The following is a 57,671-nucleotide window of genomic DNA, read 5'->3' as shown; positions in this document are numbered from 1 at the left end:
CCGGCGGGCCGTCCGCCGGCTCCGGTTACGGCATCGCCGGCATGCGCGAGCGGGTCGGCCTGCTGCACGGCGAGTTCAGCGCCGGCCCGCGCCCCGCGGGCGGTTTCCAGGTCGCCGCCCGACTGCCGCTCCCCGTGGAGGTCTCCCCGTGATCCGTGTCGTCCTGGTCGACGACCAGCCGCTCATCCGCACCGGTCTGCGCGTGCTCATCGCCGACACCCCGGACCTGGAGGTCGTCGGCGAGGCCGGCAACGGCGCCGAGGCGGTGGAACTGGTCGGCCGGCTGCGCCCCGACGTCGCCGTGATGGACATCCGGATGCCCGGCATGGACGGCATCGAGGCCACCCGCCGGATCACCGCCGACCCCGGCCTGCCGACCCACGTCCTCGTCCTCACCACCTTCGACGACGACGACTACGTGTACGGCGCGCTGCGGGCCGGGGCGGCCGGCTTCCTGGTCAAGGACCTCGCCCTGGAGACCATCCTCGACGGCGTCCGGGTGGTCGCCGCCGGGGACGCCCTGATCGCGCCGAGCATCACCCGCCGGCTGATCGGCGAGTTCGCCGCCCGCCCGCAGCCCGCCGCCGCCCGGTCCGGCCGGGCGACGGTCGACGGGATCACCGACCGCGAGCGCGAGGTGCTGACGCTGGTCGGCCGCGGGCTGTCCAACGGCGAGATCGCCGAGGAGCTGACCATCAGCGTGGCCACCGCCAAGGCGCACGTGGCCCGGCTGTTCACCAAGCTGGACGCCCGGGACCGGGTCCACCTGGTCATCCAGGCCTACGAGTTCGGCCTCGTCGCCCCGTCCTGAGCCGGTTCCGAGCTCAGCCGGTCCACGGCCGGATCACGGCCCGACCAGCTCCCCGATCCGCATGATCCGCCCGTGCGAGTCCAGCACCACGTCGTACACGTTGCCGTAGCACCCGTACGGCGGGTCGGGTTCGTGCTCGGCCAGGCAGTCCTCCAGGTGCCCGAGCACGTCCTCCAGCCGGACGGGTCTGGTCGGGTCGGCGTGCGGGTGGTCGACGAGCGTGGCCTCGACCCCGGCGGTCGCGAAGCCGTAGCGGGCCGGCGCTCCCGTCCCCTCGTAGCGGGCCTCGTCGCAGGAGTAGCGGGCGGGCTGGGCGGTGACGTCGCCGTCGTCGGTGGCGATGACCACGAGGACGGTGTGCCCGGGGCGTTCGGTCGGGGTCGGGGTGGCGCAGTCGGCGGAGGGGGAGGGGGAGGTGTCCATGCTGGGCTCGGGGCCGGCGAGGTCGTCGTCCAGCAGGTCGTCCTCGTCGTCGTACGCCCCGTCGGCGACGGCGGCGGCGGAGGCGGCGGCGATGGTGGGCGCGGAGTCGGCGGGAGTGCAGGCGGCGAGGGCGGCTGCGGCGGTGCAGCAGAGCAGCGCGGCGAGGAGGGTTCGGGGCACGGCCATGGCACTAGTCTCCCCGGACGGCGGCGGAACTCGTCACACAGGTACACGACTGGTGCACGGGCTGTGGTTCCCGCCGCCGCCGGATGTGCGGATCCGGCGGCGGCGGGAGTCTTGAGGGGCGGCGTAACGGTCAGACGGCGACGGGCCGTTGCGCCTCGTACGCCTCGCGCAGCCGGGCCTGGGCCGCGGGGCCCGCCCCGAGGTGGTCGAGTCCGAGCAGGGCCGCGCCCAGGACGGGCGGCGCGACGACGACCCGCGGTTCGGCGAGCGGCGCGGCCTCGGCCAGACGGACGGTCAGGTTGTCGATCAGCAGCGGCTGCCGGGAGGCGAGCACGCCGCCGCCGAGCACCAGCGGGGTCCGCGTGTCGAGCAGTTCCAGCCGCCGCAGGGCGACGACGGCGAGCCGGACGATCTCGTCGGCCTGGCGGTCGATCAGCCCCAGGGCGACCTCGTCGCCCTGCTCCGCGACGGCGAACAGCACCCGGACGATCTCGTGCAGCCGGCTGGTCGGCAGGTGCCCGAGGTGGACGGCCTCGGCGACGGCGCCGGCGCTGGGCAGGCCGAAGTGCTCGGCGATGGCGCGGGAGAGCCCGGTGGGGCCGCCGCGGCCGTCCTCGTGGCGGACGGCGTGCCACATGCTGGTGACGGCCAGGCCCCCGCCGCCGCCCCAGTCGCCGGTGAGCTCACCGAGGGCGGGGAAGCGGGCGGTGCGGCCGTCGGGCAGCAGGCCCACGCAGTTGATGCCGGCGCCGCAGACGACGGCGACGCCGCGCGGGCCGTCGGTGCCGGCCCGCAGCAGGCCGAAGGTGTCGTTGACGACGGTGTTGCTGGCGCCCCAGGGGTGGGATTCCAGCGCGGCGCGCAGGGCCTCCTCCTCGACGGGCAGGTCGGCGTTGGCCAGGCAGGCGCTGACGTGGCTGGTGAGGACGCCGCTCCAGGCGGGGTGGCCGGCCGCGGCGGCGGCCTGTTCGACGAGCGGGGCGAGGCCGGCGACGGCGGCGGCGCCGCCGATCTTCTGGGGTGCGAAGCCGCCGCCGCGGGCGGTGCCGTGGACGGTGCCGTCGGCGCCGATCAGGGCGACGTCGGTCTTGGAGTTGCCGGCGTCGATGGCGAGGACGCCTGGCAGGATCGGTTCGGGCTGGTGGGTCATCAGGTCCCCGCGGCTCGTACGTGGCCCGGCCGTGGCGTTGTCCCCGGCCGGGGGTGGTCGGTCTCCTCGCAGTGCCCGGCCCGCGACACCCTCATATCGCGGGCCGGGCGGCTTTCCCGGCGGGGCCCGGGGGCGTAGCCGGGCCCCGGGCCGTCAGGCCCAGGCGAGGTGCTCGCGGTTGTGGGCGAGCAGCCGATCGGTGAGCTGGTCGGCGAGTTCGAGCTGGCCGACCAGCGGGTGGGCGAGCAGGGCGTCGAAGACCCGGTCGCGGCCGCCGTGCAGGGCGGCGTCGAGGGCGAGGTGCTCGTACGCGGTGACGGCGGCGATGAGGCCGGCGTACAGCGACTCGACGGCCCGCTGGGGGAGCGGCCGGACGCCGTTGGCGTCGACCTCGGCCGGGACCTCGATGACGGCGTCGTCGGGCAGGAACGGCAGCACGCCGTTGTTCGGCGCGTTGACGACCTGTACGGACGTCCCGCCGCCGGTGCCGAGCAGCGCGGCGATCAGCTGGACCGCCGCCTCGGAGTAGAACGCGCCGCCGCGCTGGCCGAGGAGTTCCGGCTTGGTGTCGAGGGCCGGGTCGGCGTACATCTCCAGCAGCTGCCGCTCGATCTCGGCGACCTGGGCGGCCCGCGAGCCCTGCACCTTGAGTTCCTCGACGACGGCGTCGTGCTGGTAGAAGTAGCGCAGGTAGTAGGACGGTACGACGCCGAGCCGCTCGATGACGGGCTGCGGCAGGTGCAGGTCCTCGGCGATGGCCTTGCCGTGCGCGGCGAGCAGCTCCGGCAGCACCTCCCGGCCCGTCGTCGAGCCCGGGGCGTCGAGCAGGGTGACGCCGCGCTCCCAGGTGAGGTGGTTGAGGCCGACGTGGTCGAGCCGGATCAGTTCCGGGTCGACGCCGAGGTGGGTCGCGAACTTGCGCTGGAAGCCGATGGCGACGTTGCACAGGCCGACGGCCTTGTGGCCGGCGTTGCGCAGCGCGCGGGTGACGATGCCGACGGGGTTGGTGAAGTCGACGATCCAGGCGTCCGGGTTGGCGCGCCGGACCTTCTCGGCGATGTCGAGGACGACCGGGACGGTGCGCAGCGCCTTGGCGAGGCCGCCGGCGCCGGTGGTCTCCTGGCCGACGCAGCCGCACTCCAGCGGCCAGGTCTCGTCCCGGTTGCGGGCGGCCTGCCCGCCGACGCGCAGTTGCAGCAGCACGGCGTCGGCGTCGGCGACACCGGCCTCGACGTCGACGGTGGTGGTGACGACGGCACCGTGCCCCTGCTTGGCGAAGATCCGCCGGGCGAGCCCGCCGATCAGCTCCAGCCGGTCGGCGGCCGGGTCGATGAGCACCAGCTCGCCGATCGGCAGGGTGTCGCGGAGCCGGGCGAAGCCGTCGATCAGCTCCGGGGTGTACGTCGAACCGCCGCCGACGATTGCCAACTTGAGTGCGGACATCAGCCCTTGACCCCTGTCAGTGTCACGCCTTCGATGAAGGCCTTCTGTGCGAAGAAGAAGAGGATGATCACCGGTGCCATCACGAGGAGGGTGGCGGCCATGGTGAGGTTCCAGTTGGTGTGGTGGGCGCCCTTGAACGACTCCAGGCCGTACGAGAGCGTCCAGGCCGCGTGGTTGTTGCTGGCGTAGATCTGCGGGCCGAAGTAGTCGTTCCAGCAGTAGAAGAACTGGAACAGGGCGACGGCGGCGATGGCCGGCTTGGCCATCGGCAGCACGACCTTCAGCAGGGTGCGCAGGTCGCCGCAGCCGTCGATCCGGGCGGCCTCGATGTACTCCTTGGGGATGGTCAGCAGGAACTGGCGCAGCAGGAAGATCGAGAACGCGTCGCCGAAGGCCATCGGGATGATGAGCGGCCAGAGCGAGCCGCCGAGGCCGAGCTGCTTGGCCCAGAACAGGTACATCGGGATGACGGTGACCTGCGGCGGGAGCATCATCATGGCGATGACGGCCATCAGCGCCAGGTTGCGGCCCCGGAAGCGGAACTTGGCGAGCGCGTAGGCGACCGGCAGGCTGGAGACGATGGTCAGTACGGTGCCGAGGCCCGCGTAGAGCAGGGTGTTGCGCCACCAGGTGAGGAAGCCGGGGGTGTCCCAGACCTTGCCGTAGTTGCCCCACTGCCAGGAGGTCGGCCAGTAGTCGGTGGTGAGCGCCTGCTGGTCGGTCATCACCGAGGTGAGGAAGGCGAAGACGAACGGCAGCAGGAAGAACAGCGCGGCGGCGATGGCCAGCGAGTGCACGGCCACCCAGTGGAGCATCGCGCGGCGGCGGGCCGCCCGGGCGGCCGGGCCGGAGGCGCGGGAGGGGCCGGCCGGGGCGGGCGCCTTGGTGAGTGTGGAGCTGAGAGTCATGATCGGGTCCTCATCGGTCCGCTGGGTCCGCAGCACACGGACTAGTCGTCGCTCGCCATGAAGCCGGACTTGCGGCGGAGCAGGAGCGAGGTGACGGCCATCGAGATGGCGAACAGCACCAGGGCGACGACGCACGCCGCGCCGTAGTTGAAGCGCTGGAAGCCGAGGTTGTAGACCATCTGCGGCAGGGTCCAGGTGGAGCCCTGCGGGAAGCCGGGCTCGAACTGCTGGCCGGAGTTGCCCGCGATGCCGCCGGCGACCTTCCCGGCGACGATCGCCTGGGTGTAGTACTGCATGGTCTGGATGACGCCGGTGACCACGGCGAACATGATGATCGGCGAGATGTTCGGCAGCGTGACGTACCGGAACCGCTGGAAGGGTCCGGCGCCGTCCAGTTCGGCGGCCTCGTACTGCTCCTTGGGGACGTCGAGCAGCGAGGCCATGAAGATGACCATCAGGTCGCCGATGCCCCACATGGCGAGCATGGTGAGCGCGGGCTTGGACCAGTCGGCGCTGGCGAACCAGCCGGGCTGCGGGAGGCCGAGCTCACCGAGGAAGTGGTTGACCGGGCCGGTGCCGGGGTTGAGCAGGAAGGCGAAGGCGACGGTGGCGGCCACCGGCGGTGCCAGGTACGGCAGGTAGAACGCGGTGCGGAAGAAGCCGGCGCCGGTCTTGACCTTGGTGATGAGCAGGCCGATGCCGAGGCCGAAGGCGACCCGCAGGCTCACCATGATGAAGACCAGCCACACGGTGTTGCGCAGGCCCTGCCAGAACGCCGGGAGGTCGTTGAAGACGTAGTCCCAGTTCTTCAGGCCGCTGAAGGTGGGGGCGCCGAAGCCGTTGTACTTGGTGAAGGAGAAGTAGGCGGTGGAGATCAGCGGGTACAGGAAGAAGACACCGAAGCCGATCAGCCAGGGGGAGAGGAAGGCGAGGGTGCGGGCCGCCTCCCGGCGGCGCTTCCGGCGCAGCAGGTGCTGCGTGGAGGGCGCCGCCGGGTCGGTCGATCCGGTGCCCTTGCGGGTGCCGAACGCGAGTGACATGGGAGCTCCGTGGACCGTTTCCGCTACTTCGCCTGGGCGATGGCGGCGTCGATCTCCTTGGCGGTGGCCGCGAGGCCGGCCGCGAGATCGGGCTGCTTGCCGGACTCGTAGTCGTAGCCGAGGTTCTGCAGGGAGGCGATGTAGCCGCTGCCGTTGACGGCCGCCGGGGTGGTGCCCGAGTACTGGTTCTTGGCGACGTCGATGAAGGTCTTGAAGTTCGGGTCGTTCGTCAGCTTCGGCGAGTTGAGCGCGTCGAAGGTGCTGGGCACGTTGTGGATCGCGTTGGCGAAGCCGACCACCGCGTCGGTGTCGGTGGTCAGGTACTTGACCAGCTCCCAGGCCGCGGCCTGCTTCTTGCTGCTGCTGGCGATGCCGACGATGGTGCCGGTCTGGTAGCCGCGGCCGTAGGTGTCGGCCTGGTCGTCCGGGACGGGGAACGCGGCGGTGGCCCAGTCGAAGTCGGGCTTGTTGTCGGCGAGGGCGGCGGTGCGCCACTCGCCGTCGATGGCCATCGCGACCTTGCCGGTGAGGAAGGGGTTCTTGGCGCTGAACTCCTCGCCGAAGGTGGCGCGGTACTTCTCCAGCTTGGTGTAGCCGCCGAGCTGGTCGACCATGCCCTTCTGCCACTTGAGCATCGCGGCGACCTTCGGGTCGGCGGCGATGTTCGACTTGCCGTCGGCGCCGAAGTAGGTCGGGCCGTACTGGCCCAGGAAGTGCTCGGTGGTCGACTCGTAGCCGTGGTACAGCGGCATGAAGCCGAGCTGCTTGTAGCCGTCGCCGTCCGCGAGGGTCAGCTTCTTGGCGTCCTCGGCGAACTCGCTGAAGGTCTTCGGCGGGTTGGCGATGCCCGCGTCGGCGAAGGCCTTCTTGTTGTAGTAGAGGCCGTAGGCGTCGCCGAGCAGCGGCAGCGAGCACTGGTTGCCCTGGAACTGCGTGTAGTTGAGCATCGCGGCCGGGAAGGTCTTGACCGGGTCGATGCCGCTCTTCTGCAGCAGCGGCTTGAGGTCGGTGAACGCCTTGGTCGAACAGAACATGCCGACGTTGTTGGTGGTGAAGGAGGAGACCACGTCCGGCGCGTCGTCGCCGCCGGCCCGCAGGGCCTGGTTGACCTTGTCGTCCGCGATGTTGTCCACGGCCTTGACGTGGATGTTGGGGTGGGCCTTCTCGAAGGCGGCGATGTTGTCGTTGATCGCCTTCACCTCGTTGTCCTGGCTCCAGCCGTGCCAGAAGGTGATGGTGACGTCCTTGCCGCTGGCCGAGTCGTCGCTGCCGCTGCTCTCGCTGCTGCCGGTGCAGGCGGTGGCGAGCAGGGCCAGGACGGCGGTGCCGGTGACGGCGGCGATCGTGCGACGGCCTCTGCGGGAGGTGGTGGAGTGCACTTCGAGGTCCTCCTGGGGGTGCGCGGGCAGGCGTCATTGCCTCGGGGCCCGCGTTCGGGGGTGGGGAGAGGTGGGTGCAGGGTGCGTGCGGGGTGGCGGGCGACCGGGGAGCGTCGGCGGGTGGGCGTCGGTGAGCGTCGGTGAGCGGCTGTCGGTGGGTGGCTGTCAGTCGGGTGGCTGTCAGTGGGTGGAGAAGACCGCCTCGCGGGCGTCCGCCAGCGCGCGTTGCAGGGCGCCGAGCAGGACGGGCGAGCCGGGCAGGGCGCTGCTGCGGACCTCGGGCCGGGCGATGGAGAGCCTGGCCAGTTCGTCCTCGACGAGGGCGCGCAGGCGCTCGCCGCCCGCGGTGGGCACCGCGCCGGAGAGGACCACCAGCTGGGGGTCGACGACGGCGACGATCGCGGCCAGTCCGACGGCGAGCCGGCCGGCCAGTTCGACGAGGAAGGCGTCGCCGGCGCCCGGGGTCTCCAGGGCCTTGGCGATCGAGTCCTCGGCGGTGGGCGCGCCGAGCCCGTGCTCGCGGGCCAGGGTCCGGACGGCGGGTGTGCCGACCAGCTCCTGGAACCCGCCGAACTTGCGGCGGCGCACGTCCCGCGCGACCGGTGAGCCGGGCACCGGCATGTAGCCGACCTCCCCGGCGCCGCCGGTGAAGCCGCGGTGCAGCCGGCCGGCGATGACGATCGCGGCGCCGGTGCCCGCACCGGCCCAGAGCAGGACGAAGTCCTCGGAGCCCCGCGCCGCGCCGGAGGCCTGTTCGGCGACGGCGGCGAGGTTCACGTCGTTCTCGATCGACACGGGCGCGCCGATCGCCTCGGACAGCTCCTCGACCAGCCGCGGCGAGTGCCAGCCGGGCAGGTGGGAGGCGTAGCGCAGCTTGCCGGTGACCGGGTCGGGGGCGCCGCCGACGCCGATCGCGGCGGTGCGCAGGCTGCCCGCGGCCAGCCCGGCGGCGCGGACGGTCTCGGCGACGGCGGCGGCGACCTTGGCGACGGTCTCGGCGGCCGGCACGCCCTTGGTCGGCACGGCGTGCTCGGCCAGCGTGGAGCCGGTGATGTCGGCGACGGCGACTCTGATCTCGCTGTTGGTGACGTCCAGTCCGGCGACGTGGCCGGCGGCCGGATTCACCTCGTACAGCTGCGCGTTGGGGCCGGGGCCGCCGGCGGTGGTGCCGACCGGCAGGACCAGTCCGGCCGCCTCCAGGCGGGCCAGCAGCTGGGAGGCGGTGGGCTTGGAGAGGCCGGTCAGGGTGCCGATCTGGGTGCGGGAGAGCGGTCCGTTCTCCAGCAGCAGTTCGAGGGCGGCGCGGTCGTTGATGGCGCGCAGCAGGCTGGGGGTGCCGGCGAGGGGGGCCTTGGCGGTGGTCTTGGTCACGCGCGAAATCCTCCTCTTCCGGCTGGTGGGGGGAGCGACGAGGGTGAACCCTCGGGTTCGGGGAGCCGAACTGTTAGGAAAGTTTCCAGTCGCTTGGGAAGGACCGTACGGGCCCCGTCAGCGGGGTGTCAATGGTCCGTGGCCCGGAGGATGCCGAAGCGTTACCGGGCAGCACGAAGCCCCGTTTCCCAAGGGTCTTGGGGAACGGGGCTTCGTGCTGCCGGGCCTGGAAGTCCTACGGCTTGGCGAGGTCGTCGGCCGGCCTCGGCGCCGGTATCGGTTCGGTCGCCCGGTACCGGGGCGAGGTCGGGTCGGACAGCGCGGACGGCGGCGCCGACTCGGTCGCGGGGGAGATCACCACCCCGGTGGCCGGGGCCGTCGTCGCCGCGGCGGCCACCGGCGCGGCCTCCTCCTTGACCTTGATCCCGGCCTGGTCGAAGGCCGTCTTCAGGCGCTGGCGCAGCGCCCGGGACACGGCCGGCGCCTTGCCCGGCGCGGTCCGCGCCTCGATCCGTACCATCACCGAGTCCGCCGCGACCGACTCCACGCCCAGGATCGACACCGGTGCCCAGACCAGCTCGTCGTACGGCGACTCCTTGGACAGCGCCTCGGCCGTCTCCTGGATCAGGTCCTCGACCCGCAGCAGGTCCTCCTTGTACCCGACCTGCACGTCCACCGAGGCGGTCGACCAGCCCTGGCTCATGTTGGCGATCCGCTTCACCTCGCCGTTGCGGATGTACCAGATCTCGCCGTTGGCCCCGCGCAGCTTGGTCACCCGCAGGCCGACCTCCAGCACCGTGCCGGCGGCCACCCCGGTGTCGATCTCGTCGCCGACGCCGTACTGGTCCTCCATGATCATGAAGACCCCGGAGAGGAAGTCCGTCACCAGGTTGCGGGCGCCGAAACCGATCGCCACACCGGCCACACCGGCGCTGGCCAGCAGCGGCGCCAGGTTCACGCCCAGCGCGGACAGCACCATCAGCGCGGCCGTGCCCAGGATGGAGAACGACGCCACGCTGCGCAGCACCGAGCCGATCGCCTCCGACCGCTGCTGGCGCCGCTCCGGGTTCACCACCCCGGTGTTGGCCAGCAGCCCGCCGAGCCGGCTCTCCTCGTGGTGGTCGTGCGAGCGCGCCATCCGTGTGATCAGCTGGGTGATCAGCTTGCGCACCACGGCGCGCAGCACCAGTGCCAGCAGCACGATGAAGACGATCCGCACCCCGCCGGCCAGCCAGCCCTGCCAGTGCGTGTCGAACCAGCTGGCGGCCTGCTTGGTGGTGTCGCTGACCTCCTGCGCGCTGGTCGGGATTCTCAGGTCCAGCTGCGGCAGCTGCGGCGCGGTCGGGCTGGGCGCCGGTGTCGGAGTGGAGAGCGTCGAGGACGCGTCGGCGATACCGGTGGCGCCGGAGCGGAACACGTGCGGGCCTTCCTGCAAGGGGGCGTGGCGGGCCCGCGCCGCGGCACGCGGCCCGCGGACCGTCCGCCTCAGCCTAACCGGCGCCGAACACCCGACCGGACACGCCGAAGGGCGTACGGAGCAACGCGAACGCCCCGTCAGCGCACCGGTGCGCTCCCCCGGACGACGGGGTCGGCCGCTGCTCCGACCGGCCGAGCGCTCCCCCGGGAGGGCCACGGGCGGCACCCCGAGGGCACCCGGGTGCAACCCGACCTTCCCCAGGGCATACCGGCTATGACAGAAGCCACACCGGAAGTTCACACCAGGTCCGTTACACAGGAGTGGTGGCGCCGTACAAAGGCGTAAGGCGACACTGGGGGAGATCGCGCACCAGTTGTGCGATCCAACCGCTCGTCCCGGCGCGAGCCACGCGCCGCAGGCGTCCAAGGAGGCATCCGTGCCGCATGTCCTGGTCCTCAACGCGTCCTACGAGCCACTCGGCGTCGTATCGATGCGCCGCGCACTCATCCTGGTCCTCAACCACAAGGCGGTCAGCCTGGAGGACTCGGAAGTCACTCTGCACAGCGCCACCAGCGCCCTTCCGGCGCCGTCCGTCGTCCGCCTGACCCGCTTCGTCCGGGTCCCGTTCTGCGGGCCCGTCCCGCTCACCCGCCGGGCGCTGTTCGCCCGTGACCACGGCCGCTGCGTCTACTGCGGGGCCGCCGCCACCAGCGTCGACCACGTCATCCCGCGCAGCCGGGGCGGCCAGCACCGGTGGGACAACGTGGTGGCGGCCTGCCGCCGCTGCAACCACACCAAGGCCGACCGCCACCTCACCGAACTCGGCTGGCGGATGAAGCGCCCACCGGCCCCGCCCAGCGGCCTCGCCTGGCGGATCATCGGCACCGGCATCAAGGACCCGCGCTGGCGCCCCTACCTGGAGCCGTACGGCGGCTCCGACCAGTTGCGCGCCCCGCAGTGGGGCGAGTACGAGCACCTCGACCATACCGAGCAGGGCCTCCCCGTCCCGCTCGGCCGGGCGCACTCGGCCCACTCCGCCCCCGTCCGCCGCGGTGAGCAGCCCGAACCGCTCTCCGCCTGACCCCGCTCCACAAGGGCCAGCCCGTCATATCGTCGGTACGCCTCATGGGCCGGCGCGCCCCCCCCCCAAGAACCCCCCGGCCCCCCCCTTCTTTCCGTCGGGGACCTAGCCCACCCCCCCTCTCTCCCCCCCCCCCCCCCCCCCTCCCCCCCCCCCAAAAAGCGCCCCCCCTTTCATGTTTTTCGTCCCCTCGATGGCCCCCCCCCCCCCCAGAGGGGAAACAGGCCCCCCCGCCGCGTTGTCCGGTGGGGAGCGCGGCGACTACTTCTTCGGCGGCGCTGTCCCGCCCGTCGTGCCGCCTGTCGTACCGCCCGGAGTCCCGCCCGCCGGGGGCGTGGCCGGGGCGCTCGGAGCGGTCGGGGCCGTGGTCGGGGCCGTGGGCGCGGTGGTGGGCGCGGTGGTGGCGCCGCCGTCCGGCTGGGCCGGGGGGACGGTCGGCGGCTGCGGCGGGGCGGGCGGGGTGACGGCGTACAGCTCGACGCCCCACAGCGAGTAGCCGTACTTGTTGGCCCGGGCCACGCCCTGCACCCGGAGGAACCGGGCGCCCGGCGCGTCGAAGCGCACGGTCTCGTCGCCGCCCCTGCCGTTGTCCACCGTCGCCGCGTCGGTCCAGGTGGTGCCGTCCGCCGAGACCTGGAGCCGGTAGGCGGCGGCGTACGCGGCCTGCCAGTGCAGCACCGCCGCGCCCAGGTGGGTCGTCTGCGGCAGTTCCAGCTGCACCCAGGCGTCGTCCTTGGCGGGGGAGGACCAGCGGGTCTTCGGGTCACCGTCGGTGACCGCCGAGGCGGGGAAGTTCGGCGTCTCGTCGCCCGAGGAGGTGGCCTTCGCGTGGAGCGCCAGGTCCGGACCGCTGGTCGGCGGCACCACGTGCACCTGGAGTACCTGCTTCACGGTGGTGGCGCCGGCCACGAACTGCACCGGCACCTGGTACGTCCCGAACGGCGTCCCGGGATCGGCGCTGACCAGCAGCGGCACGCCGATGCGGCCGCCGCGCGGCACGGTCACCCCGGCCGCCGGGGTCACGGTCAGGCCCTTGGCCGCGGCCGGCACCTCTGTGCGCAGCTCGCCGGTGGTCCCCTCGGGGCGGCCGGCCTCGACGGTGGCCCGGGTCTGGGCGGGCGCGGCGGCGCCGGTCACCACGTCCAGGGTCGGGTCGGACAGGCTGAGCCGGGCCGCCGGGACGTCCGCGTACCAGGGGATCACCTGGTTGACCACCGGGGGGTCGCCGCCCGGCTTCCAGGTCAGCCGGAACGCGTCGGCGGCCTGCCCGCCGGCCGGCAGCTCGTTGTAGCCGGGCTGCACGGTGCCGATGTCCGTCCAGCCGCCGTCCGAGCGGCGCACCGAGACGGTGGCGGTGGCGTGCACGCCCGGGTCGGTGAGCACGGTGAGCCGGTCGAGCGGGCGGGCGGCGCCCAGTTCGACGGTGAGCGGCTCGTCCTGCGCGGTGGGCGGCTTGGCGGCCCGGTACGCGGTGTCCGGGTTGCCGTCCAGCACCGCGGACGCCGAGGAGCCGGGCAGCGCGGCGGGGCCGCCGGTGACGCTGGCGGGGGCGTCGTCGGGCGCGGTGACGGTGAACTCGCGCACCGCGACGGCGGTCTTCTGGGCGGCGGTGGCCCGCAGCCGCACGGCCCGCACCACCGGGCCGGCCGGCAGCTTGGCGCTGACCGACTTCTGGTTCTTGACCACGGCGAGCTGCTTCCAGCCGCCCTCGCCGGTGCTGTACTCCAGCACGCCGTCGTGGAGGTAGTCGTCGACCGCGCTCCGGCCGTCCGGCCCGTTGCCCCAGGAGCCCATCAGCACGGTGACGGCGCCGACCGGGCGCCCGCCGCCGAGGTCGACGCCGACCGCGTCGCCGGGCTGCGGGGGAGCGGAGCTCCAGTAGAACGTGTCGGCCACGCCGTCGGTCATCAGCGCGGGCAGGTGGTCGTGCGCGGTGCCCATGGTGGTGGTCGGGGTGATCCCGCCGCCGGCCACCCCGGCCCAGTTGTCGGCGGCCTGGACGGCCCGCTCCAGGAACGGCGCGAGCACGTCCGCGCCGATCGTGGCCGGGCTCTGCGCGAGCTGCTCGCGCAGCCGGTTGAGCTCCACCCGGGCCTTCCAGGCGGCCGCGCCGTCGCCGCCGTGCTGGGCCAGCAGCATGTCCAGCGAGGACTGTCCGGCCAGCCCGTAGTCGTGCAGCGGGGCGAGCCAGGGCGCGGCCTCGGCGGCGAGCTGGGCGGTGGCCTGGGTGCCGGCGAGGGTCTGCTGGGCGGTGGCCATCGCGGCGAAGGCGTCCCGCAGGGGCGCGGCGGCCTCTATCAGCTTGGCGAGGTCCGACGCGGTGCCCGAGGTGGGCTCGGCGGCGGCCCAGAACCGGTCGAGCAGCGGCGTCAGGTAGCCGGACTCCTGCTTGGACAGCGGCGAGGAGGAGCTGTTGCCGGCCAGCGCGGTGACCGCGGACAGGGCGGTGCCGGCGGGCGTGCTGCCGGCGCCGGTCGGGCCGGCGAGCGAGCGCACCGCGGCCTGCCAGGAGTCCTCCGGCCGGTAGCCGGCCGGGTTCCAGGCGAAGTCGCCGGCCGTGGCGAGGGCGATCCGGGAGGCCACCGGCTGCTGCATGGCACCGGTGAGCATCACCGCCGAGCGGGTGGCCACCTCCGGTTCGCGCCCGGTGTAGGCGCCGAGGAAGAGCCGGTCCGGGCTGGCGTCGTTGACCGGGTAGTTGTCCATGGTGACCAGCGGGTGGCCGTACAGGTCGCCGGTCTCGGCGGCCTGGGCGCCGGTGATCTTCTCCGGGATCACCCCGCCCCCGCTCCAGGCCACCTGCACGCCGTCCGGCAGCGCCGCGGCCAGCGCCTTGCGGTACGGCGTGACGCCCTGCTTGTGGTACTCGGTGGGCACGACGGACAGCGGCGCCAGGCCCGGGTTGCGCGCGATCAGCCGGTCCCGCACCTTGGTCACCAGCGCGGCCTGCGCCTTGGCGGCCGCAGCCGGGCCGGTGCCGTACGTGTCGCGGTCGTCGCCGCAGTGCCACTCGTCGTAGCTGACGTCCAGGAACTGGAGCTGGAAGGCGGTGAAGCCGAGCTTGCGCAGCCCGTCCAGCTTGGCCACCAGCGCGTCCACGTCCTTGCCGGAGCTGAAGCAGAGCGACTGCCCCGGGTCGATCGCGTAGCCGAGCGTGACGTGGTCGCGCCGGGCCAGGCCGCCCAGTTCGCGCAGCTCGTCGGCCTGGGCGGCGGGGTAGGCGTCGCGCCAGCGGGAGAGCCGGAACGGGTCGTCACCGGGGGCGTAGAGGTAGAAGTTCTGCTTGGAGCGGCCGAGGAAGTCCACCTGGTCGAGCCGCTGCTGCGCCGTCCACGGGCTGCCGTAGAACGCCTCCGCGGTGCCGCGCACCGGCGCGCCGCTCGGCCAGTCCCGCAGCGTGATCCCGGGCAGGCCCAGCCCGGCGGCGCCCGGCGCCTGCCCCTGCCCGGCCGGGACGGCGGCGAGCAGCTGGCGCAGGCTCTGCGCGGCGTAGAAGGTGCCCGTCGCGTCCGCGCCCGCCAGCACCACCGCGCCGTACGTCCCGCCGCCCTGGGCCGGCAGCTGACCGACCGACAGCACGTACCCGCCGGCCGGCATGCCCGCGGTCGAGGGGGCGGCGCCGTCCTTGCCGCCGGCCGCGGCGGACAGCGCGCGCAGCGCCCGGTCCGTCCGGCCGTCGGCGCCCTCGGCCGGTCCGCCGATGTACACCACCAGCGACCCGGCGGCCGGCGCGTCGGCGTCCGGCTCCGGGGTGACGGTCGTCGCCCCGGCGACCTCCAGCACCTCCCGGACGGCGTCCAACGCCCCGAGGTCCGCGTCCGGCGCCGGCACCAGCGTCACCGCGGCCGGCACCGCGACCGGCTTGCCGGCCACCGTCTGCTCCTGCGGCCGCGGGAACACCTGCGGGTTCGTCATGCTCCCCAGCGGCGTCTGCGGCGCGCTGCTCACCACGTCCGGCCCCGCCGACGCCGCGTACGCCGCCGACGGCATCGGCCCGGCCAGCAGCCCGCCGACCACCGCCGCCGCCGCGACCCCCGCCGCGATCTGCAGGGTCCGCCGCCCCGGCCGCCCCGCCGCCCGCCGGGCCCGCTCCGCCCGCACCGACGCCAGCAGCGGTTCCGTCCCCTTGAGGCCGGCGATCAGCCGGTCCGCCGTCCTGGGCGCCAGTTGACGGCACGTCCGTGCCGTGGCCCGCCGCGCCGCCAGCGCCGCCGGGTGGTACAGCACCTCCCGCAACGCCGCACTCCGCTCCAACCGCTGCCGCAGCCGCCGCCCGGCCACAACGGACACTCGGGCTTCCACAGGAGCCTCCTCGCCAGGCCTGGACCACATCGCCGCAACCCCACCAGCTACCCAACCCGGTGTCAACGCGGCCGCCCGCTATGCCGGGTCTGCCCCGGTTCGAGCATTCGGTCCGGGGTCGCGGCAGCCCCCGGCCGCCAGGCCGATCCGACCACGCGGTCGTGTCGCGCAGCGTCGTCGGGCCGTCACCCGGGTAGGACTGTGGTCGTCCTGACCAGGCGTTGCCGAGACATCGCAGGAGCCGCGAGTGGCCGCTTATCTCGACCGTGACGGAGCCGACGGGCTGAGGGTGCCGACGCAGGACGCGCCGCCGCCACCGCCCGAACTGGTGGCGCTGGCGCAGGCGTACGGGGTGGACACCCGGTACCCCGGGCCGGGGGGTGTGACCGTGGGGGCGCGCACGCTGGTCGCGGTGCTGGGGGCCCTGGGGGTGGCGGCGGGGACGCCGGAGCAGGCGCGCGAGGCGCTGGAGCGTCACCGGGACGCGCAGCAGGCCCGGTTGCTGCCGCCCTGCGTGGTGGTCCGTCAAGGGCGTCGGACGGCACTGGACGTGCCGGCCGACGCGCGGCTGCACGTGGAGCTGGAGGACGGCGGGGTGTGGGAGCTGCCGCGCGGCCACTCGCACTGGCTGCCGCCGGACCTGCCGCTCGGGCGGCACACGCTCAGGGCGGAGAGCGGCGAGGGCAAGGCCCAGGCGGCGCTGATCGTCGCACCGGAGAAGCTGCCCCCGCTGCCCGGCTACAGCTGGGGCTTCCTCGCCCAGCTGTACTCCGTCCTGTCCGACCGCTCCTGGGGCATGGGCGACCTCGGCGACCTCGCCGAGCTGGCCCGGTGGGCTGGCGCCGGCCTCGGCGCGGGCTTCGTCCAGATCAACCCGCTGCACCAGGCGCTGACCGCCGCCCCCGCCGCCCCCACCGACCCGTCCCCCTACCGCCCCTCCTCCCGCCGCTTCGCCGATCCGGTGCACCTGCGGGTCGAGGCCGTCCCCGAGTACGCCTATCTGACGGGTGACCAGCGCGCCGAGGCGGAGGAGCTGGGCCGCCGGGCCGCCCGGCTGCGCGACGAGGTGCTGGGGCACGACGGCCTGATCGACCGGGACGCCGTCTGGGCGCTCAAGCGCGAGGCGCTGGAACTGCTGCACGAGGTGCCGCGCGGCCCCGGCCGCCAGGCCGCGTACGAGGCCTACCAGCGCCGCGAGGGCGACTGGCTGCGCCGGAACGCACTGTGGAACGCGCTCGCCGAGGTGCACGGCGCCGACTGGCACGGCTGGCCGAAGGGGCTGCGTCACCCGGACGGCCCACAGGTGGGGCGCGCCTCCCGGGAGCTCGCCGACCGGGTCGAGTTCCACCGCTGGCTCGCCTGGCAGGTCGACCAGCAGCTCGCCGAGGCCCAGGGCGCGGCCCGGCAGGCCGGCATGCCGGTGGGCCTGATCCACGACCTGGCCGTCGGCGTCCACCCGGACGGCGCGGACGCCTGGGCGCTCCAGGACGTGCTGGCCGGCGGCATCTCCGTCGGCGCCCCGCCGGACGCCTTCAACGCCCACGGCCAGGACTGGGGCCTGCCGCCCTGGCGCCCGGACGCGCTGGCGGCGGCCGGCTACACCCCGTACGCGGAGCTGCTGCGCGCGGCGGCCCGGCACGCGGGCGCGGTCCGGATCGACCACGTGATGGGCCTGTTCCGGCTCTGGTGGGTGCCGGACGGCCACCCGCCGACCGAGGGCGCGTACGTGCGCTACGACGCCGAGGCGATGCTCGGCGTGCTGGCCCTGGAGGCGCACCGGGCCGGGACGGCGGTGATCGGCGAAGACCTGGGCACGGTGGAGCCGGGCGTCCGGGAGGAGCTGGCGGCGCGCGGGATCCTCGGCACCTCCGTGCTCTGGTTCGAGCGGGACTGGCAGGCGGCGGGGGAGATCCTCGCCCCGGACCGCTGGCGCCCGGGCTGCCTGGCCACCCTCACCACCCACGACCTGCCGAGCACCGCCGCCCGGCTCTCCGGCGAGCACGTCGAACTGCGGCACCGGCTCGGGCTGCTGGCCCGTCCGCTGGGCGAGGAGCAGGAGGAGGCGGTGGCCGAGCTGGCGGACTGGCGGGCCGAGCTGACCGCGCGGGGGCTGCTCGCGCCGGGCGAGCCGCTGTCGATGCCGGTGCTGTACCGCTTCCTGCGCGCGACCCCGGCGGAGCTGGTCGGCGTCTGGCTGCCGGACCTGGTCGGCGATCCGCGCCCGCAGAACCTGCCCGGCACCTGGGACCAGTACCCGAACTGGCGCCTGCCGGTCGCCGACGGCGCCGGCGACCCGGTCACCCTCGACCGCCTGGCCGCAACCCCGGCCGCCCGCCTGCTCGCCCACCTGCTGGCCCCGCCCGGCGCCCACCCCGCCGTCTGACCTCGCCGTCCGCCCCCGGCACCTGATCCCGCCGCCTGACCCCGGCACTGCGGACGGCTCCCTTCCGGAAGGCCGACCCCGACGCGCGGGGGGTCATAAGCGGCGGGTAAGTTGGAAACGTGGACAAGAGGAACGCTTTGCGAGCCGGCGCGGTCTCCGCAACGGTCACGCTGATGATGCTGCTGTCGTCGCCCGCCATGGCCCTCACCAGGGACGACGGCGACGACCCGGGTCCTGGCCTGAGCGTCGGCCAGACCATCGGCCTGTACGTGCTGATCCCGATCGCCGCCTTCGTGATCATCGCCGCCCTCGCGGGCCTGCCGTACGGCAAGGGCAAGGGCAAGAAGAAGTAACCACCGCGTCCACCAGGACCTGCACGACCCCGAAGGGGCACCGGAGATCTCCGGTGCCCCTTCAGGCGTTCCAGCACCTTGACGGCGCCCGACGGCGCCCCAACGGAGCCCCGTCGGCGCCCGACGGGACCCCGACCGGGGCCCCGACGGGCGCCTCAGCAGGTCAGCGGCCGGCGCCCGCCGCCCGGTCGACCGCCTGGGCCTTGAGCGCGCGCTCGATCCCGGCCCGGGCCTCGACGACCTGGCGCCGCAGCGCCGGTGCCGGCTCGGCCTCGGTCAGCCACGCGTCGGTCGCGTCCACGGTGGCCTGCGTGACCTGCAGCGCCGGGTACAGCCCGCCGATGATCTGCTGCGAGATCTCGTGGCTGCGGGTCTCCCAGACCTCCTTGACGGCGGCGAAGTACTTGGCCGCGTACGGCGCGAGCAGCTCGCGCTGGTCGGACTGCTGGAAGCCCGCGATGGTCGCTTCCTGGACGTAGTTGGTGAGGGTGTCCGACTCGACGACGGCGGTCCAGGCCTCGGCCTTGGCCTCGGCGGTGGGCCGGGCGGCGCGGCAGGTGGCGGCGTGCTCCTGGCCGGCCGCGGTGTTGTCGCGGGCCAGCTCGGCCGTCACGGCGGCCTCGTCGGCGCGCCCGGTGGCGCAGAGCCGGGTGAGCAGGGTCCAGCGCAGCTCGGTGTCGACGGCGAGGCCCTTGATCTCGGCGGTGCCGTCGAGCAGGCCGGCGAGCAGGCCGAGCTGCCCGTCGGTGCGGGCGACGGAGGCGAGGGTGCGGGCCCAGGAGAGCTGGTGGTCGCTGCCGGGCTCGGAGGAGCGCAGGTGCTCCTCGGCGGCGTCGGCCCACTGGGCGAGGCCCTGCTCGCGCCAGTCGGGGTCGGTGTAGGCGTCGAGGGCGAGCCGGACCTGGCGCTGCACGGACTGCACGACGCCGATGTCGCTCTCCCGCCCGATGCCGGAGAGGGCGAGCGCCAGGTAGTCGCGGGCGGCGAGTTCGCCGTCGCGGGTCATGTCCCAGGCGGAGGCCCAGCACAGGGCGCGCGGCAGCGACTCGGTGAAGCCGCCGAGGTGCTCGGTGACGACGGCCATCGAGTCCTCGTCGAGCCGGATCTTGGCGTAGGAGAGGTCGTCGTCGTTGAGCAGCACGACGGCCGGGCGGTGCCGGCCGACGAGCTCGGGCACCTCGGTGCGCGGGCCGTCGACGTCGAGCTCGATCCGGTCGGTGCGCACCAGCGCGCCGTCGGCGAGCTCGTACAGGCCGATGGCGATGCGGTGCGGGCGCAGCACGGCCTCGCCCTTGGCGCCGGCGGGCAGCGCGGGGGCCTCCTGGAGGACGGCGAAGGACTCGATCTCGCCGTCGGTGTTCAGCGTGATGGCGGGCCGCAGCACGTTGATGCCGGCGGTCTCCAGCCAGGCCTTGGACCAGGTCCGCAGGTCGCGGCCGCTGGCCTCCTCCAGGGCCCCGAGCAGGTCGGCGAGCCGGGTGTTGCCCCAGGCGTGGCGCTTGAAGTAGGTCTGCACGCCCTGGAAGAAGGCGTCCTGGCCGACGTACGCCACCAGCTGCTTGAGCACCGAGGCGCCCTTGGCGTAGGTGATGCCGTCGAAGTTGACCTGGACGTCCTCCAGGTCGTTGATGTCCGCCATGATCGGGTGGGTGGAGGGCAGTTGGTCCTGCCGGTAGGCCCAGGTCTTCATCTGGTTGGCGAACGTGGTCCAGGAGTTCGGCCACTTGGAGCCGGGGGCCTCGGCCTGGCAGACGGCCTCGGCGAAGGTGGCGAAGGACTCGTTGAGCCAGAGGTCGTTCCACCACTCCATGGTGACGAGGTCGCCGAACCACATGTGGGCGAGCTCGTGCAGGATCGTCGCCGCGCGGGCCTCGTAGGCGGCGTCGGTGACCTTGGAGCGGAACACGTACTGGTCGCGCAGGGTGACGGCGCCCGCGTTCTCCATCGCGCCGGCGTTGAACTCCGGGACGAACAGCTGGTCGTACTTGGCGAACGGGTAGGGGAAGTCGAACTTCTCCTGGAAGTAGTCGAAGCCCTGCTTGGTGACGGCGAAGATGTCCTCGGCGTCCAGGAACTCGCGCAGCGAGGGGCGGCAGTAGACGCCCAGCGGCACCTTCTGGTCGCCGTTCTCGTAGGTGTCGAAGACCCCGACGTAGGGGCCGGCGACGAGCGCGGTGATGTAGGTGGAGATCCGGCCGGTGGGCTCGAACGTCCAGACCTGCGCGGCGCCCTCGCCGACCGGGATCGGGGTGGGCGAGTTGGAGACGACGACCCAGCCGGTGGGGGCGGTCACGGTGAACGCGAACGCGGCCTTCAGGTCGGGCTGTTCGAAGGAGGCGAAGACGCGGCGGGCGTCCGGCACCTCGAACTGGGTGTACAGGTAGGTCTCGCCGTCGACCGGGTCGACGAACCGGTGCAGGCCCTCACCGGTGTTGGTGTAGGCGCAGTTGGCGACGACGCGCAGCTCGTTCTCGGCGGCCAGGTTCGGCAGCGGGATCCGGCTGTCGGCGAAGCTCTCCGGGTCGAGCGGCGCGCCGTTGAGGGTGATCTCCTCGACGCTCGGCGCGACGAGGTCGATGAACGTGTCCGCGCCGGGGGTCGTGGCCGTGAACCGGACCACGGTGGTGGACCGGAAGGTGCCTCCTTCGCGGGCCGAACTCAGGTCGAGCTCGATGTCGTACGCGTCCACGTGGAGGAGGTCGGCCCGGGTGCGGGCCTCCTCGCGGGTCAGGTTGGTGCCGGGCACTCGCTGCACTCCTTCGTCAGGCTGATGGGGCGAATCCTCCCATGACCCAACGGACGGGCTCCCGGAATAATCACAGGCGGGGCGGGTCCGGACAGATCGCCCGTTCCCGCCCCGCCAGGACGGGCCCCGAGGGCCCGCGTTCGAGGAGTGCTCAGCCCCCCGCCGTCACTTCTTCCACTTGGTCAGCGGCGCGTCGGAGCTGCCGCGGCGGAAGGCGTAGACCGCGCTGCCGTCGCTGGAGAGGACGTACTCGGACATGCTCATCCCGATGTCCAGGCCGTTGGGCATGGCCATGGTGCCGAGGTCGGTCATCGAGCCGTCGGCCGGCGAGAGCGTCACCAGCCGGGCGGGCTTGTTGTAGCCCTGGCTGACGATGGCGCGGACCTTGCCGTCCTTGTCGGTGCCGGACACCAGCCGGATGTCCTGGCTGGACGTGGCGCTGGCGGCGGACCAGATCCGCTTGCCGGTGGTCAGGTCGTACGCGTTGACGGCCGACTTGGCGCCGGTGATCTGGGCGTACAGGGTGGTGCCGCTGACCACGTTCTGGGTGTAGGCGTCGGACTGGCCGGACAGCCGCAGGCTGTCCGCGCCGGGCTCCTTGACCGACATCTGGTTGCCGGGCTTGTTGCTCTTGTCGAACGGCAGGATGTAGTCGCCGTTGGGGCCGCTGCTCATCAGCAGCACCAGCGGCTGGTCCTGGACGACCTTGTCGATCCGCTCGATGCTGCCGGTGAGGGTGATCGGCGTGCTGGCGGCCTTGCCGCTGTCGGCGTCCACGACGACCAGCTGCGACTTCGGGCCGGAGCCGCCGTAGCAGCGGTCGCTGACCGCGATCTGGCTGCCGGCCGCGCGGCCGTAGAGGCTGCAGTCCTTGTCGCGCGGCTGGAACTGCCAGGCCGCCGAGCCGTTGTCGATGTTCAGGCCGCCGACCACGTTGCCGCCGATGGCGACCACCTTGTCGGTGACGCTGAGCGTCGGCGAGGACATCCGGTCGGTGGAGACCTTGACGCTCCAGAGCAGCTTGCCCTGGCTGACGTCGACGGCGCCGATGGTGGAGCAGTCGCTGTCACCGGTGTTGAAGGAGACGGCGGCGATGTTCTTCGAGTTGGTCGAGTAGGAGGCGGTGCACACCTCCTTGCTGCCGGCCGGGACCGGGATGTTCCAGGCCTCCTTGCCGTCGGAGGTGTTGTACGCCCGGATGCCGGTGCTGTCGGCGCGCACCGCGACCTTGTCGCTGCCCCAGATGCCGAGCAGCTGCGAGCCGCTGTCCCCGGTGGCGGCCTTGGGGGCGTTCCAGGCGATGTTGTACCCGGCCCCGCCGGTGTTGCCGCCGGTGCTGCTGCCGGTGGTGCCGTCGGCGGTCGGGGCGTTGGTGACGGTGCCTCCGGAGGTGGTGGTGCCACCGGACGTGGTGGTGCCGCCGGAGGTGGCGTTCGGCGTGGGGTCGGGGTCGTTGCCCTTGAGGAGCACGACCAGCCCGGCGACGATGGCGATCGCCAGGACGCCGCCGATGATCCCGCCCCACAGCATCACGGGGTTGCGCTGCTTGGGCGCGGGGGGCACCGGCGCGCCCGGGTAGTACCCGGGCTGCTGCTGCGGGTATCCGTAGCCGGCGCCGTAGGCCTGCCCGCCGTCCGGCGCGCCGTAGGCACCACCGGGCATCGGGTCGTACGGGCCGACCGGCGCACCGGCCGGCGGCGGCGGAGCCTGGCTGGGGAAGGCGGCCGCGGTCGGCGCGTACGGCTGGTAGCCGGCACCGGCACCGGCACCGGCACCGGCACCGGCGGCGGGCGGCTGCGCGGGCGGAGCCGGCGGCTGGGCCGGCGGCGGTCCGGCGGGCGAGGCCGGGCGCGGGATCGCCGCGCCGTCGAGCTGTGTCATCTGGTCCGCCACGGCGGCCGGGTCCACGCCGCCGGGCGGGCGCCCGAACGAGACGCCCCGATTGTCCTGCGGGCTGCTGCCCGACGCTTCGCCTGCCCCCGGCGTAGGGTGATCCCCTGCCATCTGATTCCCCGTCATTCCTGGAAGCGTCCCCCTGCCGATACCGCCCCGCGGTCCGGGGGGACGCGTGAGATAGGGCACCATGCTAGTGGCGAGTGTTTTTCGGTCGAACCCAGGACTCCGCAGGCCCGTTTCCGTCCGTTCCCCCGCCGCTTCCGGGCCCGCCGCCACCGGCCCCCGTCGTACCGCCCAGGTCCGATCCGCGCCGATCCACGGCACAGGCCCTACCCTTCAGGAGTTGAAGGGGACGTCCGGCGGAGGGGTCCCCGCCCTGGGAGGGTGGATCATGTCGACGGACACACCGGGCTCGCAGTCGTCCTTGCACCGGGCGAACCTGGAGCGGGTGCTGCGCGCGGTGCGGACGGCCGGTTCGCTGACCCAGGCCGAGATCGCCCGCGGCACCGGCCTGTCCGCGGCCACCGTCTCCAACATCGTGCGGGAGTTGAAGGAGAGCGGCACCGTCGTGGTCGCCGACACCTCCTCCGGCGGCCGGCGGGCGCGCAGCGTCTCGCTCAGCGGGGACGCGGGCATCGTGGTGGGCATCGACTTCGGCCACACCCACCTGCGGGTCGCGGTCGGCAACCTCGCGCACCGGGTGCTCGCCGAGGAGAGCGCCCCGATCGACGTGGACGTCTCCGCCGCGCAGGGCTTCGACCGGGCCGAGGCGATGGTGGAACGGCTGCTCCGGCAGGCCGGGTTCCGTCCGGAGAAGGTGATCGGCGTGGGCCTCGGCGTGCCCGGCCCGATCGACGTGGAGACCGGCGCGCTGGGCTCCACCGCGATCCTGCCCGGCTGGACGGGCATCGCCCCGGGCCGGGAGCTGGCCGAGCGGCTCGGCATGCCGGTGCACGTGGACAACGACGCCAACCTGGGCGCGCTCGGCGAACTGGTCTGGGGGGCCGGGCGGGGGCTGAGCGACCTCGCGTACATCAAGGTCGCCAGCGGGGTCGGCGCCGGACTGGTGGTCAACGGCCAGATCTACCGCGGGCCGGGCGGCACCGCCGGTGAGATCGGGCACATCACCCTGGACGAGGCCGGGCCGGTCTGCCGCTGCGGCAACCGCGGCTGTCTGGAGACCTTCGTGGGCTCCCGCTACCTGCTCTCCCTGCTGACCCCGACCCTCGGGCCGGACCTCACCCTGCCCCGGGTGGTCGAGCTGGCCCATCAGGGTGACCTCGGCTGCCGCCGGGTGATCGCCGACGCCGGCCGGCAGATCGGCACCGGCGTCGCGACCCTGTGCAACCTGCTCAACCCGCGCCGGGTGATCCTCGGTGGCGACCTCGCCGAGGCCGGTGAGCTGGTGCTCTCCCCGATCCGCGACTCGGTGGCCCGTTACGCCATCCCGAGCGCCGCCCGCCAGCTCTCGGTGGTCCCCGGCACACTGGGCGGCCGGGCCGAGGTGCTCGGCGCGCTGGCGCTGGTGATGAGCGAGATGGGGGAGTCCGGGGCGCTGGGGCGCGGCTGAGCCGCCGCGGCCCGGATCGCGCCCGAACATTCATTCGTCAATCCAGGGTGACGCGCGACCCCCGGGCCGACCTCCGGGAATGGCGGTAACGGGTCGGTGGCACCGGCCGCGCCGCTCGGTGTCCGGCAAGCGGACATTAGACTCGACCGGTCGGCACCGGCCGCGACCGCCGGCCCGCCGCCAGACCGGGCAGCGACGCCCGTCGGACCGCCCGCGGTCCGCGAACACTGAACGAGGAGGAACGGGTGGCCCTGCTGACCCGCATTCGGGGACCGCGTGATCTCGACCGGCTCACGCCGGGACAGCTGGCCGCACTGGCCCAGGAGATCCGGACCTTCCTGGTGACCGAGGTCGCCAAGACGGGCGGCCACCTCGGCCCCAACCTCGGCGTGGTGGAGCTCACCATCGCGCTGCACCGGGTCTTCGACTCGCCGCGCGACCGCATCCTCTTCGACACCGGCCACCAGAGCTACGTCCACAAGCTGCTCACCGGCCGCCAGGACTTCTCGATGCTGCGGATGAAGGGCGGCCTGTCCGGCTACCCGTCCCGCGCCGAGTCCGAGCACGACGTGATCGAGAACTCGCACGCCTCCACCGTGCTCTCCTACGCCGACGGCCTGGCCAAGGCCAACAAGATCCTCGGCAAGCCGGATCCGGTCGTCGCGGTCATCGGCGACGGCGCGCTCACCGGCGGCATGGCCTGGGAGGCGCTCAACAACATCGCCGACGCCAAGGACCGCCCGCTGGTCATCGTCGTCAACGACAACGAGCGCTCCTACTCGCCGACCATCGGCGGCCTGGCCAACCACCTCGCCACCCTGCGCACCACCCAGGGCTACGAGCGCTTCCTCTCCTGGGGCAAGGACGCGCTGCAGCGCACCCCGGTGGTCGGCCAGCAGCTGTTCGAGACGCTGCACGGCGCCAAGAAGGGCCTCAAGGACTTCATCGCCCCGCAGGGCATGTTCGAGGACCTCGGCATCAAGTACATCGGCCCGATCGACGGCCACGACCTGACCGCCCTGGAGTCCGCGCTGACCAAGGCGCGCGGCTTCGGCGGCCCGGTGATCGTGCACTGCCTCACCGAGAAGGGCCGCGGCTACCACGCCGCGGAGAACAACGACGAGGACCGCTTCCACGCGGTCGGCAAGATCCACCCGGAGACCGGTCTGCCGATCCAGAACGCCGGCGGCCGGAGCTGGACCTCGGTCTTCGCCGAGGAGATGGTCGCGCTCGGCCACGAGCGGGACGACATCGTCGGCATCACCGCCGCCATGCTCCACCCGGTCGGCCTCGCGCCCTTCGCCGAGGCCTTCCCGGACCGCATCTTCGACGTCGGCATCGCCGAGCAGCACGCCGTCACCAGCGCCGCCGGCCTGGCCACCAACGGGCTGCACCCGGTCTTCGCGGTCTACGCGACCTTCCTGAACCGGGCCTTCGACCAGGTCCTGATGGACGTCGCCCTGCACAAGCTGGGCGTCACCTTCGTGCTCGACCGGGCCGGCGTCACCGGCGACGACGGCGCCTCGCACAACGGCATGTGGGACATGTCGATGCTGCAGATTGTCCCGACCCTGCGGCTGGCCGCCCCGCGCGACGCCGACCAGGTCCGCGCCCAGCTGCGCGAGGCCGTCGAGGTCAAGGACGCCCCGACCGTGGTCCGCTACTCCAAGGGCACCGTCGGCCCGGCCGTCCCGGCGGTCGGTCGGATCGGCGGCATGGACGTGCTGCGCGCCGCCGAGGAGCCGGGCGGCACGCACCGCGCGGACGTGCTGGTCGTCTCGGTCGGCGCGATGGCCGCCACCAGCCTGGAGGTCGCGGACCTGCTGGCCGCCCAGGGCATCACCGCCACCGTGGTGGACCCGCGCTGGGTCAAGCCGGTGGACGCCGCCCTGCCGGGCCTGGCGGCCGAGCACCGGGTGGTCGTCACGATCGAGGACAACGGCCGGGTGGGCGGTGTCGGCGCCGCGGTGGCGCAGGCGCTGCGCGACGCGGACGTGGATCTGCCGGTGCGCGACTTCGGGATTCCGCAGGAGTTCCTGGACCACGCGAGCCGGAACGAGATCCTGGCCGAGATCGGCCTGAACGCCCCGGACATCGCCCGAAAGGTGACGGCCCTGGTCGCCAGCCTGGACGCGGCTCGGGTCGAGGCCTGAGAACGGGCCCGGAACGCGTTCCACCGACGACTGTTCGTCGTAACCCTGTAACAGTTCGTCACGAAACAAGCTGACAATCGCACCGAAAGGCGGGACCGGCGCCGCCCGCGCCGATCCCGCCCGGTAGGTTGTCATCCGTGCCCACCCCCACCCGCTTCCGCCTCGCCGGACTGGCCGAGCGCCTGCCCGAGCGCGTCCGTACCCATGTGCAGACCGGGTACTGGACGAGGCTGGTGCCGGTGCTCGCGCTGGTCGCACTGCTCACCCACATCCCGTCCTTCGCCCGGCCCGTCTGGAGCCCCGACGAGGGGTTCCTGGCCACCCAGGCCCGGATGCTGGCCGACGGCGGAGTGCTGTACGACACCGTGGTGGACCGCAAGCCGCCGTTGCTCCCCTGGCTCTACCAGGCCTGCTTCACGATCTTCGGCTCCGCCTCGCTGTGGCCGCTGCGCACCCTGGCGGTGGGCGCCCACCTGGTCACCGCGATCCTGCTGGCGTCCATCGCCCGCGGCCGCTGGGGCAACCGGGCCGGGGCCGGCGCGGGACTGCTCTACCTGCTGGTCTCCATCGGGCTCTCCCCGGAGGACACCCAGGCGGCGACCTTCGAGGTCTTCATGCTGCCCGCCATGGTGGCCGCGTTCCGGTACGCCGAGCGCCGCCGCTGGCTGGCCGCGGGCATCGCGGTGGCGCTCTGCTCGCTGACCAAGCAGACCGGCGGCGCGGTGCTGCTGCCGGTGTTCTGGATGCTGTTCCAGGACGCCCGCCGGCGCGGGGTGCGCTGGCCGCCCGCCCTGTTCAAGATCGGCTTCGGCTTCATCCTGCCGATAGCGCTGGTCGCGGTCATCCTGACCAAGCCCAAGGGCTTCCTGTTCTGGGTGGTCACCGGCAGCGGGGACTACGCCTCCTTCGGCGGCGCGTGGCTCCAGATGATCGGCCGCGCGCTCGGCAACTCGGCCATCCTGGTCGCGGCCGGGCTGGGCTTCCTGCTCCCGGTCGGGCGCCGGCTCTGGCTCAAGCACCGCCACCGGCCGCTGCCCGTCGCCGGGGAGGAGCACGGTTCCACCGGGGACCTGTGGGTCTGGCTGGCCTCCTCGGTCGTCGCGGTCAGCGTGGGCTTCCACTTCTTCGGCCACTACTACCTGCAGCTGATCCCCCCGCTGGTGCTGCTGGGCACCGGGGCGGTGGCCACCTCGGCGGTCCGCTGGAAGCCCGTCCTGGTGTACACCACGGTCGCCTCGACGGTCTTCTGGGCGCTGGCCCTGGCCTGGCCGGGGGAGCGGCTCAACCGCACCACCGAGGTCGCCACCGCGGTCGCCGCCCAGACCACCCCCAAGGACACCGTCCTGGTCTGGGGCATGCACCCCGAGCTGTACTGGCTGGCCGACCGCAAGCCCGCCACCCGCTACCTGACCGCCGGCTTCCTGACCAACTACAGCGGCGGCAAGGACGGCAACGCCAACGTGGGCGAGCAGTTCAGCGTCAGCAACGCCTGGCAGACCTTCGACAAGGAGCTCGCCGACAACCTGCCCGAGGTCGTGGTGGACGACTCCGGCATCGCCCCGTACCAGCCGGTGCTGGTCCCGCGGATCGAGAACCTGCTGGACACCCACTACGAGATGGTCGGCGTCTTCGCCGACACCGTGGTCTACCGCCTCAAGAAGAGCTGACCACCCCCCCCCGCACACGCCGGAGCCCCGGTGACCGTCCAGGTCACCGGGGCTCCGGCATGCGGTGGCGCTGCGCGTTACGCGGGCACCGAGGCCACGCCGGGGGCGAGGAAGCGCTTGCCGTTCACCCGCTCCGAGACGCCCTCGCGGTCCAGGTACGGGGTGATCCCGCCCAGGTGGAAGGGCCAGCCGGCGCCGGTGATCATGCAGAGGTCGATGTCCTGCGCCTCGGCGACGACACCCTCCTCCAGCATCAGGCCGATCTCCTGGGCCACGGCCTCCAGGGAGCGGTTCAGGACCTGCTCCTCGGTCAGCACGGTGTCGCCGAAGGACAGCAGCTCCAGCACCTCGGGGTCGAGGACCTGCTTGCCGTCCACCCAGGTGTAGAAGCCGCGCTTGCCGGCCTTGACCACCTTGCCGAGGTTCTCGGAGACGGCGAACCGCTCCGGGAACGCGCCGTGCAGGGTCTCCGAGACGTGCAGCGCGATGGCCGGGCCGACCAGCTCCAGCAGCACGATCGGGGACATCGGCAGGCCGAGCGGCTCGACGCCCTTCTCGACGGTGGCGATCGGGGTGCCCTCGTCGATGATGGTCTGGATCTCGCCCATGAAGCGGGTCAGGATCCGGTTCACCACGAACGCCGGGGCGTCCTTGACCAGCACCGAGGTCTTCTTCAGCTTCTTCGAGACGCCGAAGGCGGTGGCCAGCGAGGCGTCGTCGGTCTGCTCGCCGCGGACGATCTCCAGCAGCGGCAGGATCGCGACCGGGTTGAAGAAGTGGAAGCCGACGACCCGCTCGGGGTGCTTCAGCTTCGAGGCCATCTCGGTGACCGACAGCGAGGAGGTGTTGGTCGCCAGCACGCAGGTCGGCGAGACCACGTTCTCCAGGTCCGCGAAGACGGTCTGCTTGACGCCCATCTCCTCGAACACGGCCTCGATCACGAAGTCCGCGTCGCCGAAGGCGGCGGCCTTGTCGAGCGAGCCGCTGACCAGGCCCTTGAGACGGTTGGCCTTGTCCTGGCCGATCCGACCCTTGCCGAGCAGCTTGTCGATCTCGGCGTGGACGTAGCCGACGCCCTTGTCGACGCGCTCCTGGTCGATGTCGGTGAGGACCACCGGCACCTCCAGACGGCGGGCGAACAGCAGCGCCAGCTGCGAGGCCATCAGACCGGCGCCGACGACGCCGACCTTGTTGACCTGGCGGGCCAGCGACTTGTCCGGCGCGCCGACCGGGCGCTTGGCCCGGCGCTGCACCAGGTTGAAGGCGTAGATGCCGCTGCGCAGCTCGCCGCTCATGATGAGGTCGGCCAGGGCGGCGTCCTCGGCGTCGAAGCCGGCCTGGAGGTCGGAGTCCTTGACCTGCTGGATGATGTCCAGCGCCTTGTAGGCGGCCGGCGCGGCGCCGTGCACCTTGGCGTCGGCGACCAGACGGCCCCAGGCGACGGCGTCGTCCCAGGCCTTGCCGCGGTCGATCTCCTCGCGCTCGACGACGACGTCGCCCTTGAGGACCTTGGCGGCCCACAGCAGCGACTGCTCCAGGAAGTCGGCCGGCTCGAAGATCGCGTCGGCGATCCCCAGCTCGAACACGTCCTTGCCCTTGAGCTGCTTGTTCTGGTTCATCGAGTTCTCGATGATGACCTTGATCGCCTTCGAGGGGCCGATCAGGTTCGGCAGCAGGGTGCAGCCGCCCCAGCCGGGGACGAGGCCCAGGAAGACCTCCGGCAGCGAGAACGCCGGGACGCCCGCGCTGACCGTGCGGTAGGTGGCGTGCAGGCCGACCTCGACGCCGCCGCCCATCGCCGCGCCGTTGTAGAAGGCGAAGGAGGGGACGGGCAGCGCGGCGATCCGCTTGAAGACCTCGTGGCCGCCCTTGCCGATGGCCAGCGCGTCCGCGTGCTCCTTGAGCAGCTCGACGCCCTTGAGGTCGGCGCCGACCGCGAAGATGAACGGCTTGCCGGTGACCGCGACGGCGACGACCTTGTCCTCGGCGGCCTCGGCCTCGACCTGGTCCAGCGCGGCGGACAGCTTCAGCAGCGAGCCCGGGCCGAAGGTGGTCGGCTTGGTGTGGTCGAAGCCGTTGTCCAGGGTGATCAGGGCCAGCTTGCCGGCCTGCAGCGGCAGGTCCAGGTGGCGCACGTGCGCGGTCGTGACGACCTCGCCCGGGAACAGCTCGGCGCCGTGCTGCAGCAGCTCAGTGGTGCTCGTCATGTTCACTTACCACCCTCGAGCTCGGACGACTTTTCCGCTCCGCTCCAGTGCGGGTTCTCCCAGATGACGGTCCCGCCCATGCCGAACCCGATGCACATCGTGGTGAGGCCGTAGCGGACGTCCGGGCGCTGCTCGAAGCGGCGGGCCAGCTGGTTCATCAGGCGCACGCCGGAGGAGGCCAGCGGGTGGCCGAAGGCGATCGCACCGCCGTACGGGTTGACGCGCTCGTCGTCGTCCGCGATGCCGTAGTGGTCCAGGAAGGACAGCACCTGGACGGCGAAGGCCTCGTTGACCTCGAAGGCCTGGATGTCGTCGATGGTCAGACCGGCCTTGGCCAGCGCCTTCTCGGTGGCCGGCACCGGGCCGATGCCCATGACCTCGGGCTCCACGCCCGCGAAGGCGTAGGAGACCAGGCGCATCTTGACCGGGAGGCCGAGCTCCTCGGCGACGTCCTCGGCGGCCAGCAGCGAGGCGGTGGCGCCGTCGTTGAGGCCGGCCGAGTTGCCCGCGGTGATGTTGCCGTGCGGGCGGAAGGGGGTCTTCAGGCCGGCCAGGCTCTCCATCGTGGTGCCCGGGCGCATCGGCTCGTCCACGGTGGCCAGGCCCCAGCCGGTCTCGCCGACCTCGGGGTTGGTGTTGCGGATCGAGATCGGCACCAGGTCGGGCTGGATGTCGCCGTTGGCGTACGCCTTGGCGGCCTTCTCCTGCGAGCGCACGGCGTAGGCGTCGCAGCGCTCCTTGGTCAGGTGCGGGAACCGGTCGTGCAGGTTCTCCGCGGTCATGCCCATGAACAGGGCGGACTCGTCGACCAGCTTCTCTGAGACGAAGCGCGGGTTCGGGTCGACGCCCTCGCCCATCGGGTGGCGGCCCATGTGCTCGACGCCGCCGGCCACGACCACGTCGTACGCGCCGAAGGCGATGCCGCCGGCGGTGGCGGTCACGGCCGTGAGCGCACCGGCGCACATGCGGTCGATCGAGTAGCCGGGGACGGACTTGGGCAGGCCGGACAGCAGGGCGGCGGTGCGCCCGATGGTCAGACCCTGGTCGCCGATCTGCGTGGTGGCCGCGATGGCGACCTCGTCGATGCGCTCGACGGGCAGGTTCGGGTTACGGCGCACGAGCTCCCGGATGCACTTGACGACCAGGTCGTCGGCGCGCGTCTCGTGGTAGATGCCCTTCGGGCCGGCCTTGCCGAACGGGGTGCGGACGCCATCGACGAAGACGACGTCCCTCGCGGTACGAGGCACGGGGGCTCTCCTCCCAGGGACCAACATTTGAGGTGGGCAGGCTGCCGCCGGTGAAGACCCGAGCGGCGCCGCTCCACCGCCATGCTACCGGTCGGTAACCAACCTGCCCAGGCCTCACGGAGGGTTCACCCCGTGTGTCCCGCGACACGTCCGACCGGCGGGGTTCGAAAGACGGACCCCGGATACGCCGAAGGGGGCGCCGTCACAAGGACGGCGCCCCCTTCGGAGGCGCTCCGGGTCAGTCCTGGGCGGCCGCGGCCTCGGCGAACGCGGCGGCCATCACCGGCGCCACCAGGTCGACCTGCCACTGCCGGGCGCCGAGCCGGCGCAGTGCGGCGGCCACGCCCGCGGCGGCCGGATCGGCCGGCGGCTCCCAGGAGACCCGGCGCACCAGGTCCGGGGTGATCAGGTTCTCGGCCGGCAGGTTGTGCCGCTCGGCGAGGTCCGCGACCGCGGCGCGCGCCCCGGACAGCCGGGCGGCGGCCACCGGGTCCTTCTCGGCCCAGGCCCGCGGCGGCGGCGGCCCGTCGTGCGGCGCGGAGGCCGGCGGCAGCTGGTTCTCCGGGACTTCCCGGCCCCGCTGGACGGCCGCCAGCCACTGCTCCAGCTGGCGCCGGTGGACCCGCGGCCCGAAGCCCTGGACGCCCTGCAGCGCGGCGATGTTCAGCGGCATGGCCAGCGCGGCGTTGACGATCGCGGCGTCCGAGAGCACCCGGCCCGGCGAGACGTCGCGCTCCTGCGCCAGCCGGTCCCGGGCCAGCCACAGCTCGCGCACCACGGCCAGCTGGCGGCGCCGGCGGACCTTGTGCAGCTGCGAGGTGCGGCGCCACGGGTCGGTGCGCGGTGCCGGGCGCGGTGCGGCGGCGATCGCCGCGAACTCCTCCAGTGCCCAGCCGAGCTTGCCCTGGGCGTCCAGCTCCTGTTCGAGTGCGTCGCGCAGCTCGACCAGCACCTCGACGTCCAGAGCGGCGTAGCGCAGCCACGGCTCGGGCAGCGGGCGGGTGGACCAGTCGACCGCGGAGTGCTCCTTGGCCAGGCTCAGCCCGAGCACGCTCTCGGTCATCGGCCCGAGGCCGACCCGGGCGAAGCCGGCGATCCGCCCGGCCAGCTCGGTGTCGAACAGCTGCCGGGGTCTCATGCCGACCTCGGCCAGGCAGGGCAGGTCCTGGGTGGCCGCGTGCACCACCCATTCGGTGTCGGCGAGGGCCTCGCCCAGGCCGCTGAGGTCGGGGCAGGCGATCGGGTCGATCAGCGCACTGCCGGCGCCCGCGCGGCGCAGCTGGATGAGGTACGCGCGCTGCCCGTAGCGGTAGCCGGAGGCCCGCTCGGCGTCGACGGCGACCGGTCCGGTGCCCCCGGCGAAGGCGGCGACGGTGGCGGCCAGCGCCTGCTCGTCCGCCACGACGGGCGGGATCCCCTCCTTCGGTTCGAGGAGCGGGACCGGGGCTGCTTCTTCTGGGATGGCTGCTACGGCGTCGGTCACCCACCAAGGGTACGACGGTCCTCGCGGCCGGGAGTGTTGTCGGACTGGTCAGACCGGGTCCGTGACTATGCCACGGGGCCCGGGCGGTGGCCGAGGGGCACGGCTACGGCGGCCGAGGAGGAAACGTTCCTCCTCGGCCGCCGTAGCGGGGCCGTCCGAGGACTCAGTGGATGATGCCGGTGCGCAGCGCGACCGCGACCATCCCGGCGCGGTCGCCGGTGCCCAGCTTGCGGGCGATCCGGGCGAGGTGGCTCTTGACGGTGAGTGCCGACAGGCCCATCGCCACCCCGATCGCCTTGTTCGACTGTCCTTCGGCGACCAGCCGCAGCACCTCGACCTCACGGCCCGACAGCTCGCGGTAGGCGGACTGCTGCGTGCCCGGCGCACCGGGCGCACCGGGGGCTCCGTGGGTTCCGTGGGCGCCCGGCGCACCCACGGCGCCCGGCATGCCCGGCATGCCGGGGCGGCGCATCCGCCCGGCCAGCCCGGCGGCGCCGAGCGGCAGGCCCGGGCGGCCGGGCATCGCCACGTTGGTGCGGGTGCCCGTGACGACGTATCCCTTGACGCCGCCGGCCAGCGCGCTGCGCACGGCGCCGATGTCGTCGGCGGCGGACAGGGCCAGGCCGTTGGGCCAGCCCGCGGCGCGTGTCTCGGCCAGGATGGTCAGGCCGGAGCCGTCCGGAAGGTGTACGTCGGCGACGCAGATGTCGCGCGGGGTGGAGACCCGGGGGCGGGCCTCGGCGATCGAGGACACTTCGATCACGTCCCGGACGCCGAGCGCCCACAGATGGCGGGTGACGGTGTTTCGGACACGGGGATCGGCGATGACCACCATGGCGGTGGGCTTGGTCGGCCGGTAGGCGACCACGTTTGCGGGGTGCTCAAGAAGGACCGACACCAGGCCTCCTGCGGGGAGTGGCGGACGGAACCCCGAGGGGGCGGTCGGAGTGTTCCGCGTTCGGAAAGGGTCACAGTCTGCTTCGGCAGCTACCGTGCCCGGCTTTAGCGAAAGATCACGATCTAGTGAGTAACAATACGGACAAATCGCGCATATGAGTGATGCGACCCGTCCTGAATTCGCACAAAATCGATCAGATCTGGTGCTGATCGGTCGGTTTCAACCGGTTAATTGACCCAGAGCGGGATCGAAGTCACACTCCGTCAGCCCTGGGGGTGGCATCGGGGCCGCCGGGGCCGCCCGGCCCGGGGCGCCACTCCTCAGTGCGAACGAGGACGCCGCCGCGCGGGCATCGGGACCACCCCACCGAGTGACGGCACATCGGCCGGCGCCTGCGGGGCCGGCGCGGCCGGCGGCAGGCCGGCGCTGATGCACAGCAGGTCCCCCCAGGCCGCCAGGTGCCGCTCGAACCGGCCGTCGGCCGGCGTCCAGGAGGCCCGGATCTCGATCTCGGTCGAGGACGGGCGGTCCGCCAGCCCGCCGAAGTACTGCGAGGCGCAGTGGCTCACCGTGCCGGACGGCTCCGCGTACCCGGCCCCGTGCGCCTGCAGCGAGTCCAGCAGCCAGGCCCAGCCGACCTCCGAGAGCATCGGGTCGCCGGCCATCTCCGGCTCCAGCTCCGCCCGGGTCATCGTCACCACCCGGAACTCCCCGTTCCAGGCCTCCTGCCCGGCCGGGTCGTACAGCAGCACCAGCCGGCCGTCCGCCAGCTCCTCGCCGTCCACCTCCACCGAGGCGGTCACCGCGAACGCGTACGGGGCCAGCCGGCGCGGGGCCGGCGCGGGGGAGAGCTGGATCTCGGGCCGCAGCCGGGCGCCGTCGAGGGCCTCCACGGCGGCCCGGAACTCGCTCGGAGCCCCCTCCCGACCTGTTCCGCCACCTGCTCCGCCACCCTGCGCGGGGTGCCCGCCGACCGCTGCCATGACCCGAAGACTAGGTCGAAAACCGCGGTTAAGGCCGCAACTTCCGTCCGAGCGGCGTGCCGGAACGGCAAACCCGGCCAGATCTTGGAGGAACCGACGAGACCGGCCGGGAAGAGCGCCCCGAGGCGCATGCGAAGATTTGGACCGTGAGCGAGACTACGGCAGACACCACGGCGGCCACCCCCGACGGCCGGCCCACCCCCGCGCGCCGCGGCGCCGCGCACGACTCCGCGTTCCTGCGCGCCTGCCGGCACGAGCCCGTGCCGCACACCCCGGTGTGGTTCATGCGCCAGGCCGGCCGCTCGCTGCCGGAGTACCTGAAGGTCCGCGAGGGCATCCCCATGCTGGAGTCCTGCATGCGGCCCGAGCTGGTCAAGGAGATCACCCTCCAGCCGGTCCGCCGGCACAAGGTGGACGCGGCGATCTTCTTCAGCGACATCGTGGTGCCGCTCAAGGCCGTCGGCATCGACGTCGAGATCAAGCCCAACGTCGGCCCGGTCATCGCCGACCCGATCCGCACCGCCGAGGACCTCAAGCGGCTGCGCCCGCTGGAGCCCGACGACGTCCCCTACATCACCGAGGCCGTCGGCCTGCTGGTGGACGAACTCGGCGAGACCCCGCTGATCGGCTTCGCCGGCGCCCCCTACACGCTGGCCAGCTACCTGGTCGAGGGCGGCCCGTCCAAGAACCACGAGCACACCAAGGCCATGATGTACGGGCAGCCCGAGCTGTGGGCCGCCCTGGTCGACCGGCTCGCCGACATCACCTCCACCTTCCTGAAGGTGCAGATCGAGGCCGGCGCCTCGGCCGTCCAGCTCTTCGACTCCTGGGTCGGCTCGCTCGCCCCCGACGACTACCGCCGCTCGGTCATGCCGTCCAGCACCAAGGTCTTCGACGCCGTCGCCTCCTACGGCGTGCCGCGGATCCACTTCGGCGTCGGCACCGGCGAGCTCCTCGGCCTGATGGGCCAGGCCGGCGCGGACATCGTCGGCGTCGACTGGCGGGTGCCGCTGAACGTCGCGGCCGAGCGGGTCGGCCCCGGCAAGGGCCTCCAGGGCAACCTAGACCCGGCCGTGCTGTTCGCCCCCACCAAGGTCGTCGAGACCAAGGCCCGCGAGGTGCTGCACGCCGCCCAGGCCCTCGGCACCAGCGGCCACATCTTCAACCTCGGCCACGGCGTCCTGCCGTCCATGGACCCGGACGCCCTCTCCCGTCTCGTCGCCTTCGTCCACGAGGCCAGCGCCCGCTGACCCCGGCGGCGGGCTCCCTCCCGGCCGGGAGGGGGCCCGCCGTGTTCAGTCCTCGCTCAGTCCTCGTTCAGTCCTCCGCGGGTCCTTCCTGCGGGACGGACTCCGGGGGCGGCGCGGCCGCCGGGCGGCGCCGGCGCCACAGCCGGTACAGCAGCGCCCCCGGGGCGCCCAGCACCAGCAGGAACGGCGCCACCGCCGCGAGCCCCACCGCCAGGGCGCGCACGATCGCCACCAGTACGTGCCAGCCGCCGCCCAGCGCGGAGCCGACCGACGCTCCGAAGCCCTCGCCGCCACCCTTCGGCGGTACCGGGGTGGGCGTCGGCGAGACGGCCGTACGGCGCACGTCCAGCGTGACGGTCGAGAGCGAGGTCTTGCCGGCCAGTTCCTTCTGCTGCTTCTGCAGCGACTCCAGATCGGCCTCCCGGCGGCTCAACTCGGCCTCCAGCGTGGTCACCTCGCTCAGCGACTTCGCCTGCCCCATCAGCGCCCGCACCCGCTCCACGCTCGCCTGCTGGGTCTGCACCCGGCTCGCCACGTCCGCGACCTGCTGGGTCAGATCGTCCGCCTGGCTCCTGCGGGACACCACCTGGCCCAGCGCGGCCAGCTGGTCCAGCGTCTGCTGGTACGCGGCGGAGGGGATCCTCAGCGTCAGCTGGCCGCCCGCCTCGCCCCCCGCCGTGCTCCCCGGCCCGCCCTCCACCGCGCCGGAGACCGACTCGGCGGCGACGTAGCCGCCCGCGGCCGCCGTCAACTCCCGGGCCTTCGCCAGCACCTGGGCGACGTCCCCGGTCCGCAGCGTCAACTGCGCGGTGTACGCGATCAGCCGGTTGTCCGCGACCGGCTGGGCACTCGCCCCCGCCGCCGGCGCCGTCCCGGCGGCGCTCGGCGCGGCCGCCGGTGCCGCCGGTGCCGTCGGGGCGACGGCGTCCGCCTTCGCCGCCTCCCCCGCCCGGCCCGCACCGCCTGCGCTGCACGCCCCGACCAGCAGCACGCCCGCGGTCGCTACCGCCAGCGCCCCCGCCCCTGCCCGTCTCCCCATTCCGAAGCCCTCCCCAAGTCCGTTGTGAGATCTCCCCATTGGACGAAGGAACGCCCCGGGCGGACCCCGCCGGAAGGTCGCGACTCGATCACAGCTCGGCAGCGGACCGGACAACCTCGATGCCCGCCCGCCGCAGCAACGCCGCCGTCACCCCGTCCCCGGGGCGCAGCTCCCCGGTGAACGTCCCGTCGTACACCCGCCCGCAGCCGCAGGACGGGCTGCGCGCCATCAGCACCGCCCGCCGCGCCCCCGCGGCCTCGGCCGCCGCCAGCGCCGCCCGGGCCCCGGCCACGAACTCCGCCGTACAGTCCGCGCCCGTCGCGTCCACCACCCGGGCCCGCCCGTCCAGCACGTCCGCCCCGTCCCCGCCCACGATCTCCGCCGCGGGCCGCGGGGTCGGCAGCCCGCCCGCCCCCTCCGGGCACACCACCACCGCCCGCCCCGCCTCGACCAGCCCCACCACGTCCGGCGAGGTCTTCGCCCGCCCGTCGTACCGACACGGCACCCCGGCCAGACACGCACTCACCACGATCGGTTCCATGGACCGAACCTTACGGGGCGTGCCCGATCCGCTACGTTGGGGCCATGGATGAGCTGCCGGAGTGGATGTACGCACCCCGAGTCGAAGGCTGGTTCGCCGAGGACCTCGACCACCTGCCCGATGCGCCCAAGCACACCGAACTCATCGACGGCGCCCTGGTGTTCCGCAGCAGGCCCCAGTCGTTCTGGCACAGCCATGTCGGGTCGCAGCTGACCGCAGCACTGGACGGGCTGGTGCCGGCCGGGCAGCGGGCGACCGGGGGCATGACGATCACGCTGGACCGGCGCAGCCGCCTGGAGTCGGATGTGCTGGTCACCGACGCGGACTTCGACCCCGATCGGACCTGGTTCGCGCCCGGCGAGGTCCCGCTCGTGGTCGAGGTCGTCTCCCCGGAGTCCGCGCACCGCGACCGTACGGTCAAGGTCCGCAAGTACGCCGAGGCCGGGATCCCGCACTACTGGATCGTCGAGGAGGAGGACGGCCTGCCGGTCGTGCACGTCCTCGAGCTGGAGCCGGCGACGTCCTCCTACGTCCCGGCCGGGATCTTCCGCGGCAAACTCGAACGCCGGGTGCCGTTCCCGATCACGATCGATCTGGACGCGCTGGTGCCGAGCGGGCGGCGTGCAGCGGATTGAGGGCCCGGTGTAAAGACCTGCGAGACTGCGAGGCATGTCGGATGCACAGGTCGTCGTCGTCGGTGGTGGGATCGCGGGGCTGGCTGCGGCCGCTTTTCTAAGCGGGGCCGCCGGGGGGCCGGTGCGGGCGCGGGTGACGCTGCTGGAGGCGTCGGAGCGGGTCGGCGGGAAGCTGCGGGGCGGCGAGGTCGGCGGGGTCCGGGTGGACCTGGGGGCCGAGTCGATGCTCGCGCGGCGGCCGGAGGCGGTGGAGCTGGCCCGGGCGGTCGGGCTGGGCGAGGAGTTGGAGCCGCCGACCACCGCAAAGGCCTCGATCTGGACGCGGGGCGCGCTGCGCCCGCTGCCGGGCGGGCAGGTGATGGGCGTCCCGGGCGATCTGGACGCGCTGGCGGCCTCCGGGGTGCTCACCGCCGAGGGGCTGGAGCGGGCCCGGCACGAGGGCGCCACCGAGGTCGGGGACGACGTGGCGATCGGCCGCTACGTCGCCGACCGGCTGGGCCAGGAGGTGGTGGACCGGCTGGTCGAGCCGCTGCTGGGCGGCGTCTACGCCGGGCGGGCCGAGGAGATCTCGCTGCGCGCCGCCGTGCCGCAGCTGCTGGCGATCGCGCGGGGCGGCGGCTCGCTGGTCGACGGGGTGCACGAGCTGGCCTCGCGGCCGAAGGTGGTCGGCACCCCGGTGTTCCAGGGCCTGCGCGGCGGGCTCGGCACCCTGCCGGAGGCCGTCGCCGCCGCCTGCCGGAAGGCGGGCGTGGACCTGCGCACCGGCACGTCGGTGGACGGGCTGCACCGCACCCCCGGGGGCTGGCGGGTGGTGACCGGCGACGGCGAGGTGCTGCACGCGGACGCCGTGGTGCTGGCCGTCCCGGCGCCGGCCGCGGCCCGGCTGCTGCGCGCGGACGCGCCGGCGGCGGCCGCCGAGCTGGACGCCGTCGAGTACGCGGGCATGGCGCTGGTGACCCTGGCGTTCCGCCGGGCCGACCTGGCGGAGCCGCCGGCCGGCAGCGGGTTCCTGGTGCCGCCGGTGGACGGGCGGCGGATCAAGGCATCGACCTTCTCCTCCAACAAGTGGGGCTGGCTGGAGCGTTCCGCCCCGGACGCGTTCCTGCTGCGCACCTCGCTGGGCCGCTACCGGGAGGAGGAGGCGCTGGAGCTGCCGGACGAGGAGTTGGTGGCCCGGTCGCTGGCGGACCTCGGGGAGGCGATCGGCCTGACCGCCCGGCCGTACGACACCGCCGTCTCGCGCTTCCGGGCGGGCCTGCCGCAGTACCCGGTGGGCCACCTGGACCGGGTGGCCCGGATCCGGGCGGCGGCCGCCGGGGTGGGGGGACTGGCGCTGTGCGGCGCCGCGTACGACGGGGTCGGCATCCCGGCCTGCATCGGCTCGGCGGCCGCCGCGGTGGCGGCCCTCGACAAACTGTTGACCCCGGCAACCGGGGAAGGTTCCACGGAGAGGACAATGGGCGCATGACTGAGACCGTTGAGCGGCAGCCGGAGCAGCAGCCCGAGAAGAAGAAGGCGCGCGACCTGAACCAGGTCATCCGCTACACCATGTGGTCGGTGTTCAAGCTCAAGGGCACACTGCCCGAGGACCGCACGGCGCTGGCCGCCGAGGTGGACGAGCTGTTCGCCCAGCTGGCCGCGAAGGACGTGACGGTGCGCGGCACGTACGACGTGTCCGGTCTGCGCGCGGACGCCGACCTCATGGTCTGGTGGCACGCCGAGGACTCGGACGACTTGCAGGAGGCGTACAACCGCTTCCGCCGCACGGGCCTCGGCCGCCAGCTGGAGCCGGTCTGGTCCAACATGGCGCTGCACCGCCCCGCCGAGTTCAACAAGTCGCACATCCCGGCGTTCCTCGCCGACGAGCGCGCGCGCGACTACGTCTGCGTGTACCCGTTCGTCCGCTCCTACGAGTGGTACCTGCTGCCGGACGCCGAGCGGCGCGCGATGCTCTCCGAGCACGGCCAGATGGCCCGCGGCTACCCGGACGTGCGGGCCAACACGGTGGCCTCGTTCGCGCTCGGCGACTACGAGTGGCTGCTCGCCTTCGAGGCGGACGAGCTGCACCGCATCGTCGACCTGATGCGCGACCTGCGCCCCTCCCGGGCCCGGCTGCACGTCCGCGAGGAGGTGCCGTTCTTCACCGGCCGCCGCAAGCCGGTCAGCGAGCTGCTCAACGGCCTGGCCTGAGTTCCGCGGGATCGGTGAACGGGGTCCGCTTCGGCGGGCCCCGTTTCGCGTGTCACGTCCGGTGGGGGCGGAGGGCGGCGCGCAGGCGGGGGTCGGGGAGGACGGCGGGGCCGTTCATGGCGACGGCGGTGAGCAGTTCGCGCTCCTCGTCGTCGGCGAGGCCGTGCTGGCGGGCCGGGCGGACCTCGCGCAGCACCTCCTGGCCGACCGGGGACGCCCAGCGGGTGTAGGGGTAGACGTCGACCCGGGCCATCAGCAGGGTGCCCGAGGTGAGCACCAGCGGCAGCGAGAACCAGGCGAGCGGGGCGACGGTGTCACCGCCGGTGAAGCCGGTGAGGGCCAGCGCGGCGGCCAGCAGGAGGAGCGTCAGCAGCAGTGCGTGCCGCACCTGCCGGACCACCAGGACGGTGCTGCGCTGGACCAGGGCCGGGGTGGCCAGGCCGGCCAGCGAGAGCCGGGCGCCGATCTCCAGGACGGTCGGGTGCTCGGCCATCGCCTGGCGCAGCCCGTCGGTGCGGCACTGGCCGTCGGGGCCGACGGTGACGATGACCGCGCGTTCCAGGCGGCTGCGGCCCCGGGGGTCGACCACCGTCGTCCAGCCGGTGTGCGCCAGGTGCAGCCGGCCCCGGCCGGCCATCAGGACGAGGGCGAGTTCGACCACCCGGTCCGGGCCGCCGGCCAGGTAGGCCGTCTCGTACAGCCCGATCCCGACGGCCTCGGGCGGGCGCAGGCCGTCCGCCTCGGCCAGGGCGTCGGCGGTGGCGGTCGTCCGGACGAGCCGGAGACACGAGAGGACCGCCGCGACGCACGCCGGTATCAGGAACAGCAACCACATGGGCTTGTTGTATGCCTGGGCCGACGGCGCGGGGAACGGCTTCCCGGACCGCGATACCGAACTGTGACGTCAGGAGCCGCAGCCACCGCCACCACCGCAGCTCGACGAGGACGAGCCGCAACTGGACGAGGACGACCCGCAGCTCGACGAGGAGGAGCCGCAACTGCTGGAGCCGGAGCCGCAGCTGGAGGACGAGGATCCGCAGCTGCTGCTGCTTCCCCCGCAGCCGGAGGAGCCGGAGTGGGAGGAGCCGCACCAGGCCGTGGAGCCCCCGCAGGAGGACCCGGACGAGCTGCACGAGCTGGGGGGAAAGCTGCTGGAGGAGCCCGTCGAGGAGGAGGCGGCGTAGGAGCTCGCGGCGGCCGACTTCATCGCCTCGTCCTGGGCGGCCGCGGCCAGCATCGCGGACTGCAGCTCGTCGTCCTCCAGCCCGGCGGCGGCCAGCCCGCCGAGCGCGAGGGCGCCCAGCAGCACGCCGCCGGTCGTCTTCGGCGACAGGCCGGCGCTCGGCGTCCACGGCGTGCCGACCTTCATCAGGGAGAGCTGGCGCCGCCCGGCCGGGGTGATCCGGCCCTTGACCGGCCAGGTGACGAGCAGGCTCATCCCGCCGAAGACCAGGAGCACCACCGGGACCCACGGTGCGGGGCGGTCGGAGCCGGCGCCGCCGTCGTCCAGCACGTGGGCGAGGACGGTCGAGACGGCGACGCCGAGCAGCGCGAGCCAGAGCAGCCGCCGGGCGGTGCGGGCCCGCCGCAGCCGCTCGGGGCGGCGCATCAGGCCGCGGTCGGCGAGCCGGTTGCCGATCTCCTGCACGGCGGCGGAGCGCATCACGGCCCGGCGCAGCGGGGCGAGTTCACGGCTGCCGCCCGGGCCGACGGCGTCCAGGACGGCCTGGTCGACGGCGTCGTACGGCTTGTGCCCGGTGAGGGTGACCAGGCCGGCGCGGCTGATCACGGCCCGCTCGGAGAGGTGCATCCGGATCAGGGCGGTGTCGAAGACCCGGCCGGGGCCGCCGGACAGGAAGGCGGTGTCCATCAGCGGCAGGCCGCGGCCCGGCAGGCCCCGGACGTGTGCGACGTGGCCGACCCGATGCTTGGTCCGGGACGCGTACAGCGAGGCCGCCACCAGCAGGACGGCGGGGATGACGAAGTAGGTGTTGTGCCACATGGGCGGGTTCCCCCCGAAGGTGTGCGGTGAAGACGGGTGCTCAGCGCCTGCTCAGCGCCTGCTCAGCGCCTGCTCAGCGCCTGCTCAGTGCCTGCTCAGTGCCGCAGGGCTCGGCGCAGGCGGGCGAACGCGCCGGGCGGCCGCTCGGCGGCCGGGTGGAGCCACTGCTCCAGGGCCCGGCGGTGGTCGGCGGCGAGCGGGCCGCTGTCGGCGAGTGCCCAGGCGGCGAAGGCCCGGGCGTCGGTGCGGTAGCCGCCGGTCTGCGGGTGCCGGCGGGCGTAGTCGAGGAACAGCGGCCCGTACGGCCGGCCGAGCAGGCGGGGCAGTTCGGGGGCCACCTTGGCGACGGTGTCCCGCCGTTTGGTGGCCAGGCCGGTGGACTGGGCGCGGACCTGGTCCGGGTCGAAGCCGGGCGGGACGGGCCCGCCGGCCACCAGGGCGGCGAGCAGGTCCTCCTGGCGCCGCGCCAGCCGGGCGCGGGTGCCGCTCGGGCACGCGCCCGCCGCGGTCTCCCGGGGCTCGGTGCGGGGGGCCGGTGGGGCCGTCCGCGGGGTGCTCCCCTCCAGCACCCGGCGGATGGCGTCCAGTTCGCCGGCCAGCTCGCTGGGCGGCGGGAAGGCGGCGTCCCGTTCCAGCAGGACGCCGGGTGGTGCGACCCGTGCGCAGAGTTCGGCCAGGACCTCCAGCACCGGTTCGGTGACGGGGTGGGCGTGGGTGTCGTGCCAGACGCCGTCGACCAGGGTGCCGCCGGCGACGTGGACGTAGGCGAGCGCCTCCAGCGGCAGGCGGTCCAGTTCGGCGGCCGGGTCGATGCCGAGGTTGACCCGGTTGGTGTGCAGGTTGGCGACGTCGATCAGCAGCCGGACGCCGGTCCGCTCGACCAGTTCGGCGAGGAACTGCCCCTCGGTCAGCTCGTCGTCGGGCCAGGCCAGCTGGGCGGCGATGTTCTCCAGCGCGAGCGGCACCGGGAGTTGGTCCTGGGCGATCCGGACGTTCTCGGCGATCACCCGCAGCGAGTCCCGGGTGCGGGGGACGGGCAGCAGGTGGCCGGCCTCCAGGCCGCCGGCCCGGACGAACGCCAGGTGCTCGGTGACCAGCGGGGAGCCGAGGGCGAGCGCCGCCCCGGCGAGCTTGGCGAGCCGGGCGGGGTCGGGCAGGTCGGCGCCGCCGAGGCCGAGCGCCACGCCGTGCGGGATGACGGTGACGCCGCGGGCGCGCAGGACCGTCAGGGACTCGGGCAGGTGGTCGGCGCAGATGTTCTCGGCGACCACCTCGACCCAGTCCAGGCCGGGTTGGCGTTCGACGACGGTGTCGATCTCGCTGCGCCAGCCGAGGCCGACGCCGAGGCGGGGTGCGCCGCCCCGCGCCGGGGTGGCGGAGCCGGGCAGGTCCAGGGCAGGGGAGGTCATCGGTTCGCCCCCTTTCGGAGGGCCGGGTGGGGAGGCCGTCGGGTGGTGCGGGCTTCGTCGCCAGGACCGCGCGGCCGTGTTGCTGAGGATGTCCCCGGGTGGGGCGGCTGCCAAGCCCCGCCCGGTCTTCTCAGAGCATTATTTGAGCTTGCCGCCGCGGGGGTGAGGGACTTTGGTCCCGAGCCGGGGCCGTTGCCGCAGGTGAGGCGCACCGGCGAGGGAAAATTCGCAGGCGCCGGACGGGCGGGCGGGGCTAGCGTGGGAACCCATGACTTCTTTGACGATCCGTGACTTCCGCCCCGACGACGCCGAGGCCGTGGCCGCCGCCCACCGGGCCGGGCGCGAGCACCTGGTGATGACCTCCGAGGCCCTGCTCTGGATGAACGGCCGGCAGAGCCCGGGCGAGCACTTCCGCACCTTCGTCGCCGAGCTGGACGGCCGGGTGGTCGGCGCGGTGCGCTGTGCGGCGGTGCTCGGGACGACGACCGCCGGCGTCGGGTACGCCAACGGCAGCGTGCTGCCGCGGTTCCGGCGGCGCGGCGCGGCCACCGCGCTGCTGGCCGCGGCCGAACGGCACCTGGCCGGGCACGGGGTGAGCGAGCTGCACACCTGGCTGGACGACGAGCCCGCCTCGCTGGCCTTCGCCACCGCCCGGGGCTACGAGCTCGGGCGCGCGGCGCAGTTCGGCGGACGGGACTTGGCGCTGCCGCTGCCGCAGGTGCCCGTACGGCCGGCCGGCGTCGAGCTGCGCCCGGCCGCCGACTGGGCGGCCGACCCGCGCCCGCTGTTCCTGGTCGAGGCGGACGCCGTCCGGGACGAGCCCGGCGAGGTGCCGATGGACGCCCTGGAGTACGAGGACTGGCTGCGGGGCGACTGGGCCCGGCCGGACCTGGACCGGGCGCTGACCGTCGTCGCCGTGGTGGACGGCGAACCGGCCGCGTTCAGCATGGCGCAGACCGACGGGGTGGACCGCTACTGGTCCGCGTTCACCGCCTGCCGCCGGGAGTTCCGCGGGCGCGGGCTGAGCAAGCTGGCCAAGCTGGAGTCGCTGCGCCTGGCGGCCGCGGCGGGCTACCGGCGCGCGTACACCTCCAACGACGAGACCAATGCGCCGATGCTCGCGATCAACGCGTGGCTGGGGTACGAGCGGTGCGCCGGGGAGCGCAAGGGGATCAAGCGCTTGAAGTGACGCCGGGTGCGGCAATCCTGACGGTCGGAATTGCCGCGAGGGGGGTATTTCCGGCCACGGAGGGGACTTAACCAGGGCACACAGTTCGTGGTCGAGTCTTTCTCCGTGGGGATGATATGGAGATCCTGCTCCAGGTGTTCATCGCATCGGTTCCGGCCGTGATCGGCTTCCTCGCGGCCCGCTCCCTCGCCCGGACCAGACTGTTCCTGCGCTACGGCTTCCTGCGGGCGCTGCTGGCGCCGTACAGCCGGGTGCAGATCATCACGCCGAGCATCGAGGTCGCGGAGTTCGCCTTCACCACGGACGGCTGCCAACTGACCAGCCGCGGGCCGAAGAACGTGCTGTTCATGCCGATGGCCGAGGCCAGGGCGATAGCGGGGCTCACCGACCTGCTGCGGAAGGTCAACCGGAAGGCGACGATCGAACTGGTGGTGGCCGGCGCGCAGGATCCGCGGATGCCGACGTTCTCGATCGGGGGCCCGAGCGTCAACTCCTATTCCGGCGGCGTGCTGGACGCGGTGTTCCCGGATTTCGCCATCGAGTACCCGGACGAGGCCCGCGCCCGGTGGGGCGCAATGACCTTCGAGGCGCTGTACAACCCGGCCGGGGAGCTGATCCGCGACCACGGCTTCATCTTCGTGACCCGCACGCCCCGGCAGGCGCCCTGCGTCGTGCTCTGCGGGGTGTTCGCCTTCGGTTCCGCGATGGCGGTGGAGGCGTTGACCGCGGCGAGCCGCAACTCCCCGCTGGCGGCGCTCTTCCGCTCGGGGGAGAAAGGATTCGTCGCGGTGGAGGGGCGGGTGATAGGCCTGGACACCGTCGACGTCACGGTCGAGGTCTGCCGTACCCTGCCCGCGCCCCGGTCCGACGTCCCGTCGGGATTCCGAGGTGAGGTGTCCACGGGTCGTCCCGACGGTTGAGACGATTGGTCTCGACCACAGGGGGCGAAACCGGACAGCTCGGGAGAGTCTGGGGCAGCAACTCCTGGCGGCCGTACAGGTTTTGCCCCGCCCCTGACACACTTTGGGCATAATCGCGCACATGACGATCAACCGTGCGAACGTGAGCGCGATTGCCGAGGACCTGCACGTGTGGCTCCCCCCGAAGCGGGGCTGGGGCCTGGCCAACTGCGGGCTGCTGGCCTCGGCGAAGACCGCGCTCTGGATCGACACCCCCTACGACCCCACCCTGGCCGGGGAGTTCCTCGCCGCCAGCCGCCGCCTGCTGCCGGCCGGGGTCGAGGTCGACCGGGTGATCGTCACCCACGCCAACGGCGACCACCTGTGGGGCGCCGGAGTCGTCCCGGACGCCGAGGTGATCTCCACCCGCGAGGCGCTGGAGCACATCCACTACGAGCCCACCCCGCAGCAGCAGCACGCCCTCGTCGTCGGCGGCGACCCGGACTCCCCGCTCGGCGGCTACCTCAGAGAGCACTTCGGACGGTTCGACTGGTCCGCCACCGACCCCGTGCACCCGGACACCGTCTTCACCGGCGAGCTGGAACTGCGGGTGGGGGAGTACCCGGTGCAGGTGACCGGCCTGCCCGCCGCCCACACCGGCGGCGACCTGATCGTCCACCTCCCGTACCAGCGCGCCGTCTTCACCGGCGACGTGATCTTCGGCTCGACCCCCGAGTACCCGGGCGACCACCCGGTGCACTGGGCCGGCCCGCTGGAGAACGTGATCACCGCCTGCGAGCGGATCCTGGCCACCGGCGCCGAGATCTTCGTCCCCGGCCACGGCCCCGTGCTCGACCGCGACGGCGTCCGCCACCACATCGCCTACCTGACGTACGTCCGGGAGCGCGCGCACGCCCTGCACACCGCCGGGATCCCCGCGCTGGACGCCGCCCGGCGGGTGATCGCCGAGCAGCGCCACCCCGAACTCGGCCTGCCCGAGCGGCTGGTGCTCACCATCGCCGCCGAGTACCGGCACCTGGACGGAACCGAGGTGCCGAACGTCCTGGAGGCCATGGGCCAGGTCGCCCAGGTGGCCCGCGAACTGGCCGAGGACGCCGCCCGCAGCCCGCGCCCGCGCGCCGCCGCCCGGGACTGACCGCCCGGGACTGACCGCCCGCCGCGCCCGGGCCGGACCACCACCGGCCCCCGGCCCGGCAGCAGCCGACCAGCCAGGACCCCCAGAGGACTCCCGAGGACTTCGATGACGCAGATTGCGCTGATCGCCCTGGCGCTGGTCGCCGCCGCGACGGCGGGCGTGCTCGCCCGCGGCCGGGCCCGGGCCCTCACCCGGGCGGTCGCCGCCGAGACCGCCCGCGGCCACGGCGAGGAACGCGCCCGCGCCGCCGAAGGCCGGCTGGCCCGCGCCGAGCAGCAACTGCGCGAGGCGCAGGAGGCCGCCCGGCGCGCCACCGAGGAGACCCACGACGCCGAGAGCCGCTACCGGGCCGCCGAGGAGCGCACCCGGGAGGCCGAGAGCCGAGCCCGCACCGCCGAGGACACCACCCGGGAGACCGACCAGCGGGCCGCCGCCGCGAGCACCCGGGCCGGGGAGGCCGAACGGCGGCTCACCGTCGCCGAGGAGCACACCGCCGCCCTGCTCGCCGAGATCGGCCACCTCGCCCAGGAACGGGTGGCCGCCACCGCCGTCCGGCTCAGCCACGCCAACGCCCCGCTGGTCGGCCCGCTGGACCCGCAGGCCGTCGGCCCCGAGGCCGTCCGGGCGCTGCAGTCCGTCCTGGACGCCGCCTCCGCCGCCCTCACCGACGAGCGCGAACGCGTCGACGCCGCCGCCCGCGCCGCCATGCGCGGCGCCACCTCCCGGATCCAGACGCTGCTCTACCAGATCCAGAGCCTGGTCCAGCAGCTCCAGCACGACAACGACGACCCCCGGCTGCTGGAGGTCGACTTCCGCAACGAGGTCGCGCTGCGCCGGATCCAGACCGTCGCCGTGCTCTGCGAAGCCTGGCCCGGCCTGGCCCGCACCGACTCGCCGCTCGCCGAAGTGGTGGTCGGCGCGCTCTCCCGGGTGCCCGGCTACGCCCGGATCAAGGTCGCCAACCACCTGCGCGAGCAGCGGCTCGCCGTGGTCGCCCGGGCCGCCGAGCCGCTGGCCATCACCGTCGCCGAACTCCTCGCCAACGCCTCCGCCTACTCGCACCCGGAGACCGACATCCCGGTCACCGTCCAGCAGGGCGGCCGCGGCGCGCTGGTGATCATCGACGACAGCGGCATCGGCATGGACGACGACCAGCTGCGCCGGGCCCGCCGACTGCTGGCCGGCCCGCCCGACGTCCTGCTCACCGAACTCGGCAACCCGCCCAAGACCGGCTTCGCGGTGATCGGCAAACTGGCCCGCCAGTACGGCTTCTCCTGCCACATCGAGCCCTCGCCGTACGGCGGGATGCGCACCATCCTGCGCATCCCGGCCGCGCTGGTGACCGTCGTCGACGACGAGCAGCCGCTGTCGGTGCTCACCCCGCTGCCGCTGCGGGCCGGCGCCGGCCCGGCCCCCGCGCCCACCGTCCAGGCCGTCCCGCCGATGCGCGACGCCGACGAGGGCGACGGGCCGCCCCCGCTCGCCGACCGGCACAACCAGCCGGGCCCGCACCCCGCGCCCGCCATCCACGCGGTGCCCGACGCACCGGCCGGCCCCGCCGACCCGGTCGACGACGGCACCGGCCTGCCCAGCCGGCGACGCCGCCGACCGGTCACCGCCGACGGCCCCGGCGCCCCCGAGCCCGCCGCCAGGCCGTCCGCCGCACCGGCCGAGCCGTCCGCTCGGGCCCCCGAGCGGACGCCCGAGCGCGCCGCCGCCCACTGGCAGGCGCTCCAGGAGGGCACCGGCTCCGGCCGCGCCGCCGTGGCACAGGCCGCCCGAGGGACCAGCACGACCGGCGAGTCCAGCACGACCGCCGGGACCAGCCCGGCCAGCGAATCCAGCCCGACCGGCCGGAGCGGCCCGACCGCGGCCGCCCGCGACACCGGTGCCCGCACCACCGTCCGTCCGCCCGACCCGACCCCCGAAGGAGCCGAGCAGTGACCAGCACGCCCAGCCCGACCACCACCGACGAGATCTCGTGGGTGCTGACCCCGCTGCTGGAGCTGCCGGGGGTGCTGCACGCGGTCATCGCCACCGGTGACGGCCTCGTCGAGGGAGCCTCCGACGGGCTCGACCGCGCCTCCGCCGAGCGGGTCGCCGCGATGACCGCCACCGTGCACGCCGCCGCCCGAGCGTTCACCAGCGCCTTCACCGACACCGAACGGCCCCGGCTGGCCCAGACCGTCGTCGAGTCCGACCTCGGCTACGCCGTCGTCGTCCCGGCCGGGGAGAACACCTCGCTCGCCGTGTTCACCTCCCCGGAGGCCCAACTCGGCAACGTGGCCTACCAGATGCAGGTGCAGGTCGCCGCCCTGGGCCGTGCCCTCGCGAGTCCGAGCCGGCAGCAGGACACCACCGTCCGATCATGACCGCCGTACCCCGCAGGCGGATGGTGCCCGCCTACCTGGCCACCGGCGGCCGCAGCCGCCCCGGCACCGCCGGCTTCGACCGGCTCACCGTGCTGTTCGCGGACCGCACCGAACCGCCCCGCGAGCTGGAACCCGAACACCAGCGGCTCTGGGAACTGCTGCGCCCCGGCGCGCTGACCGTGGTGGAAGCCGCCGCGCACCTGTGCCTGCCGGTCAGCGCCACCGTCTTCCTCGCGGCCGATCTGGTCGAGGCGGGCTGCCTGCGCGCCCGCGCGCCGATCCCGCGCGCCCAGCAGACCGACCGCTCCATCGTCGAGAGGCTCCTCGTTGGACTCCGTGCGCTCCGGTAGCCCGGCCGACCGGCCGAGCCGGGTGGGCTACCTGCCCGACCGGGACCAGACGCTGATGAAGCTGGTGGTGGCCGGCCCGTTCGGGGTCGGCAAGACGACGCTCATCCGCACCCTCTCCGAGATCGCCACCCTGCACACCGAGGAGGCGATGACCGAGACCGGACGGCCGGTGGACGACCTGGCCGGCCTGCCCGAGAAGGCCACCACCACGGTCGCCGTCGACTTCGGCCGGCTGACCCTGCCCGGCAACCTCGTGCTCTACATGTTCGGCACCCCCGGCCAGCGCCGCTTCTTCCCGCTCTGGCAGGACATCGCCCGCGGCGCCCTCGGCGCGCTGGTGCTCGCCGACACCCGCCGGCTCGCCGACTCCTTCGAGATCATGGACATGGTCGAGGAGCAGGGCCTGCCCTACGCCGTCGCCGTCAACTGCTTCCCGGACGCGCCGGTCCACTCGATCGAGGTGCTGCGCGCCCACCTGGACCTGCACCCCACCACCCCGCTGCTGCTCTGCGACGCCCGCGAGCGCGGCGCCAGCCTGGACGCGCTGATCGCGCTGGCCGAGCACGTCCTCGACGGCCTGCCCGCCGCCCCCGCGAACGCCCCCGACCCCGCGGACCAGGTAGCGACCGTCCCTGCCGCCTCCGCCGCCGAGGAGCGCCCGTGACCACCGACACCCGCCCGACCCCGATCTACGGCCCGGTCTTCGCCGCCGACCCGCAGCTGGTCTACGACCGGCTGCGCCGCTACGGCGCCGTCGCCCCGGTGGAGATCGCGCCCGGCGTCGAGGCCCTGCTGGTCACCGACTACCAGGCCGCCCTGGACCTGCTGCGCGACACCGACACCTTCTCCAAGGACTCCCGCGCCTGGCAGCGCACCGTCGCCCCCGACAACCCGCTGCTGCCGGTGCTCGGCTACCGCCCGACCGCCCTGTTCAGCGACGGCGAGGTGCACGCGCGCTACCGCGCGGTGATCACCGACGGCCTCGCCCTGCTCGAACCGCACCGGCTCCAGCGCCGGGTCGCCGAGGTCGCCCACCAACTGGTCGACCGCTTCGAGGCGGCCGGCACCGCCGACCTGATCGCCGAATACGCCCGCCAGCTGCCGGCCTTCGTCCTCACCACCTGGTTCGGCGTGCCCGAGGAGCACAGCGCCCGGCTGGTCGCCGGGATCGCCGGGATGATCGAGTCCACCGAGAAGGCCGTCGTCGCGTACGGGGACCTCGTCGCGGTGGTCACCGCCATGGTCGCCGAGCGGCGCGAGCGGCCCCGGCACGACCTCACCTCCTGGTTCGTCACCCACCCGGCCGGGCTGGAGGACGACGAGGTGATCCGGCAGATCACCCTCACCATGATCGCCGGGCACGAGCCGACCACCAACCTGATCGGCAACGCCCTGCTGCGCCTGCTCACCGACGCCCGCTACGCCGGCTCCCTCATCGGCGGCGCGATGACCGCCTACCAGGCGATCGACGAGGTGCTCTGGCACGAGCCGCCGCTGGCCAACCTCTCCGCCCACTACCCGCGCTACGACATCACCTTCCACGGCCGGGAGATCCCGGCCGGCACCCTGGTGCTGGTCTCCTACGCGGCCGCCAACTCGCAGGCCGCGCCGCCCACCGACGGCACCGAGCTGCGCAGCGGCGAGAGCGCCCACCTGGCCTGGGCGGCCGGCCCGCACGGCTGCCCGGCCCGTGACCCGGCGCTGCTGATCGCGATCACCGCGATCGAGCAGCTGACCAGCCGGCTCAGCGACCTCGAACTGGCCACCCCGGCCGAGGACCTGCTCTGGCGCCCCGGCCCGTTCCACCGGGCCCTGGTCCACCTCCCGGTCCGCTTCGCCCCGACGGCCTGAGCCCCGGCGGCCCGAACCTTGCTGGCCCGAGTCCCGACGGCCCGGGACGGACGAGGGCCCGGGTGTCCGTCCGTACGGAAACCCGGGCCCTCGCGGCGCGACCGGCCGGCGCTACTCGGCCGGCTTCAGCGTCAGCGAGACGCTGTTGATGCAGTACCGCTGGTCGGTCGGCGTGCCGTAGCCCTCGCCCTCGAAGACGTGGCCCAGGTGCCCGCCGCAGCGGGCGCAGCGCACCTCGACCCGGCGCATGCCGAGCGTGGTGTCCTCGATGTACTGGACCCGGTCCCCGGCCAGCGGCGCGTAGTACGACGGCCAGCCGCAGTGGCTGTCGAACTTGGTCTCGGAGCTGAACAGCTCCGCGCCGCAGGCCCGGCAGCCGTAGACGCCGATGGTCTTGGTGTCGGTGTACTCACCGGTGAACGGGCGCTCGGTGCCGGCCTCGCGGAGCACGTGGTACTCCTCGGGGCTCAGCTCGTCCCGCCACTCGGCCTCGGTCTTCTCGATCTCGTAGCTCATCACGGCTCCCGGTCGGGGTACGTCAGACGTTGGAGGCAACGTTCGAGAGGTGCTGCACGCTTCCCCGGATCTCCTCCAGGATGGCGGGGCCCAGGTTGGTGACGTCGCCGGCGCCCATGGTGAGCAGCAGGTCGCCGGGGCGGGCCAGGCCGGCCAGTACGGCGGGGGCGGCGGCGAAGGAGTGCTCGGCGGTGACGTCGGCGCCGGCCCGGTGGGCGGCGTCGATGATCAGCTCGCTGGTCACGCCGGGGATCGGGTCCTCGCGGGCCGGGTAGATGTCCAGCACCACCGAGGCGTCGGCCAGCGCCAGGGCCTGGCCCATCTCCTCGGCGAGCTGCTGGGTGCGGCTGAACAGGTGCGGCTGGAAGACCACCAGTACCCGGCCCTCGCCCTCCAGGCCCTCCCGGATCGCCTCCAGGTCGGCGGTCATCTCGGTGGGGTGGTGGGCGTAGGAGTCGATCACCTGGACGCCGCCGGCCTCGCCCTTGAGCTGGAGGCGGCGCCGCACGCCGGTGTAGGCGCCGAGGGCCTTGGCCAGGTCGGCGGCCGGGACGCCCAGCGCGACGCCGGCGGCCAGCGCGGAGACCGCGTTGTGCGCGTAGTGCCGGCCGGGCACCGAGACGGTGAAGGACAGCTCGGCGCCGTCCAGCTCGACGGTGACCTCGCTGGTCATGCCGCGGGCGACCACCGAGCGGACCCGGACGTCGGCGTCCTCGGCGGCGCCGACGGTCACCACGGTGAGGCCCTCGCGGCCGGCCACCCGGGCGGTCAGCTCGCGGGCGCCGTCGTGGTCGGCGGAGACCACCAGGGTGCCGCCGGGGGTGATCCGGCCGACGAAGGTCTCGAAGGACTCGTAGATCTCCTCGATCGAGGCGTAGTTGGCGTGGTGGTCCAGCTCCACGTTGAGCACGATCGCCACCTCGGGCGCGTACTTGTGGAAGCTGCGGTCGCTCTCGTCGGCCTCGGCGACGAAGATCTCGCCGGCGCCGTGGTGGGCGTTGGAGCCGGGCGTGTCGAGGTCGCCGCCGATCGCGTAGGACGGGTCCAGGCCCAGCTCGCCGAGGGCGACGGCGAGCATGCTGGTGGTGGTGGTCTTGCCGTGGGTGCCGGCCACCGCCAGCGCCCGGCGGCCGCCCATCAGGGCGGCCAGCGCGTCGGAGCGGTGCACCACCGGGATGCCGCGCTCGTGGGCGGCGGCCAGCTCCGGGTTGTCGGCGCGGATCGCGCTGGAGACCACCACGCTGCTGGTGCCGTCCGGCACGTGCTCGGCGGCGTGGCCGACGTGCACGGTCGCGCCGAGGGCGCGCAGCGCGAGGACGGTCTCGGACTCCTTGGAGTCGCTGCCGGAGACGCTGGCGCCGCGCACCGCGAGGATCTTCGCCAGGCCGGACATCCCGGCGCCGCCGATGCCGATGAAGTGCGGGGCGTGCAGGTCGTGCGCGGCGTCGTTCAAGGCGGGGCTCCGTAGGGCGGGGGCGGAATGGTCGGGCGGACGGGATGGGGAATCGTCCTCGCGGGCGGACCGCAAGGACGATTCTGCACCACCGGCCGGGATCCCTAGGAGTCGCTGGCGAACAGCCGCAGCACCGGGACCCCCACCTTGTGCCGGGCCTGGGAGGCCCAGTCGCGGTGGAAGAACTCCTCCACGAAGTGCGGTGAGGTGAGCACCACCACCTCGTCCGCGCGGTGCTCCTCGACCGCCGTCCGCAGCCGGTCCAGCGGCTTCTCCTCGACCAGCTCGCCGACCGCCTCGGCCCCGGCCGCGCGCAGGTGGCGCAGGCTGTGTTCGAGCGACTCGGTGGCCACGGTCGGCCCGGACTCGGACTCGTCGTGCTCGTGCACCACCTTGTCGAGGTGGCCGAGCGCCACGTCGTCCAGCGCCCGCAGCAGCTCGTCCTGCTTGCCGCGCGGCTGCATCAGGACGACGAAGGAGACCTTCTCGTCGCTGTGGAGCGTGGTGACGAGTTCCACGTCCGCGTCGGAGAGAGCCTTTTCGATCATCAGTACCGTCTTGAACACGTGAGTCCCTTCCAGTGGCCGGCCCCCGGGCCCCGGCATCGCATTAACGGGATCACGACCCGTCGGTCACGGGGTCGGCGGACGCAGGTAGCGGGTGAAGAGGAATCCTTTCTGCTCGATCAATGAGACCAGCCGCATCCGCTGCACGTCAGGCATTTGCGCATCGCGGATGATGCGCGGCGCGTCGCCGCCCGTGATCAGCGGAGCCAGTGACAGGCACAACTCGTCCAGCAGACCCGCCGCCGCCAGCTGTCCCAGCAGCCGCGGGCCGCCCTCGCTCAGCAACCGCGTCCAGCCCCGCTCCGCCAGCGCCGACACGCCCGCCCGCAGGTCCACCGACCCCTCCCCGGCGAGCACCAGGTCGGCCACCTCGGCGACCGCCCGGCGGCGCTCCTCGGGCGCGTCCGCAGTGGTGATCACCACCGTCCTGACCAGCGGGGCGGTGAACAGCGGCGCGGTCAGGTCCAGGGTCAGCGAGCGGCTCACGATCGCGATCGCCGGAGCCGGGGCCTGCCCGGCCGCCGCCCGCGCCACCGCGAACTCGGCCCGGGCCCGGGCCGGCCGGTAGCCCTCCGCGCGGACCGTCTCCGCGCCCACCAGCACCACGTCCGACAGCGCGCGCAGCACACCGAAGATCCGCTTGTCGGCGTCCCCGGACAGGCCCTCCGATAGGCCCTCCAGCCTCGCCCCGCCGTCCAGACCGGCCACCATGTTGGCGCGCAGCCAGGGCCGCCCCCGATTCACCTGGTCGGGGTACGCGTAGACGGCGGCGAGCGACTCCAGCGAGGCCGGGTCGGCGACCGGCTCGCCCAGCGGGCTGATCAACTGTTGCATGCCCTCAGTCTTCCACCGGCCGCCGTCCCGAGGCGCTCTGCACCAGGCGTACCCTCTACTAACGTGCCAGCAGCCCCCCGCCCCGACACCGCGACCGAGTCCATAGCCGCCGCGAGCGCGGCCGGCTCCCCGATCGCGCTCGCCGACCGCCGCCCCGTCGTGCCCGCCGAGCGGCTGGTCGCCGAGATGGTCCCGCCGCCCCGGTTCTCCGACGTGAGCTTCGGGACGTACATTCCGGACCCGAACCAGCCCAGCCAGTACGAGGCCGTCCAGGTCCTGGAGCAGTTCGCCACCACCCTCGGCGGGGGAAACGGTTCCGCGCCCAGGCGCAGCTGGTTCCGCCGCTCAGCCCCGGCGCCCACCGGCCCGGCCGGCGTGTACCTCGACGGCGGCTACGGCGTCGGCAAGACCCACCTGCTCGCCTCGCTCTGGCACGCCGCCCCCGGCCCCAAGGCCTTCGGCACCTTCGTCGAGCTGACCAACCTGGTCGGTGCGCTCGGCTTCCAGCAGGCCGTCCGGACCCTCTCCGAGCACACGCTGCTGTGCATCGACGAGTTCGAGCTCGACGACCCGGGCGACACCGTCCTGGTCTCCACGCTGCTCACCCGCCTCGTCGACAACGGCGTCAAGCTCTGCGCCACCTCGAACACCCTGCCGGAGAAGCTCGGCGAGGGCCGCTTCGCCGCCGCCGACTTCCTGCGCGAGATCCAGGGCCTGTCCGCGCACTTCCGCCCGATGCGGATCGACGGCCAGGACTACCGCCACCGCGGCCTCCCGGACGCCCCGCCGCCCTACCCCGACGCGGCCGTCGACGCCGTCGCCGCCCGCACCCCCGGCGCCTCCCTGGACGACTTCGACACCCTCCTCGCCCACCTCTCCGCCGTCCACCCCAGCCGCTACGGCGCGCTGCTCGACGACGTCACCGCCGTCTGCCTGCGCGGCGTCCGCCAGGTCGACGACCAGTCCACCGCCCTGCGCCTGGTCGTCCTCGCCGACCGCATGTACGACCGCGAGCTCCCCATCACCGCCTCCGGCCTCCCCTTCGACCAGGTCTTCCCGGACGACATGCTCCGCGGCGGCTACCGCAAGAAGTACCTCCGCGCCATCTCCCGCCTGGTCGCCCTCGCCCGCGACAGCGCGAAGACCTGACCCCGTAACCCCCGCCCCGGCCGGGCGTTGCTCCCTAGCGGAGCAGAGGGGGGACGCATGGCCGGTGGCGGGCCCGCAGCGGGCTACTCGATCGAGATCGAACCCGAGGTACGCGAGTGGCTGCGGCAGTGTCCGCTCCCCGAGTACCGTGCGGTCGAGCGCGCGGCGGATCGATTGGCCGAGGACGGTGAACTCCTGCCGTTCCCGCTCTCCAGCCACCTCGGCGGCGGACTGCGGGAACTGCGGGTCGGGCCGATGCGGATCACGTACTGGCTCGCACCCGGGCGGAGGGCTGTGCTGCTGACGGTCTTCCGTAAGACATAGGAACCGCGAAACGGATCAGGTCGAGCGGGCACGGCGGGCTCAGAAGGTGTGTGAGGCCGAGCATCTGCCCGCCGCCGACCACGACGCCTACGACCGGGAGGAGCAGCGGTGAGCAGCGGTTATCACACGCGGTGGGTCGTGCCGCCGGAGCATCGGGAGAGCGAGCAGTACCGGGCGGCCGGGCGGCGGATGGCGCTGGCCGAGGCCGTGTACGCCCGCCGATCCGCTCTCGGCTGGACGCTCGCCGAACTCGCGGAGCGGGCCGGGCTGGACGAGGCGACGGTCGAGAGCATCGAGGAGAGCGGTGTCGATCCGACCCTGCCGCTGATCGAACGCCTCGCCGCCGCGTTCGACTCGGTCGTCCGCATCGACCCGGCCCGCGAGCCCGCCATGAGGTTCGAGGGGCACGCGGCCTGAGGAAGCCGCACCGCTTGATGCTCCTATGGGTTGTCAAGCGGTGGTGAGCCATTCGCGGTAGGCGTTGGCGAGGTCGTCGTCTCGGCGGGTGCCGCGTTCGAGGGTGGAGATGGTGGCGGGCCAGACGCCGAAGTGGTTGGCGACGGCGGTGAGGGTGATGTTCTTGGCCTGGCGGGCGGGCCGGAGGTCGGCGGTCTCGGGGGCCGTGACGGTCGTGGTGAGGCAGCGGAAGATCTCGCGGGCGATGGCGCGTTTGAGGAGGCGGATGATCTCCTTCTTGGTGCGGCCGGCCTCGCTCTGGCGGGCGACGTGGTCGCGGGTGCGTCGGTCGCTGGACATCCGGCACAGGGCTATCCGGTAGAGGGCGGCGTTGGCCGCGCGGTCTCCGCCGCGGGACAGGCGGTGGCGGTTGGTGCGGCCGCTGGAGGCGGG

Annotated in this window: 49 protein-coding genes (1 of these 49 running past the window's edge); 23 read left to right on the top strand and 26 right to left on the bottom strand. The window is 73.6% G+C overall.

What is annotated here, in order from left to right; all coding sequences use genetic code 11:
• Both ACFVX9_RS11310 and ACFVX9_RS11305 read left to right on the top strand, forming a co-directional pair.
• Positions 1-152 carry the 3' end of a sensor histidine kinase gene (locus ACFVX9_RS11310; protein WP_380344702.1) on the top strand. 1,024 nt of this gene lie to the left of the window's left edge, so the window shows 152 of its 1,176 coding nt (coding positions 1,025-1,176); its start codon lies beyond the left edge, outside the window; it ends in the stop codon at positions 150-152.
• Positions 149-811, top strand: a complete 663-nt coding sequence (locus ACFVX9_RS11305) for a response regulator transcription factor (RefSeq protein WP_063349448.1) — start codon at positions 149-151, stop codon at positions 809-811. The genes ACFVX9_RS11310 and ACFVX9_RS11305 overlap by 4 nt, the downstream gene beginning before the upstream one ends.
• Positions 812-844: 33 nt before the next feature.
• Here ACFVX9_RS11305 and ACFVX9_RS11300 read toward each other — a convergent pair whose 3' ends face one another.
• The 8 genes from ACFVX9_RS11300 to ACFVX9_RS11265 form a co-directional block, all read right to left on the bottom strand.
• Positions 845-1,420, bottom strand: coding sequence for a hypothetical protein (locus ACFVX9_RS11300; protein WP_063349449.1), 576 nt, complete (start codon positions 1,418-1,420; stop codon positions 845-847).
• Between the two features lie 130 nt (positions 1,421-1,550).
• Positions 1,551-2,570: an N-acetylglucosamine kinase gene (locus ACFVX9_RS11295; RefSeq protein ID WP_380378690.1), complete on the bottom strand. Its 1,020-nt coding sequence runs from the start codon at positions 2,568-2,570 to the stop codon at positions 1,551-1,553.
• 153 nt (positions 2,571-2,723) lie between these two features.
• Positions 2,724-4,013 (bottom strand): 6-phospho-beta-glucosidase, encoded by a 1,290-nt coding sequence (locus ACFVX9_RS11290; protein ID WP_380378688.1) that lies wholly within the window; start codon positions 4,011-4,013, stop codon positions 2,724-2,726.
• Entirely contained in the window at positions 4,013-4,921 is a 909-nt protein-coding gene (locus ACFVX9_RS11285; protein ID WP_063351434.1) for a carbohydrate ABC transporter permease, read from the bottom strand. Before ACFVX9_RS11285 ends, ACFVX9_RS11290 begins: the two co-directional genes overlap by 1 nt.
• Positions 4,922-4,962: 41 nt before the next feature.
• Positions 4,963-5,961: a carbohydrate ABC transporter permease gene (locus ACFVX9_RS11280; protein ID WP_079135906.1), complete on the bottom strand. Its 999-nt coding sequence runs from the start codon at positions 5,959-5,961 to the stop codon at positions 4,963-4,965.
• Positions 5,962-5,984: 23 nt separating this feature from the next.
• Positions 5,985-7,340, bottom strand: coding sequence for an ABC transporter substrate-binding protein (locus ACFVX9_RS11275; RefSeq protein WP_380378686.1), 1,356 nt, complete (start codon positions 7,338-7,340; stop codon positions 5,985-5,987).
• 180 nt (positions 7,341-7,520) lie between these two features.
• Positions 7,521-8,711, bottom strand: coding sequence for an ROK family transcriptional regulator (locus tag ACFVX9_RS11270; RefSeq protein ID WP_244293469.1), 1,191 nt, complete (start codon positions 8,709-8,711; stop codon positions 7,521-7,523).
• A gap of 235 nt (positions 8,712-8,946) precedes the next feature.
• Entirely contained in the window at positions 8,947-10,128 is a 1,182-nt protein-coding gene (locus ACFVX9_RS11265; RefSeq protein WP_380376748.1) for a mechanosensitive ion channel family protein, read from the bottom strand.
• A 436-nt stretch (positions 10,129-10,564) separates the two neighbouring features.
• Between ACFVX9_RS11265 and ACFVX9_RS11260 the strand changes: the two genes are divergently transcribed.
• Entirely contained in the window at positions 10,565-11,209 is a 645-nt protein-coding gene (locus ACFVX9_RS11260; protein WP_063349454.1) for an HNH endonuclease, read from the top strand.
• A 261-nt stretch (positions 11,210-11,470) separates the two neighbouring features.
• On the opposite strand, the gene ACFVX9_RS11255 is transcribed toward ACFVX9_RS11260, so the two are convergent.
• On the bottom strand, positions 11,471-15,511 hold the full coding sequence (locus ACFVX9_RS11255; RefSeq protein WP_387981395.1) for a beta-N-acetylglucosaminidase domain-containing protein: 4,041 nt from the start codon (positions 15,509-15,511) through the stop codon (positions 11,471-11,473).
• A gap of 247 nt (positions 15,512-15,758) precedes the next feature.
• Here ACFVX9_RS11255 and malQ point away from each other — a divergent pair, with 247 nt between their 5' ends.
• Both malQ and ACFVX9_RS11245 read left to right on the top strand, forming a co-directional pair.
• Positions 15,759-17,894 (top strand): 4-alpha-glucanotransferase, encoded by a 2,136-nt coding sequence (malQ, locus tag ACFVX9_RS11250; protein WP_387981393.1) that lies wholly within the window; start codon positions 15,759-15,761, stop codon positions 17,892-17,894.
• A gap of 119 nt (positions 17,895-18,013) precedes the next feature.
• A complete protein-coding gene (locus ACFVX9_RS11245) occupies positions 18,014-18,247 on the top strand; it encodes a hypothetical protein (RefSeq protein WP_079135908.1) in 234 nt (77 codons plus the stop codon).
• 163 nt (positions 18,248-18,410) lie between these two features.
• On the opposite strand, the gene pepN is transcribed toward ACFVX9_RS11245, so the two are convergent.
• Together pepN and ACFVX9_RS11235 are read right to left on the bottom strand one after the other, a co-directional pair.
• Complete coding sequence (gene pepN, locus ACFVX9_RS11240) at positions 18,411-20,993, bottom strand: aminopeptidase N (RefSeq protein WP_387981392.1); 2,583 nt, start codon at positions 20,991-20,993, stop codon at positions 18,411-18,413.
• A 165-nt stretch (positions 20,994-21,158) separates the two neighbouring features.
• Entirely contained in the window at positions 21,159-22,874 is a 1,716-nt protein-coding gene (locus ACFVX9_RS11235; RefSeq protein WP_387981390.1) for a PQQ-binding-like beta-propeller repeat protein, read from the bottom strand.
• A 406-nt stretch (positions 22,875-23,280) separates the two neighbouring features.
• Between ACFVX9_RS11235 and ACFVX9_RS11230 the strand changes: the two genes are divergently transcribed.
• From ACFVX9_RS11230 to ACFVX9_RS11220, 3 genes are all read left to right on the top strand, one after another.
• Complete coding sequence (locus tag ACFVX9_RS11230) at positions 23,281-24,459, top strand: ROK family transcriptional regulator (RefSeq protein ID WP_063349467.1); 1,179 nt, start codon at positions 23,281-23,283, stop codon at positions 24,457-24,459.
• 245 nt (positions 24,460-24,704) lie between these two features.
• Entirely contained in the window at positions 24,705-26,612 is a 1,908-nt protein-coding gene (gene dxs, locus ACFVX9_RS11225) for a 1-deoxy-D-xylulose-5-phosphate synthase (protein ID WP_363368836.1), read from the top strand.
• Between the two features lie 137 nt (positions 26,613-26,749).
• Positions 26,750-28,279 (top strand): ArnT family glycosyltransferase, encoded by a 1,530-nt coding sequence (locus ACFVX9_RS11220; protein WP_387981388.1) that lies wholly within the window; start codon positions 26,750-26,752, stop codon positions 28,277-28,279.
• A 77-nt stretch (positions 28,280-28,356) separates the two neighbouring features.
• Here ACFVX9_RS11220 and ACFVX9_RS11215 read toward each other — a convergent pair whose 3' ends face one another.
• The 5 genes from ACFVX9_RS11215 to ACFVX9_RS11195 all read right to left on the bottom strand — a co-directional run bounded on the left by ACFVX9_RS11215 (position 28,357) and on the right by ACFVX9_RS11195 (position 35,097).
• Positions 28,357-30,486 (bottom strand): 3-hydroxyacyl-CoA dehydrogenase NAD-binding domain-containing protein, encoded by a 2,130-nt coding sequence (locus tag ACFVX9_RS11215; RefSeq protein WP_387981387.1) that lies wholly within the window; start codon positions 30,484-30,486, stop codon positions 28,357-28,359.
• Positions 30,487-30,488: 2 nt separating this feature from the next.
• Positions 30,489-31,733, bottom strand: a complete 1,245-nt coding sequence (locus ACFVX9_RS11210) for an acetyl-CoA C-acyltransferase (RefSeq protein WP_063349470.1) — start codon at positions 31,731-31,733, stop codon at positions 30,489-30,491.
• A 238-nt stretch (positions 31,734-31,971) separates the two neighbouring features.
• Complete coding sequence (locus ACFVX9_RS11205; RefSeq protein ID WP_380376768.1) at positions 31,972-33,216, bottom strand: HRDC domain-containing protein; 1,245 nt, start codon at positions 33,214-33,216, stop codon at positions 31,972-31,974.
• A 163-nt stretch (positions 33,217-33,379) separates the two neighbouring features.
• Positions 33,380-34,114: a response regulator transcription factor gene (locus ACFVX9_RS11200; protein WP_063349472.1), complete on the bottom strand. Its 735-nt coding sequence runs from the start codon at positions 34,112-34,114 to the stop codon at positions 33,380-33,382.
• Between the two features lie 320 nt (positions 34,115-34,434).
• Positions 34,435-35,097, bottom strand: coding sequence for a DUF3000 domain-containing protein (locus ACFVX9_RS11195; RefSeq protein WP_363368843.1), 663 nt, complete (start codon positions 35,095-35,097; stop codon positions 34,435-34,437).
• A 146-nt stretch (positions 35,098-35,243) separates the two neighbouring features.
• On the opposite strand from ACFVX9_RS11195, the gene hemE reads away from it, so the two are divergent.
• The gene (gene hemE, locus ACFVX9_RS11190; RefSeq protein WP_063349474.1) at positions 35,244-36,347 is read left to right on the top strand and encodes a uroporphyrinogen decarboxylase; all 1,104 of its coding nucleotides are present in this window, start codon (positions 35,244-35,246) and stop codon (positions 36,345-36,347) included.
• 67 nt (positions 36,348-36,414) lie between these two features.
• Here hemE and ACFVX9_RS11185 read toward each other — a convergent pair whose 3' ends face one another.
• Positions 36,415-37,386, bottom strand: a complete 972-nt coding sequence (locus ACFVX9_RS11185) for a DUF4349 domain-containing protein (protein WP_380376772.1) — start codon at positions 37,384-37,386, stop codon at positions 36,415-36,417.
• An 88-nt stretch (positions 37,387-37,474) separates the two neighbouring features.
• Entirely contained in the window at positions 37,475-37,927 is a 453-nt protein-coding gene (locus tag ACFVX9_RS11180) for a DUF523 domain-containing protein (protein ID WP_363627966.1), read from the bottom strand.
• Between the two features lie 44 nt (positions 37,928-37,971).
• Between ACFVX9_RS11180 and ACFVX9_RS11175 the strand changes: the two genes are divergently transcribed.
• Genes ACFVX9_RS11175 through hemQ form a run of 3 tightly spaced genes read left to right on the top strand, consistent with a single transcriptional unit; the run spans position 37,972 to position 40,752 of the window.
• Positions 37,972-38,562 (top strand): Uma2 family endonuclease, encoded by a 591-nt coding sequence (locus ACFVX9_RS11175; protein ID WP_380376774.1) that lies wholly within the window; start codon positions 37,972-37,974, stop codon positions 38,560-38,562.
• Between the two features lie 34 nt (positions 38,563-38,596).
• Positions 38,597-40,030, top strand: a complete 1,434-nt coding sequence (hemG, locus tag ACFVX9_RS11170) for a protoporphyrinogen oxidase (RefSeq protein WP_380376777.1) — start codon at positions 38,597-38,599, stop codon at positions 40,028-40,030.
• Positions 40,027-40,752, top strand: a complete 726-nt coding sequence (gene hemQ, locus ACFVX9_RS11165; protein ID WP_063349479.1) for a hydrogen peroxide-dependent heme synthase — start codon at positions 40,027-40,029, stop codon at positions 40,750-40,752. Before hemG ends, hemQ begins: the two co-directional genes overlap by 4 nt.
• A 52-nt stretch (positions 40,753-40,804) precedes the next feature.
• Here the strand turns inward: hemQ and ACFVX9_RS11160 are convergent, their stop codons facing one another.
• The 3 genes from ACFVX9_RS11160 to ACFVX9_RS11150 all read right to left on the bottom strand — a co-directional run bounded on the left by ACFVX9_RS11160 (position 40,805) and on the right by ACFVX9_RS11150 (position 44,163).
• On the bottom strand, positions 40,805-41,587 hold the full coding sequence (locus tag ACFVX9_RS11160; protein WP_380376780.1) for a TIGR04222 domain-containing membrane protein: 783 nt from the start codon (positions 41,585-41,587) through the stop codon (positions 40,805-40,807).
• 69 nt (positions 41,588-41,656) lie between these two features.
• Entirely contained in the window at positions 41,657-42,754 is a 1,098-nt protein-coding gene (locus tag ACFVX9_RS11155) for a TIGR04222 domain-containing membrane protein (RefSeq protein WP_380343866.1), read from the bottom strand.
• 95 nt (positions 42,755-42,849) lie between these two features.
• Positions 42,850-44,163 (bottom strand): DUF692 domain-containing protein, encoded by a 1,314-nt coding sequence (locus ACFVX9_RS11150; RefSeq protein ID WP_380376783.1) that lies wholly within the window; start codon positions 44,161-44,163, stop codon positions 42,850-42,852.
• 268 nt (positions 44,164-44,431) lie between these two features.
• Between ACFVX9_RS11150 and ACFVX9_RS11145 the strand changes: the two genes are divergently transcribed.
• The 8 genes from ACFVX9_RS11145 (at position 44,432) to ACFVX9_RS11110 (ending at position 51,980) form a co-directional block, all read left to right on the top strand.
• Positions 44,432-45,352 carry a GNAT family N-acetyltransferase gene (locus ACFVX9_RS11145; RefSeq protein WP_380376786.1) on the top strand — a complete coding sequence of 307 codons (921 nt, stop codon included), beginning with the start codon at positions 44,432-44,434 and terminating at the stop codon, positions 45,350-45,352.
• Positions 45,353-45,468: 116 nt separating this feature from the next.
• The gene (locus ACFVX9_RS11140; protein ID WP_063349484.1) at positions 45,469-46,272 is read left to right on the top strand and encodes a hypothetical protein; all 804 of its coding nucleotides are present in this window, start codon (positions 45,469-45,471) and stop codon (positions 46,270-46,272) included.
• Between the two features lie 121 nt (positions 46,273-46,393).
• Complete coding sequence (locus tag ACFVX9_RS11135) at positions 46,394-47,407, top strand: MBL fold metallo-hydrolase (RefSeq protein ID WP_380376790.1); 1,014 nt, start codon at positions 46,394-46,396, stop codon at positions 47,405-47,407.
• A 105-nt stretch (positions 47,408-47,512) separates the two neighbouring features.
• Positions 47,513-49,351, top strand: a complete 1,839-nt coding sequence (locus ACFVX9_RS11130) for an ATP-binding protein (RefSeq protein WP_380376793.1) — start codon at positions 47,513-47,515, stop codon at positions 49,349-49,351.
• On the top strand, positions 49,348-49,779 hold the full coding sequence (locus ACFVX9_RS11125; RefSeq protein ID WP_363368868.1) for a roadblock/LC7 domain-containing protein: 432 nt from the start codon (positions 49,348-49,350) through the stop codon (positions 49,777-49,779). Before ACFVX9_RS11130 ends, ACFVX9_RS11125 begins: the two co-directional genes overlap by 4 nt.
• Entirely contained in the window at positions 49,776-50,129 is a 354-nt protein-coding gene (locus tag ACFVX9_RS11120) for a DUF742 domain-containing protein (protein ID WP_063349488.1), read from the top strand. Before ACFVX9_RS11125 ends, ACFVX9_RS11120 begins: the two co-directional genes overlap by 4 nt.
• 55 nt (positions 50,130-50,184) lie before the next feature.
• Positions 50,185-50,793, top strand: a complete 609-nt coding sequence (locus tag ACFVX9_RS11115; protein WP_363369119.1) for an ATP/GTP-binding protein — start codon at positions 50,185-50,187, stop codon at positions 50,791-50,793.
• Positions 50,790-51,980 carry a cytochrome P450 gene (locus ACFVX9_RS11110; RefSeq protein ID WP_063349490.1) on the top strand — a complete coding sequence of 397 codons (1,191 nt, stop codon included), beginning with the start codon at positions 50,790-50,792 and terminating at the stop codon, positions 51,978-51,980. Before ACFVX9_RS11115 ends, ACFVX9_RS11110 begins: the two co-directional genes overlap by 4 nt.
• 111 nt (positions 51,981-52,091) lie before the next feature.
• Here the strand turns inward: ACFVX9_RS11110 and msrB are convergent, their stop codons facing one another.
• The 4 genes from msrB to ACFVX9_RS11090 all read right to left on the bottom strand — a co-directional run bounded on the left by msrB (position 52,092) and on the right by ACFVX9_RS11090 (position 55,349).
• Entirely contained in the window at positions 52,092-52,496 is a 405-nt protein-coding gene (msrB, locus tag ACFVX9_RS11105) for a peptide-methionine (R)-S-oxide reductase MsrB (RefSeq protein WP_380376798.1), read from the bottom strand.
• 22 nt (positions 52,497-52,518) lie between these two features.
• The gene (gene murC, locus ACFVX9_RS11100) at positions 52,519-53,949 is read right to left on the bottom strand and encodes a UDP-N-acetylmuramate--L-alanine ligase (RefSeq protein WP_063349492.1); all 1,431 of its coding nucleotides are present in this window, start codon (positions 53,947-53,949) and stop codon (positions 52,519-52,521) included.
• Positions 53,950-54,053: 104 nt separating this feature from the next.
• Positions 54,054-54,515: an indole-3-glycerol phosphate synthase gene (locus ACFVX9_RS11095; RefSeq protein ID WP_107452931.1), complete on the bottom strand. Its 462-nt coding sequence runs from the start codon at positions 54,513-54,515 to the stop codon at positions 54,054-54,056.
• Between the two features lie 66 nt (positions 54,516-54,581).
• Positions 54,582-55,349 (bottom strand): pyrimidine reductase family protein, encoded by a 768-nt coding sequence (locus ACFVX9_RS11090; protein WP_380376801.1) that lies wholly within the window; start codon positions 55,347-55,349, stop codon positions 54,582-54,584.
• 102 nt (positions 55,350-55,451) lie between these two features.
• Between ACFVX9_RS11090 and zapE the strand changes: the two genes are divergently transcribed.
• From zapE to ACFVX9_RS11075, 3 genes are all read left to right on the top strand, one after another.
• Positions 55,452-56,498, top strand: coding sequence for a cell division protein ZapE (gene zapE / locus ACFVX9_RS11085; protein WP_380376808.1), 1,047 nt, complete (start codon positions 55,452-55,454; stop codon positions 56,496-56,498).
• Positions 56,499-56,555: 57 nt separating this feature from the next.
• Positions 56,556-56,822 carry a type II toxin-antitoxin system RelE/ParE family toxin gene (locus tag ACFVX9_RS11080; protein ID WP_380376804.1) on the top strand — a complete coding sequence of 89 codons (267 nt, stop codon included), beginning with the start codon at positions 56,556-56,558 and terminating at the stop codon, positions 56,820-56,822.
• 108 nt (positions 56,823-56,930) lie between these two features.
• Complete coding sequence (locus ACFVX9_RS11075; RefSeq protein WP_380343844.1) at positions 56,931-57,239, top strand: helix-turn-helix domain-containing protein; 309 nt, start codon at positions 56,931-56,933, stop codon at positions 57,237-57,239.
• A gap of 33 nt (positions 57,240-57,272) precedes the next feature.
• Here ACFVX9_RS11075 and ACFVX9_RS11070 read toward each other — a convergent pair.
• Positions 57,273-57,671 (bottom strand): transposase (locus ACFVX9_RS11070; protein WP_387981381.1); only part of this gene is annotated, 399 nt, incomplete at its 5' end.

Source organism: Kitasatospora sp. NPDC058243 (assembly GCF_042882025.1).
In the GTDB taxonomy this organism is placed as follows: domain Bacteria; phylum Actinomycetota; class Actinomycetes; order Streptomycetales; family Streptomycetaceae; genus Kitasatospora.
This window is presented reverse-complemented; position numbering and strand designations above follow the sequence as displayed.

Bases quoted from the DNA above. Each gene is read 5' to 3' on its own strand.
- ACFVX9_RS11185 (WP_380376772.1), bottom strand. From the start codon at position 37,386: ATGGGGAGACGGGCAGGGGCGGGGGCGCTGGCGGTAGCGACCGCGGGC.
- ACFVX9_RS11145 (WP_380376786.1), top strand. From the start codon at position 44,432: ATGACTTCTTTGACGATCCGTGACTTCCGCCCCGACGACGCCGAGGCC.
- hemG (WP_380376777.1), top strand. From the start codon at position 38,597: ATGTCGGATGCACAGGTCGTCGTCGTCGGTGGTGGGATCGCGGGGCTG.
- ACFVX9_RS11180 (WP_363627966.1), bottom strand. From the start codon at position 37,927: ATGGAACCGATCGTGGTGAGTGCGTGTCTGGCCGGGGTGCCGTGTCGG.
- ACFVX9_RS11155 (WP_380343866.1), bottom strand. From the start codon at position 42,754: ATGTGGCACAACACCTACTTCGTCATCCCCGCCGTCCTGCTGGTGGCG.
- ACFVX9_RS11140 (WP_063349484.1), top strand. From the start codon at position 45,469: ATGGAGATCCTGCTCCAGGTGTTCATCGCATCGGTTCCGGCCGTGATC.
- ACFVX9_RS11195 (WP_363368843.1), bottom strand. From the start codon at position 35,097: ATGGCAGCGGTCGGCGGGCACCCCGCGCAGGGTGGCGGAGCAGGTGGC.
- ACFVX9_RS11215 (WP_387981387.1), bottom strand. From the start codon at position 30,486: ATGACGAGCACCACTGAGCTGCTGCAGCACGGCGCCGAGCTGTTCCCG.
- ACFVX9_RS11160 (WP_380376780.1), bottom strand. From the start codon at position 41,587: ATGTGGTTGCTGTTCCTGATACCGGCGTGCGTCGCGGCGGTCCTCTCG.
- ACFVX9_RS11290 (WP_380378688.1), bottom strand. From the start codon at position 4,013: ATGTCCGCACTCAAGTTGGCAATCGTCGGCGGCGGTTCGACGTACACC.
- ACFVX9_RS11285 (WP_063351434.1), bottom strand. From the start codon at position 4,921: ATGACTCTCAGCTCCACACTCACCAAGGCGCCCGCCCCGGCCGGCCCC.
- ACFVX9_RS11300 (WP_063349449.1), bottom strand. From the start codon at position 1,420: ATGGCCGTGCCCCGAACCCTCCTCGCCGCGCTGCTCTGCTGCACCGCC.
- ACFVX9_RS11280 (WP_079135906.1), bottom strand. From the start codon at position 5,961: ATGTCACTCGCGTTCGGCACCCGCAAGGGCACCGGATCGACCGACCCG.
- ACFVX9_RS11080 (WP_380376804.1), top strand. From the start codon at position 56,556: ATGGCCGGTGGCGGGCCCGCAGCGGGCTACTCGATCGAGATCGAACCC.
- ACFVX9_RS11150 (WP_380376783.1), bottom strand. From the start codon at position 44,163: ATGACCTCCCCTGCCCTGGACCTGCCCGGCTCCGCCACCCCGGCGCGG.
- hemQ (WP_063349479.1), top strand. From the start codon at position 40,027: ATGACTGAGACCGTTGAGCGGCAGCCGGAGCAGCAGCCCGAGAAGAAG.
- ACFVX9_RS11235 (WP_387981390.1), bottom strand. From the start codon at position 22,874: ATGACACAGCTCGACGGCGCGGCGATCCCGCGCCCGGCCTCGCCCGCC.
- ACFVX9_RS11115 (WP_363369119.1), top strand. From the start codon at position 50,185: ATGAAGCTGGTGGTGGCCGGCCCGTTCGGGGTCGGCAAGACGACGCTC.
- msrB (WP_380376798.1), bottom strand. From the start codon at position 52,496: ATGAGCTACGAGATCGAGAAGACCGAGGCCGAGTGGCGGGACGAGCTG.
- ACFVX9_RS11120 (WP_063349488.1), top strand. From the start codon at position 49,776: ATGACCGCCGTACCCCGCAGGCGGATGGTGCCCGCCTACCTGGCCACC.
- ACFVX9_RS11130 (WP_380376793.1), top strand. From the start codon at position 47,513: ATGACGCAGATTGCGCTGATCGCCCTGGCGCTGGTCGCCGCCGCGACG.
- ACFVX9_RS11230 (WP_063349467.1), top strand. From the start codon at position 23,281: ATGTCGACGGACACACCGGGCTCGCAGTCGTCCTTGCACCGGGCGAAC.
- ACFVX9_RS11175 (WP_380376774.1), top strand. From the start codon at position 37,972: ATGGATGAGCTGCCGGAGTGGATGTACGCACCCCGAGTCGAAGGCTGG.
- ACFVX9_RS11135 (WP_380376790.1), top strand. From the start codon at position 46,394: ATGACGATCAACCGTGCGAACGTGAGCGCGATTGCCGAGGACCTGCAC.
- ACFVX9_RS11295 (WP_380378690.1), bottom strand. From the start codon at position 2,570: ATGACCCACCAGCCCGAACCGATCCTGCCAGGCGTCCTCGCCATCGAC.
- ACFVX9_RS11090 (WP_380376801.1), bottom strand. From the start codon at position 55,349: ATGCAACAGTTGATCAGCCCGCTGGGCGAGCCGGTCGCCGACCCGGCC.